The following is a 57494-nucleotide window of genomic DNA, read 5'->3' as shown; positions in this document are numbered from 1 at the left end:
CCCGGAGACGTGCACCGTCTCGTCGGGGCGCAGGGTGCCGGAGAAGACGCGGACCAGGGAGATCCGGCCGACGTACGGGTCGGAGGAGGTCTTGACGACCTCGGCGACCAGCGGCCCGGCCGGGTCGCACGGCTTCAGTTCGCGCGGCTTGCCGTCGGGCGTGGTGACCCGGGGCTGCTCGCGCTCCAGCGGGGTCGGGAAGCCGCCGGTGATCAGTTCGAGGAGTTCGACCGTGCCGATGCCCTGTCTGGCGCCCTCGGCCGCGGGGGCGGCGGCCAGGACGGGGAAGAAGGCCCCGCGGGCGACGGCCCGCTCGAGGTCGTCGATCAGGGTCTTGACGTCGACCTGCTCGCCGCCGAGGTAGCGGTCCATGAGGGTCTCGTCCTCGCTCTCGGAGATGATCCCCTCGATGAGCCGGTTGCGGGCCTCCTCGATCCGCGGCAGCTGGTCCTCGCCCGGCTCGGACTCCTTGCGCTCCCCGGTGGAGTAGTCGAACAGCTTCTGCGACAGCAGCCCGGTCAGACCGGTCACGGGCGCGTGCCCGTCGGGGGCCTGGGGGCCGTGCAGGGGCAGGTACAGCGGGAGTACGGCGTCTGGGTCGTCGGCGCCGAAGGCCTCCGCGCAGACCCGGGTCATCTCCTCGAAGTCCGCGCGGGCCGCCTCCAGATGGGTGATGACGATGGCGCGTGGCATGCCGACGGCCGCGCACTCCTCCCACACCATCCGGGTCGAGCCGTCCACTCCGTCCGAGGCCGAGACGACGAAGAGGGCCGCGTCCGCCGCGCGCAGACCGGCCCTGAGCTCCCCGACGAAGTCGGCGTATCCGGGGGTGTCGAGGAGGTTGATCTTGAACCCGTCCCATTCGACGGGCACGAGGGAGAGCTGTACCGAGCGTTGCTGCCGGTGCTCGATCTCGTCGTAGTCGGAGACGGTGCCGCCGTCCTCCACGCGGCCCGCCCGGTTCACCGCTCCCGCGGTCAGCGCGAGAGCCTCCACCAAAGTCGTCTTGCCCGATCCGGAGTGGCCGACCAGCACCACATTCCGTACGGACGCGGGGTGGTCGGCCGCCGTAGCCCTGCCGGCGGCCCCAGGGTGTGTGTGCGCCTTGTCGCCCATGATCCTGCCTCCCGTGCACGGTGAGGTCACTGTGGGCGCGGACACGCGGCACCGCACTGCACTGGCGGCTCCGGCGACGCCCGCGGTCCTTCGAGCTTTCCACTCCCGTCACGTTGCGTCCATACGAGGGACGCCGATCGCATCACCGGGGAGCGGCCGCGGGCCATCCACCCGATCCGGTCACCGGGTGCGGGTGCCCGGCGGTCGTCGGCACGCACGCGTGGCTACGATGGGCCAGCCGGTGGCCAGCAGGGGCCGCGCGGCGACACCGACCGTCGGGAAGGCCATGCTGAACAAGTACGCGCGTGCATTCTTCACGCGTGTCCTCACACCGTTCGCCGCGTTTCTCATCCGGCGGGGCGTCAGCCCCGACACGGTCACGCTCCTCGGCACCGCCGGAGTGGTCGCGGGCGCGCTGGTCTTCTACCCCCGGGGCGAGTTCTTCTGGGGCACCGTCGTGATCACGCTGTTCGTCTTCTCCGACCTGGTCGACGGCAACATGGCCCGCCAGCTGGGCCGCTCCAGCCGCTGGGGCGCCTTCCTGGACTCCACGCTGGACCGGGTCGCCGACGGCGCGATCTTCGGCGGTTTCGCCCTGTGGTACGCGGGCCACGGCAACGACAACGTGCTGTGCGCCGTCTCGATCTTCTGCCTGGCCAGCGGCCAGGTGGTGTCGTACACCAAGGCCCGCGGCGAGTCGATCGGGCTGCCGGTCGCCGTCAACGGGCTCGTCGAGCGCGCCGAGCGGCTGGTGGTCTCGCTGGTCGCGGCAGGGTTCGCGGGGCTGCACAAGTTCGGCGTGCCGGGCATCCAGTACCTGCTGCCGGTCGCCCTGTGGATCGTCGCCGTCGGCAGCCTCGTCACGCTGATCCAGCGGGTCGTCACGGTCCGCCGGGAGTCCGCGGAGGCGGAAGCGGCGGCGGACGGGCCGGACAGCGAGAACGCCTCGCAGGGGAGCGAGGCGGCGCAGTGAGCGCCGGTGAGCGGCTGACCGACGCGCTGTACGGGCTGGGCTGGAGCACCGTCAAGAAGCTCCCCGAGCCGGTCGCCGTGCGGCTCGGCCGGACCATCGCCGACCTCGCCTGGAAGCAGCGCGGCAAGGGCGTGCAGCGGCTGGAGAGCAACTACGCGCGCGTGGTGCCCGACGCGAGCCCGGAGCGCCTGGCCGAGCTGTCGCGGGCGGGCATGCGCTCGTACCTGCGCTACTGGATGGAGTCCTTCCGGCTCCCCGCCTGGAGCGCCGAGCGGGTCAAGGCGGGCTTCGTCGCCAAGGACCTGCACTACCTGACCGACGGCCTCGCCGCCGGCAAGGGGGTCGTCCTCGCGCTGCCCCACCTGGCCAACTGGGACCTGGCCGGGGCCTGGGTCACCACCAAGCTGGAAACACCGTTCACGACGGTCGCCGAGCGCCTGAAACCGGAGACGCTGTACGACCGGTTCGTCGCCTACCGCGAGGGCCTCGGCATGGAGGTGCTGCCGCACAGCGACGGCTCCGCGTTCGGCACGCTGGCCCGGCGGCTGCGGGACGGCGGCCTGGTCTGCCTGGTCGCCGACCGGGACCTGTCCGCCTCCGGCGTTCAGGTGCGGTTCTTCGGCGAGGCGGCGCGGATGCCCGCCGGTCCGGCCCTGCTCGCCCAGCAGACCGGGGCACTCCTGCTGCCCGTCACGCTCTGGTACGACGACTCGCCGATCATGCGGGGCCGTGTCCATCCCCCGATCGAGGTACCCGAGGCAGGTACGCGGGCCGAGAAGACGTCTGTCATGACACAGGCGCTGGCCGACGCCTTCGCCTCGGGGATCGCCGACCATCCGGAGGACTGGCACATGCTGCAGCGGCTGTGGCTCGCTGATCTGGACCCCGCCAAGGGGTCGCCGTGAGAATCGGCATCGTCTGCCCGTACTCCTGGGACGTGCCGGGCGGCGTCCAGTTCCACATCCGCGACCTGGCCGAGTACTTCATCCGGCTCGGCCACGAGGTGTCCGTCCTCGCCCCCGCCGACGACGACACCCCGCTGCCGCCGTACGTCGTCTCGGCCGGCCGCGCCGTCCCCGTGCCGTACAACGGCTCGGTGGCCCGGCTGAACTTCGGGTTCCTCTCGGCGGCCCGGGTGCGGCGCTGGCTGCACGACGGCGCGTTCGACGTGATCCACATCCACGAGCCCACGTCGCCGTCGCTGGGCCTGCTCACCTGCTGGGCGGCGTCGGGTCCGATCGTGGCCACCTTCCACACCTCCAACCCGCGCTCGCGCGCGATGATCGCCGCGTACGCGATCCTGCAGGCCGCGCTGGAGAAGATCAGCGCGCGGATCGCCGTGAGCGAGTACGCGCGCCGCACGCTCGTCGAGCACCTCGGCGGGGACGCGGTGGTGATCCCCAACGGCGTCGACGTGGACTTCTTCGCCAGGGCCGAGCCCAACCCGACGTGGCAGGGCGACACGATCGGCTTCATCGGGCGCATCGACGAGCCCCGCAAGGGCCTGCCGGTGCTGATGAAGGCCCTGCCGAAGATCCTCGCCGCGCGCCCGCGGACCAGGCTGCTGGTGGCCGGCCGGGGCGATGAGGAGGAGGCGGTGGAGACACTTCCCGCCGAACTGCGCTCACGCGTGGAGTTCCTCGGCATGGTCAGCGACGAGGACAAGGCCCGCTTCCTGCGCAGCATCGACCTGTACGTCGCGCCCAACACCGGCGGCGAGAGCTTCGGCATCATCCTCGTCGAGGCCATGTCGGCGGGCGCACCCGTCCTCGCCTCCGACCTTGACGCCTTCGCCCAGGTCCTCGACCAGGGGGCCGCGGGCGAGCTGTTCGCCAACGAGGACGCCGACGCCCTCGCCGAGGCGGCGGTACGGCTGCTCGCCGACCCGGCACGCCGGGCGGAGCTGCGGGAGCGGGGCAGCGTGCACGTGCGGCGCTTCGACTGGTCGACCGTGGGCGCCGACATCCTGTCCGTGTACGAGACGGTGACGGACGGGGCGGCGGCGGTGGCGGCCGACGAGCGGGCGACAGGGCTGCGGGCACGGTTGGGGCTGGCGGCGCGGGGCTGAGCCCGGGGCGCGGGATTGAGGCCGGGGACGTTCTCGGCCCTGCCCGGCGTCATCCGGCCCGTCCGGCGTTCGCGGACGAGGCCGTTCAGGCCGAAGCGGGGGTCCGGGGGCGGCAGCTCCCAGGCACGGCCGCGCCAACGCGGCGCACGACACCCGGCTGACCCGGCGGAGCGCCCCGGTAGCCTTGCCGCCCGTGACCGCAACCCTCATCTGGATCCTCGTCGCGCTCGCCGCGACCGGCCTGTACCTGAGCTGGACGGCGGGGCGGCTGGACCGGCTGCACGCGCGCATCGACGCCGCGCGGGCCGCGCTCGACGCGCAGTTGCTGCGGCGGGCCTCCGTGACCCAGGAACTGGCCACCTCCGGAGTGCTCGATCCGGCCGCCTCGATCGTGCTGTACGAGGCCGCGCACGCCGCCCGGCAGGCCGAGGAGGAGCAGCGGGAGGTCGCCGAGAGCGAGCTGAGCCAGGCGCTGCGGGCCGTGTTCGCCGAGGCCCAGCAGGTGGACGCGGTCCGGGAGGCGCCCGGCGGCGAGGAGGCGGCGCGTGAACTGGCCGAGGCGGTGCGCAGGGTGCCCATGGCACGCCGCTTCCACAACGACGCGGTGGGCGCGGCCCGCAGGCTGCGGGAACACCGCAAGGTCCGGTGGTTCCGGCTGGCCGGACACGCGCCGTTCCCGATGGCCTTCGAGATGGACGACGAGCCGCCGGCGGCTCTGGTGAACCGGGCCGCCTGACGCTCCCCCGGACGGTGCTCACCTCGCAGGTGATTGCGGTCCGCGGGCATGCGGGGCTAGGTTCGGGCCGTCGTACCGGAACGGAGTAAGGAGCCGGACGGGCCGCCTGTGGCTTCGCGCACCTGCGTGACCGTCGCCACCACCCCGACATCCTGGAGTACCTGGAACGCATCCGGGCCACCCTCGACCCCTTCCGCGGCCGCTTCGTCGTCCACGGCCCGTCGGCCGAGGCGGTCGAGGGCACCTGGCAGGGCAGCATGGTGCTGATCGAGTTTCCCGGGCCGGCCGAGGCCCGCGCCTGGTACGCCTCGCCCGCCCGTCAGGGGACCTTGCGGCTGCGGACCGACCACATCGACGGGGACGTCGTGCTGGTCGAGGGCGTCGGCCCGGGATACGACCCGCGCGGGCGCGCGGCGAAACTCCGGGCGGAGGTGTACGCGGGGGAGCGGTCTTGGGCCGGCGTGGCCCGGCGACGCGTTCGAAAAGAATCCACCGGCTTGTCATTGGCCCTTGCTGTGGCCTGGTCCGTTCGCGTTTCCTCGATGGTGAAGAACTCCTCTTTCACTCAGCGAGGTCACTCCGTGTCCACCACGATCCCCACCCCCGCCCAGACCCCCGAGACCGGCACCGCGCGCGTGAAGCGCGGCATGGCCGAGCAGCTCAAGGGCGGTGTGATCATGGACGTCGTCACGCCGGAGCAGGCGAAGATCGCCGAGGACGCGGGCGCCGTCGCCGTCATGGCCCTGGAGCGGGTCCCGGCCGACATCCGCAAGGACGGCGGCGTGGCCCGCATGTCCGACCCGGACATGATCGAGGGCATCATCGACGCCGTCTCGATCCCGGTCATGGCCAAGTCCCGCATCGGCCACTTCGTCGAGGCCCAGGTCCTGCAGTCCCTCGGCGTCGACTACATCGACGAGTCCGAGGTCCTCACCCCGGCCGACGAGGTCAACCACTCCGACAAGTGGGCGTTCACCACCCCCTTCGTCTGCGGTGCCACCAACCTGGGCGAGGCCCTGCGCCGCATCGCCGAGGGCGCCGCGATGATCCGGTCCAAGGGCGAGGCCGGCACCGGCAACGTCGTCGAGGCCGTCCGTCACCTGCGCCAGATCAAGAACGAGATCGCCAGGCTGCGCGGCTACGACAACCACGAGCTGTACGCCGCCGCCAAGGAGCTGCGCGCCCCCTACGAGCTGGTCAAGGAGGTCGCCGAGCTCGGCAAGCTCCCGGTCGTGCTGTTCTCCGCCGGTGGCGTGGCCACCCCGGCCGACGCGGCGCTGATGCGCCAGCTCGGCGCCGAGGGCGTCTTCGTCGGCTCGGGCATCTTCAAGTCCGGCGACCCGGCCAAGCGCGCCGCCGCCATCGTCAAGGCCACCACCTTCTACGACGACCCGAAGATCATCGCGGACGCGTCCCGCAACCTCGGCGAGGCCATGGTCGGCATCAACTGCGACACCCTCCCCGAGGCCGAGCGCTACGCCAACCGCGGCTGGTAAGTCACCTCCCTAGGACTGCACATACATGACTGACGCACCCGTCATAGGCGTCCTGGCCCTCCAGGGCGACGTACGGGAGCACCTCATCGCCCTGGCCGCGGCCGACGCCGTGGCCAGGCCGGTGCGGCGCCCCGAAGAGCTCGCCGAGGTCGACGGCCTCGTCCTCCCCGGCGGCGAATCCACGACCATCTCCAAGCTGGCCGTCCTCTTCGGCGTGATGGAACCCCTCCGCGCGCGCGTGCGGGACGGCATGCCCGTCTACGGCACCTGCGCGGGCATGATCATGCTCGCCGACAAGATCCTCGACCCACGCTCGGGCCAGGAGACCATCGGCGGCATCGACATGATCGTGCGCCGCAACGCCTTCGGACGGCAGAACGAGTCCTTCGAGGCGGCGGTCGACGTCAAGGACGTCGACGGCGACCCCGTGGAGGGCGTCTTCATCCGCGCCCCCTGGGTCGAGTCCGTCGGTGCCCGGGCCGAGGTGCTCGCCGAGCACGACGGCCACATCGTCGCCGTCCGCCAGGGCAACGCGCTGGCCACGTCGTTCCACCCGGAACTGACGGGCGACCACCGCGTGCACGGGCTCTTCGTCGACATGGTGCGCGCGTACCGGGCACCGGAGTCCTTGTAGGATCTCTGGGGTTCGTACGTAGACGGGTTACGCGAAGGAGACAGGCAGATGTCCGGCCACTCTAAATGGGCCACGACGAAGCACAAGAAGGCCGTGATCGACGCCAAGCGCGGCAAGCTCTTCGCGAAGCTCATCAAGAACATCGAGGTCGCGGCGCGCACCGGCGGCGCCGACCCCGACGGCAACCCGACGCTGTACGACGCCATCCAGAAGGCCAAGAAGTCGTCGGTCCCGAACAAGAACATCGACTCCGCCGTCAAGCGCGGCGCGGGCCTGGAGGCCGGCGGCGCCGACTACGAGACGATCATGTACGAGGGCTACGGCCCGAACGGTGTCGCCGTGCTCATCGAGTGCCTCACCGACAACCGCAACCGCGCCGCCTCCGAGGTCCGCGTCGCCATGACCCGCAACGGCGGCTCCATGGCCGACCCGGGTTCGGTGTCGTACCTGTTCAACCGCAAGGGCGTCGTCATCGTCCCCAAGGGCGAGCTGGCCGAGGACGACGTGCTCGGTGCCGTCCTGGACGCGGGCGCCGAGGAGGTCAACGACCTCGGCGAGTCCTTCGAGGTGATCAGCGAGGCCACCGACCTGGTCGCGGTCCGCACCGCCCTCCAGGACGCCGGCATCGACTACGACTCCGCCGACGCCAACTTCGTCCCGACCATGCAGGTCGAGCTGGACGAGGAGGGCGCCAAGAAGATCTTCAAGCTGATCGACGCGCTGGAGGACAGCGACGACGTCCAGAACGTCTTCGCCAACTTCGACGTCAGCGACGAGGTCATGGAGAAGGTCGACGCGTAAGGCTGCCGCGCTCAGCGGTTTCGGCGGGCCGGTGGGACTCACGTCCCCCGGCCCGCCGCCGTTGTCGGTGGCAGCGGATAGCCTGGCGTGAAGTCAAAGATCACCGTCCACGGACCGCAACGCACCACTGAGGAAACCCCGACGGTGCTCAGCCAGGTCCGCGAGAGCGGCGGCGGCTCAGCCGCGAAGAGGGGAGGGCGTGTGCGCGTACTCGGGGTGGACCCCGGACTGACCCGGTGCGGTGTCGGTGTCGTCGAGGGGGTCGCGGGCCGCCCGCTCACCATGGTCGGTGTCGGTGTCGTCCGCACGCCGGTGGACGCCGAGTTGGGGCACCGCCTCGTCGCCATCGAGCAGGGCATCGAGCAGTGGCTGGACGAGCACCGGCCCGAATCCGTCGCCGTGGAGCGGGTGTTCAGCCAGCACAACGTCCGTACGGTGATGGGCACCGCCCAGGCCAGCGCCGTCGCCATGCTGTGCGCGGCCCGCCGGGGCATCCCCGTCGCCCTGCACACCCCCAGCGAGGTCAAGGCCGCCGTCACCGGCACCGGCCGCGCCGACAAGGCGCAGGTCGGCGCGATGGTGACCCGCCTGCTGCGGCTGAGCGCCCCGCCGAAGCCCGCCGACGCCGCCGACGCCCTCGCGCTCGCCATCTGCCACATCTGGCGCGCCCCCGCGCAGAACCGGCTCCAGCAGGCCGTCGCCCTGCACACAGCCAAAGCACCGATGACATCGAAAGGCCGTACGGCATGATCGCCTTCGTCAGCGGCACGGTCGCCGCACTCGCTCCCGACGCCGCGGTGATCGAGGTGGGCGGAGTCGGCATGGCCGTCCAGTGCACGCCCAACACCCTCTCCGGACTGCGGACGGGCCAGCCGGCCAAGCTCGCCACCTCCCTGGTCGTACGGGAGGACTCGCTGACGCTGTACGGCTTCGCCGACGACGACGAGCGCCAGGTCTTCGAACTGCTCCAGACCGCGAGCGGGGTCGGTCCGAGACTTGCCCAGGCCATGCTGGCGGTGCACACGCCCGACGCGCTGCGTCGGGCCGTCGCCACCGGTGACGAGAAGGCCCTGACCGCTGTCCCGGGCATCGGCAAGAAGGGCGCCCAGAAGCTCCTGCTGGAGCTGAAGGACCGCCTCGGCGAGCCGGTCGGCGCCCCCGCGGTGGGCACGCCCGTCACCCAGGGCTGGCGCGACCAGCTGCACGCCGCGCTCATCGGCCTCGGGTACGCCACCCGGGAGGCCGACGAGGCGGTGGCCGCCGTGGCCCCCCAGGCCGAGGCCGCGAGCGGTACGCCCCAGGTGGGCCGGCTGCTGAAGGCGGCCCTGCAGACCCTCAACCGCGCCCGCTGACCGACCACACCACCCTGAGGCACACCACATGAACTGGGACGACACGACCGACCCCGCCGCCCCCGAGCGGCTCGTCGGCCCTGCCGCGGAGCGGCTGGTGGGCTCTGTCGCCGACCGTGACGACCAGGCCGTCGAGGCCGCCCTGCGCCCCAAGGACCTGGGCGAGTTCATCGGCCAGGAGAAGGTCCGCGAACAGCTCGACCTCGTCCTGCGCGCCGCACGCGCGCGGGGCGCGACCGCCGACCACGTGCTGCTCTCCGGCGCCCCCGGCCTCGGCAAGACCACCCTGTCGATGATCATCGCGGCAGAGATGGGCGCCCCTATCCGCATCACCAGCGGCCCCGCCATCCAGCACGCCGGCGATCTCGCCGCCATCCTCTCCTCCCTCCAGGAGGGCGAGGTTCTCTTCCTCGACGAGATCCACCGCATGTCCCGGCCCGCCGAGGAGATGCTCTACATGGCGATGGAGGACTTCCGCGTCGACGTCATCGTCGGCAAGGGCCCCGGCGCCACCGCGATCCCCCTCGAACTGCCCCCGTTCACCCTGGTCGGCGCCACCACGCGCGCGGGCCTGCTGCCGCCCCCGCTGCGCGACCGCTTCGGCTTCACCGCGCACATGGAGTACTACGAACCGGCCGAGCTGGAGCGGGTCGTGCACCGTTCCGCGAGTCTCCTCGACGTCGAGATCGACCCCGACGGCGCCGCCGAGATCGCCGGCCGCTCCCGTGGCACGCCCCGCATCGCCAACCGCCTGCTGCGCCGGGTCCGGGACTACGCGCAGGTCAAGGCCGACGGGTTCATCACGCGTGACATCGCCGCGGCGGCCCTCGCCGTGTACGAGGTCGACGCGCGCGGCCTCGACCGGCTCGACCGCGCGGTCCTCCAGGCCCTGCTCAAGCTGTTCGGCGGCGGCCCGGTCGGCCTGTCCACGCTGGCCGTCGCGGTGGGGGAGGAGCGGGAGACCGTGGAAGAGGTCGCCGAGCCCTTCCTCGTACGGGAGGGGCTGCTCGCCCGCACGCCGCGCGGACGGGTCGCCACGCCCGCCGCGTGGGTGCATCTCGGCCTCACCCCGCCCCGCTCCGCGAGCGGTGGAAACGGACAACAGGACCTGTTCGGGGCGTGACGGCGCGGTCATCGGCGGGGACATTGGCAGGGGCAGGAACCCAGGTGCCATGCTGAGCGTTGTTCCATGCGCGCGGACTCGCTTAGACTCCGCCGATGCCGCCTTCGCGGGCGGCGCCGACCACACCCCCAAACACCAGGCCGCTCTCCATCGCGGTCGCGCGAAGGAAACCCCGTCCCGTGAATACCTTGACCCTTCTCCCGTTCATTGTGCTCATCGCGGCCATGTTCCTGATGACGCGCTCGGCCAAGAAGAAGCAGGCGCAGGCCGCCGACATGCGGAATCAGATGCAGCCCGGCTCCGGCGTGCGCACGATCGGGGGCATGTACGCGACGGTCAAGGAGGTCAACGAGGACACGGTCCTCCTCGACGCCGGCCCGGGTGTCGAGCTCCTCTTCGCCAAGAACGCGATCGGCGCCGTCCTCACCGACGACGAGTACAACCGCATCGTCCACGGCATCGAGCACGACCTGAAGTCGGACGCCGACGTCGTCCCGGACGACGCCTCCTCCCTCACCGAGACCGACGCGACTGCCGCCGACGCTGCCGCCGCCTCCGACGACAAGGCCGTCGACCTCGGCAAGAAGGACGCCGCCGAGGAGCAGGCCGAAGCGGCCGAGGCCGCCCAGTCCGACGTGGCCGAGGCCGCCGACGCGAAGGCGGACGAAGAGCCGAAGAAGACCGACGGCGACTCCGACGCGAAGTAGTCACGACCCGGGGCGCGCTCCGCGATACCTTCGCGGCCGGCGCACCCCGGGCGCGTCTGTTTCCCGCACGGGATCCCGACACCATGTCATGGCCGACGGCGCCCCGACCGGGCGCGGGGCGGCCCGAGAGGGAGTACGAGAAGGTGGCAGCACCTAAGAGGGGCCGGAGCGCGAGCGCCCAGAGCAAGCCGGGGCGCTCGCTGGCCCTCATCCTGATCGCCATCGTGGCGCTGACCGGGGGCATGTTCGCCTCCGGGCATCCCAAGCCGCGTCTCGGCATCGACCTGGCGGGTGGTACGAGCATCACCCTTGAGGCGAAGGCCGACCAGGGGTCCGCGATCAACAAGGCCAACATGGACACCGCGGTCGAGATCATGAACCGCCGTGTCAACGGCCTGGGCGTGTCCGAGGCGGAGGTGCAGACCCAGGGCGACCGCAACATCATCGTCAACATCCCCAAGGGCACCAACTCCAAGGAGGCCCGCGACCAGGTCGGCACCACCGCCAAGCTGTACTTCCGTCCGGTCCTGGCCAGCGAGGCCAGCACCTCTGCCGCGGCGAGCCCCTCGCCGAGTGCGTCCAGCTCCGGCTCCAGCGGCTCGCCGAGCCCGTCCAGCAGCGCGTCGCCGAAGGAGAAGGCGTCCTCGTCCTCCTCCGCCTCCCCGACGGCCACCGCCACCTCGCAGGGCCGCGCGGTCACCGACGGGCTGAAGGCCGACGCCACGCCGTCGTCCACGGCCTCCCCGAAGACCTCGTCCTCCGCGAGCCCCTCCGCCTCGTCGAGCAGCGGCGCCGCCGCCACGGCCGCCAAGCTCCAGGCCGAGTACGCCGCCCTGGACTGCGCCAAGCCGGCGCAGCGCGCCACCGCCGGCAAGAACGCCAAGCCCGGTGAGTCGACCGTGGCCTGCGGCAAGGTCGACAAGGTCTGGTACAAGTACGTGCTCGGCCCGGCCGCCGTCGACGGCACCGAGGTGAAGAAGGCCCAGGCCGTCTTCGACACGCAGAACGCCGCCGGCTGGCAGGTCCAGATGACCTTCACCTCCGGCGGAGCCAAGAAGTTCGCCGACATCACCGCCGAGCTGGCCAAGAACCAGCAGCCGCAGAACGAGTTCGGCATCGTCCTCGACGGCCAGGTCGTCTCCAGCCCGTACGTGAGCACCTCCATCACCGGCGGCCAGGCGGAGATCTCCGGCAGCTTCACGCAGGACGAGGCCCAGAGCCTCGCCAACATGCTGTCGTACGGCGCGCTCCCGCTGTCCTTCAAGGAGCAGAGCGTCACCACCGTCACCGCCGCGCTCGGCGGCGAGCAGCTGCACGCGGGTCTGCTGGCCGGCGCGATCGGTCTCGCGCTGGTCGTGATCTACCTGGTGGTCTACTACCGGGGCCTGTCGCTCGTCGCGATCGCCTCGCTGCTGGTCTCCGCGATCCTCACCTACGTGATCATGTCGCTGCTCGGCCCGACCATCGGCTTCGCGCTGAACCTGCCGGCGGTCTGCGGTGCGATCGTCGCCATCGGTATCACCGCGGACTCGTTCATCGTGTTCTTCGAGCGCATAAGGGACGAGATCCGCGAGGGCCGCTCGCTGCGCCCCGCCGTCGAGCGGGGCTGGCCGCGGGCCCGGCGCACCATCCTGGTCTCCGACTTCGTGTCGTTCCTCGCCGCCGCGGTGCTGTTCATCGTCACCGTCGGCAAGGTGCAGGGCTTCGCGTTCACGCTGGGTCTGACCACCGTGCTCGACGTGGTCGTGGTCTTCTTCTTCACCAAGCCGCTGATGACCATCCTCGCCCGCCGGAAGTTCTTCGCCGACGGCCACAAGTGGTCCGGCCTCGACCCGAAGAGCCTGGGTGCCAAGGCGCCGCTGCGCCGCACCCGCCGTCCCGCCGGACCTGCCGCCGGCCCTGTCGACCCGAAGGAGGCGTGAGAGATGTCGAAGCTCCGCGGTCTCGGCGCCCGGCTGCACCGTGGCGAGATCAGCTACGACTTCGTCGGCCACCGCAAGATCTGGTACGGCGTCTCCATCCTGATCACCGTCGCGGCCGTCCTCGGCCTGGCGGTGCGCGGCCTGAACATGGGCATCGACTTCCAGGGCGGTGCCGTCTTCACCACCCCGAAGACCAGCGTGTCCGTGACGCAGGCGGAGACCTACGCCAAGGACGCCGCGCACCACGACGCGGTCGTGCAGAAGCTCGGCACGGGCGGTCTGCGTATCCAGATCGCGGGCATGGACACCAAGAAGTCCGACGAGATCAAGAACGCCCTCGCCAAGGACTTCAAGCTCGACCCCGAGAAGATCAACGCCGATCTGGTCGGCCCCAGCTGGGGTGACCAGATCGCCAACAAGGCCTGGGAGGGCCTTGGGATCTTCATGGTCCTCGTGGTGATCTACCTGGCGATCGCCTTCGAGTGGCGCATGGCGATCGCGGCGCTGGTCGCACTGATCCACGACATCACCATCACGACCGGCATCTACGCTCTGGTCGGCTTCGAGGTCACGCCCGGCACGGTCATCGGTCTGCTGACCATCCTCGGCTACTCGCTCTACGACACGGTCGTCGTCTTCGACAGCCTCAAGGAGCAGACGAAGGACATCACCAAGCAGACCCGCTCCACCTACAGCGACATCGCCAACCAGTCGATCAACGGCACCCTGGTCCGCTCCATCAACACCACGGTGGTCGCGCTGCTGCCGGTGGCCGGCCTGCTGTTCATCGGCGGCGGCTTCCTCGGCGCCGGCACGCTCAACGACATCTCGCTGTCGCTGTTCGTCGGTCTCGCGGCCGGCGCGTACTCCTCGATCTTCATCGCCACGCCGCTCGTCGCCGACCTCAAGGAGCGCGAGCCCCAGATGAAGGCCCTCCGCAAGCGCGTCCTGGCCAAGCGGGGCCAGGCGGCCGCGGGGGAGGGGCTGGCCGAGACCAGGTCCGTCGCCTCGGACGAGCCCGATGATGCCGCCGCCGCCGTGGTGGGCCCGCGGAGCCAGCCCGCGTCCCGCAACCGGGGACGCGGCCGACCCTCGGGGAAGCGCCGATGACCGGCATCGAGGAACTGCTGCTCAGCCGCATCCGTGACGTGGCCGACCACCCGGAGCCGGGCGTGATGTTCAAGGACATCACCCCGCTCCTGGCGGACCCGGCGGCGTTCACCGCGCTGACCGACGCGCTGGCGGAGATCGCCGAGCGCACCGGCGCCACCAAGGTCATCGGTCTGGAGGCCCGCGGCTTCATCCTCGGCGCCCCGGTCGCCGTCCGCGCGGGCCTCGGCTTCGTCCCCGTGCGCAAGGCGGGCAAGCTGCCCGGAGCCACCCTGAGCCAGGCGTACGACCTGGAGTACGGCTCGGCCGAGATCGAGGTGCACGCGGAGGACCTGGCGTCCGGCGACCGGATCCTGATCGTGGACGACGTTCTCGCCACGGGGGGTACGGCCGAGGCCGCGATCCAGCTCATCCACCGTGCGGGGGCCGAGGTCGCGGGCGTCGCGGTGTTGATGGAGCTGGGCTTCCTGAGCGGCCGTGCGCGTCTGGAACCGGCTCTGAACGGGGCGCCGCTCGTGGCACTTCTCCAGGTCTGAGCAGTCCACATCCCGAGGCCGTCCCGGAATCCCGGGGCGGCCTCGGCCGCGCCCGGTCACCTGCCGGAGCCTCCTGAGCGCTCGGCCGGCCCCGCCGCAACCCCCAGGACACTCCGGCAACGGTCCTCGGAGCCCTGGAGGAATCAGGCGGCAGCCCCTCGTTGTTTCCCCCGGTAGACGGTCCTCACATCGGTCTGCAGGCGATGCCGGAGCGCAGGATCGCTACCATGGGGTCTCCGGAGCCTGATCGGGGGACCCGGATCGCGCACGAGGAGTCCTCTTGCCAGACGAGGCCCAGCCACTGACCGCCGCAAAGCCCGAGTCCGCCTCGGCATCCGCGGCCAAGCCTGCGCCGAACGCGCCCCACGCGAAGAACGACACCCGCGGGCCGGTCGAGCACGCCCAGTCCGCGCCCGTCGAGAAGTCGGCCGAGGCCGCGCGCCCCAAACCGTCCCCCACACTCGACTCCGCTCGAGCGGGGGGACCCGGCTCGCCCGAGCGCCCCGCGCAGCCCCCGGCAGTCCGCCAGCCCGCCGGGCAGCCCGCGCGCTCCGGCTCCTCCAACCGCGTCCGCGCCCGCCTGGCCCGCCTGGGCGTCCAGCGAGCCAACCCCTACAACCCGGTCCTGGAGCCGCTGCTGCGCATAGTCCGCAGCAACGACCCCAAGATCGAGACCGCCACCCTGCGCCAGATCGAGCGCGCCTACCAGGTCGCCGAGCGCTGGCATCGCGGCCAGAAGCGCAAGAGCGGCGACCCGTACATCACGCACCCGCTCGCCGTCACCACCATCCTGGCTGAGCTGGGCATGGATCCGGCCACCCTGATGGCGGGCCTGCTGCACGACACCGTCGAGGACACCGAGTACGGCCTCGACCAGCTGCGCCGCGACTTCGGCGACACCGTTGCGCTGCTCGTCGACGGCGTCACCAAACTGGACAAGGTCAAGTTCGGTGAGGCCGCGCAGGCCGAGACCGTGCGCAAGATGGTCGTCGCCATGGCCAAGGACCCGCGCGTCCTGGTCATCAAGCTCGCCGACCGCCTGCACAACATGCGCACCATGCGCTACCTCAAGCGCGAGAAGCAGGAGAAGAAGGCGCGCGAGACGCTCGAGATCTACGCGCCGCTCGCCCACCGGCTGGGCATGAACACCATCAAGTGGGAGCTGGAGGACCTCGCCTTCGCGATCCTCTATCCCAAGATGTACGACGAGATCGTACGGCTGGTGGCCGAGCGGGCGCCCAAGCGCGACGAGTACCTGGCCATAGTGACCGACGAGGTCCAGGCCGACCTGCGCGCCGCCCGCATCAAGGCGACCGTCACCGGCCGCCCCAAGCACTACTACAGCGTCTACCAGAAGATGATCGTCCGCGGCCGTGACTTCGCGGAGATCTACGACCTGGTGGGTATTCGTGTCCTTGTCGACACGGTCAGGGACTGTTACGCGGCCCTCGGCACGGTGCACGCGCGCTGGAACCCGGTCCCCGGCCGGTTCAAGGACTACATCGCGATGCCGAAGTTCAACATGTACCAGTCGCTGCACACGACGGTCATCGGGCCCAACGGCAAGCCGGTCGAACTCCAGATCCGTACGTTCGACATGCACCGCCGCGCCGAGTACGGCATCGCCGCGCACTGGAAGTACAAGCAGGAGGCCGTCGCCGGCGCCTCCAAGGTCCGTACCGACGCGCCGAAGTCCTCCGCGAAGGACAAGGACGCCATCAACGACATGGCGTGGCTCCGGCAGCTCCTGGACTGGCAGAAGGAGACCGAGGACCCCAGCGAGTTCCTGGAGTCCCTGCGCTTCGACCTCTCCCGCAACGAGGTCTTCGTCTTCACCCCCAAGGGTGACGTCATCGCGCTCCCGGCCGGCGCCACCCCGGTGGACTTCGCGTACGCGGTCCACACCGAGGTCGGCCACCGCACCATAGGGGCGCGGGTCAACGGCCGCCTCGTGCCGCTCGAGTCCACCCTGGACAACGGCGACCTGGTGGAGGTCTTCACCTCCAAGGCGGCCGGCGCGGGCCCCTCCCGCGACTGGCTCGGCTTCGTGAAGTCGCCGCGTGCCCGCAACAAGATCCGGGCGTGGTTCTCCAAGGAGCGCCGCGACGAGGCGATCGAGCAGGGCAAGGACGCCATCGTCCGCGCGATGCGCAAGCAGAACCTGCCGATCCAGCGCATCCTCACCGGCGACTCCCTCGTCACGCTCGCGCACGAGATGCGCTACTCGGACATCTCCGCCCTGTACGCGGCGATCGGCGAGGGCCATGTCTCCGCGCAGAACATCGTGCAGAAGCTGGTCCAGGCGCTCGGCGGCGAGGAGGCGGCCACCGAGGAGATCGACGAGAGCGTTCCGCCGTCGCGCGGGCGGAGCCGCAAGCGCCGCTCCAGCGCCGACCCGGGCGTGGTGGTCAAGGGCGTCGAGGACGTGTGGGTCAAGCTGGCCCGCTGTTGCACGCCCGTCCCCGGCGACCCGATCATCGGCTTCGTCACCCGGGGTAGCGGCGTATCGGTTCACCGCAGCGACTGTGTCAACGTCGATTCACTGTCCCGCGAGCCCGAGCGCATGCTCGACGTCGAGTGGGCGCCCACCCAGTCCTCGGTATTCCTCGTCGCCATCCAGGTCGAGGCCCTGGACCGCTCCCGCCTCCTGTCGGACGTCACCCGCGTGCTGTCCGACCAGCACGTCAACATCCTCTCCGCGGCCGTCCAGACCTCCCGCGACCGCGTCGCCACCTCCCGCTTCACCTTCGAGATGGGCGACCCGAAACACCTCGGGCACGTCCTGAAGGCGGTACGGGGCGTGGAGGGCGTGTACGACGTGTACCGCGTGACGTCGGCGCGCAGCCGGGCGTAAGCAAGCCGGCCGGGCAGCGCATGCGAGAGGGCCCCGTACATCGTCGTACGGGGCCCTCTCGTATGCGTGGGGCGGGTGTCAGCCGCCGAACTCCTGCAGACCCTTCAGCGCCTGGTCCAGCAGGGCCTGGCGGCCCTCCAGCTCCTTCTCGAGCTTGTCGGCCCTGGCGTTGTTGCCCTGGGCGCGCGCCTGCTCGATCTGGCTCCGCAGCTTGTCCACGGCGGCCTGCAGCTGGCCGGTCAGGCCCTCGGCACGCGCGCGTGCCTCCGGGTTCGTCCGGCGCCACTCGGCCTCCTCGGCCTCCTGGATCGCCCGGTCGACGGCGTGCATCCGGCCCTCGACCTTCGGACGCGCGTCCCGCGGCACGTGGCCGATGGCCTCCCAGCGCTCATTGATCGAGCGGAAGGCGGCGCGGGCGGCCTTCAGGTCCGTGATCGGCAGGAGCTTCTCGGCTTCCTCGGCCAGCTCCTCCTTCAGCTTCAGGTTCTCCGCCTGCTCCGCGTCCCGCTCGGCGAAGACCGAGCTGCGGGCGGCGAAGAACACGTCCTGGGCGCCGCGGAAGCGGTTCCACAGGTCGTCCTCGTGCTCGCGCTGGGCGCGGCCCGCGGCCTTCCACTCCGCCATCAGCTCGCGGTAGCGGGCCGCCGTCGGACCCCAGTCCGTCGAACCGGTCAGCGCCTCGGCCTCCGCGACCAGCTTCTCCTTGGTCTTGCGGGCCTCCTCGCGCTGCGCGTCCAGCTGTGCGAAGTGCGCCTTGCGCCGCTTGGAGAACGCCGAGCGGGCGTGCGAGAAGCGGTGCCACAGCTCGTCGTCCGACTTGCGGTCCAGGCGCGGCAGGCCCTTCCAGGTGTCCACCAGGGCGCGCAGCCGCTCACCGGCCGCCCGCCACTGGTCGGACTGCGCCAGTTCCTCCGCCTCGGCGACCAGCGCCTCCTTGGCCTTGCGGGCCTCGTCGGACTGCTTGGCCCGCTGCTGCTTGCGCTCCTCGCGGCGTGCCGCGACGGTCTGGACGAGCTTGTCCAGGCGGGTCCGCAACGCGTCCAGGTCGCCGACCGCGTGGTGCGCGTCGACCTGCTCCCGGAGGTGGTCGATGGCGGCCTGTGCGTCCTTCGCCGAAAGGTCGGTGGTCTGTACTCGCTTCTCGAGGAGGCCGATCTCGACAACCAGGCCCTCGTACTTGCGCTCGAAGTAGGCAAGCGCCTCCTCAGGGGAGCCGGCCGCCCAGGAACCGACGACCTGCTCGCCGTCGGCCGTACGCACGTACACGGTCCCCGTCTCGTCGACGCGGCCCCACGGGTCGCTGCTCACAGCGCCTCCTCCACATGATGCCTGCGGGGGCCTTGGCTCCCCCGGGCATCGTCCACAGTTTCGTCACGGCCAACATAGGCGACCAGCGGGTTGCCTGTCCGCATCCAGCGCGACCGAAATTGCGCTGGCCGCCGCCTCGGCCGTCAGGACTTCGTGACCGTCGCCTTGTCGATCACGACGGTCGCGTTCGGAGCGCCGTCGCCCTGGCCCGTGCTCTCGCCCGCGGCGGCGATCTTCTTCAGCACCTTCAGGCCCGCCGCGTCGACGGTACCGAACGGTGTGTAGCTGGGCGGCAGCTGACTGTCCTGGTAGACCAGGAAGAACTGGCTGCCGCCGGTGTGCTGCTGTCCGGTGTTCGCCATCGCGACCGTGCCGGCCGGGTAGACGTTGCCCTTCAGGCTTTTGTCCTTGAGGTTCTCGTCGGGAATCGTGTACCCGGGACCGCCGCTGCCGGTGCCCGTCGGGTCGCCGCACTGCAGCACGTAGATGCCGTTGGTGGTGAGCCGGTGGCACTTGGTGTGGTCGAAGTAGCCCTGGGCCGCGAGGAAGTTGAACGAGTTCACGGTGTGCGGGGCCGCCGACGTCTTCAGCCCGACGCCGATGTCGCCGCACGTCGTCGCGAGCTTCATCGTGTACTTCGCCGACTTGTCGATGGTGATCGCCGGCTCCTTCTTCCAGCTGAGCTTCTTCACGGAGCCCTTGGCGGCCTTCTCGCAGGGGTCCGGAGCCTTGCTGGGGGCCGAGGCGCTGGGTGTGACGTCCGAACCGGCGCTCGCCTTCTTGTCGTCGTCGTTCTTCAGCACCCCGGTCGTGTACAGCGCGACGCTGCCTATGACGACCACGCCGAGCACCGACGCGATCACGGAGTTGCGCATGCGTGCCTTGCGCCGCGCGCTGGTGCGCCGCTGCTGCTGCCGCAAGAACTTCTCCCGGGCGAGCTGACGCCGCCGCTGCTCCTGGCTGACCACCGGGTTCTCTCCTCATGCCTGTCGTGTTGCCGACCGGTACGCGTGCGTCCTGAGCCGACGGCCGCGTGTAGCCCCGTACCGTATATGGGTTCGCTGAGGAAACGGCAGCGCCGGTAGGCTCTGACAGCAGCTTTAGCCGCCCGTAATCGACACAACGAAGGACGATCGTGCTCATTGCCGGGTTCCCCGCCGGGGCGTGGGGGACGAACTGTTATCTCGTCGCCCCCGCCGCCGGTGAGGAGTGCGTGATCATCGACCCGGGCCATCAGGCGGCCCCTGGAGTCGAGGAAGCGCTGAAGAAGCATCGGCTCAAGCCCGTCGCCGTCGTCCTCACCCACGGCCACCTCGACCACGTGGCCTCGGTCGTCCCGGTGTGCGGTGCGCACGACGTGCCCGCGTGGATCCACCCCGAGGACCGGTACATGATGAGCGACCCCGAGAAGGCGCTCGGCCGTTCCATCGGCATGCCGCTCATGGGCGAGCTGACGGTCGGGGAACCGGACGACGTCAAGGAGCTGACCGACGGCGCGAAACTGGAGCTGGCGGGACTGCAACTCTCCGTGGCGCACGCGCCGGGCCATACCAGGGGGTCGGTGACCTTCCGGATGCCCGAGACGACCGACATCCCGTCGGTGTTCTTCTCCGGGGATCTGCTGTTCGCCGGCTCCATCGGACGCACCGACCTGCCCGGCGGTGACATGGCCGAGATGCTCGACTCGCTGGCCCGCGTGTGCCTGCCGCTCGACGACTCGACCGTGGTGCTGTCCGGCCACGGCCCCCAGACGACCATCGGCCAGGAGCGCGCCACCAACCCGTACCTGCGGCAGGTGGCCGCCGGCCTGGGAGCGGACGGACCTTCCGCTCCCCGACGAGGAATGTGACGAGAGACTTCCCGTGAGCACCTTCAAGGCCCCCAAGGGCACGTTCGACCTGATCCCGCCGGACTCCGCGAAGTACCTGGCGGTCCGCGAGGCCATCGCCGCCCCGCTGCGCAACTCCGGCTACGGCTACATCGAGACGCCCGGCTTCGAGAACGTCGAGCTCTTCGCGCGCGGTGTCGGCGAGTCGACCGACATCGTGACCAAGGAGATGTACGCCTTCGAGACCAAGGGCGGCGACCGGCTGGCCCTGCGCCCCGAAGGCACGGCGTCCGTGCTGCGGGCCGCTCTGGAGGCCAGCCTGCACAAGGCGGGCAACCTGCCGGTCAAACTGTGGTACTCCGGCTCGTACTACCGCTACGAGCGCCCGCAGAAGGGCCGTTACAGGCACTTCTCCCAGGTCGGCGCGGAGGCCATCGGGGCCGAGGACCCGGCGCTGGACGCCGAGCTGATCATCCTGGCCGACCAGGCGTACCGCTCGCTGGGGCTCAGGAACTTCCGCATCCTGCTGAACTCGCTGGGCGACAAGGAGTGCCGCCCGGTGTACCGGGCCGCGCTGCAGGACTTCCTGCGGGAGCTGGACCTGGACGAGGACACGCTGCGGCGTGCCGAGATCAACCCGTTGCGGGTGCTGGACGACAAGCGTGAGTCGGTGCAGAAGCAGCTGGGGGGTGCGCCGCTCCTGCGTGACTATCTGTGCGATGCGTGCAAGGCGTACCACGAGGAGGTACGCGAGCTGATCGACGCGGCCGGCGTGGCCTTCGAGGACGACCCGAAGCTGGTGCGCGGGCTGGACTACTACACGCGGACGACCTTCGAGTTCGTGCACGACGGTCTGGGTTCCCAGTCCGCGGTGGGCGGCGGCGGCCGGTACGACGGGCTGTCCGAGATGATCGGTGGTCCCGCGCTGCCGTCGGTGGGCTGGGCCCTGGGCGTCGACCGTACGGTGCTGGCCCTGGAGGCGGAGGGCGTCGAGCTCGACGTGCCCTCCTCGACCAGCGTCTTCGCGGTGCCCCTGGGGGAGGAGGCCCGCCGGGTGCTGTTCGCCAAGGTGACCGAGCTGCGCAAGGTGGGGATCGCGGCGGACTTCTCGTACGGCAACAAGGGGCTCAAGGGCGCCATGAAGAACGCCAACCGCAGCGGAGCCCGCTACACGATCGTCGCCGGTGAGCGGGATCTCGCCGACGGTGTCGTCCAGCTCAAGGACATGGAGTCCGGGGAGCAGACGGCGGTCGGGGTGAACGAGATCGTGGCGGAGCTGGAGTCGCGGCTGGGCTGAGGTGTATGGGGGCGGCGCGTGGCTTTTTCGCCTCCGCCGCCCCTGCCCCGTCCGTCCTCCAGGGGCTCCGCCCCTTCGACCCCGCCGGGGCCGGAGCCCCCAGCGGGGCTCAGTCGAGCAAGCCGAACCGCATCGCACACGTCACCGCCGCCGTCCGGTCGTCCACCCCCAACTTGCCGAAGGCCCGCAGCAGATGGGTCTTCACGGTGGACTCCCCGATGAACAGCCGCCGCCCGATCTCGGCGTTCGTGCAGCCCTCGGCCACCAGCCGCAGCACCGCCGTCTCCCGCTCCGACAACCGGGGCCGCTCCGGCCTGGCGCGCAGCTGGTCCACCAGGCGGGCCGCCACCGACGGGGCCAGGACGGTCTCGCCCCGCGCCGCGGCCCGTACCGCGTCGGCCAGTCGGCCACGGGGCAGGTCCTTGAGGAGATAGCCCGCGGCACCGGCCTCGACGGCGCGCAGGATGTCGCGGTCGGTCTCGTACGTCGTCAGGACGATCACCCGGCAGGGCAGCCCGGCCTCACTCATCCGCTCGATCGAGTCGACTCCGTCACCGCCGGGCATGCGCAGGTCCATCAGCACGATGTCGGGCCGCAGCTCGGCCGCGAGCGCTTCCGCCTGTGGCCCGCTGTTCGCGTCGGCGACGACCTCCAGGTCGGGTTCGGCGCTGAGCATCGCGCGCAGGCCCTCCCGGACGACGGGGTGGTCGTCGGCCAGGACGATCCGGATCACGGGGTCTCACTCCTCACGGTGGCGGGGACGGGCAGACGCACGGTCACCGTCGTACCGTCGCCCGGCGCGCTGCGGACCGAGGCGGTCCCGCCCACCTCGGCGGTCCTGGTCCGAAGTCCGGTCAGACCGTACCCGCCGGAGACGGCGGCCGGGTCGAAGCCGTGCCCGTCGTCCTCGACGGAGACGGTGAGCGCCGCGGCCGCGTACGCGAGCCGGATGGTGACCGCCGCCGAGGCCCCCGCGTGACGGCGGGCGTTCGTCAGCGCCTCCTGGCAGGAGCGCAGGGCGACCACCTCGGGGCCGGCGGGCAACTGCCGTACCGGACCGGTCACTTCCAGGGCCGCCTCGTGCCGGGCCGCCAGCCGGCGCAACGCGTCGGGCAGGGAGGCGCCGTGGAGGTCGGCCGGCGCGCCCCCGGCCACCAGGGCGCGGGCCTCGGCGAGGTTCTGCCGGGCCGTGGCGTCCATGAGCGCCAGATGGCGGCGGGCCTGCGGGAGGTCGTCCTGCAGTTCGGCCTCCACGGCCTGGATGAGCATGAGCAGGCTGGTGAAGCCCTGTGCGAGGGTGTCGTGGATCTCGCGGGCCATCCGCTCGCGCTCGGCCAGCGCGCCGTGCGCCGCCGACAGCCGGGCGACCTCGTGGCGGCTGGCGTCCAGCTCCGCGATCAGCTCCGCCCGCTCCCAGCTCTGTTCGATGATGCGGATGATCCAGCTGCCGACCGCCACCGAGAACATGAGGGTGACCACGGCGAACACCGTGCTGGTGAACAGGTTCCGGCCGCCCGGATGCCACAGCAGTGCCCAGCCCGCCACCGGCGCCAGATTGATCACGGTCACCGCCACCAGCGCCCGCCGCATCCGCAGTGTCATGAAGCACTGGGGGACGAGCGCGAACGCCATCAGCCGGGTCTCGCCGACCAGTACCGCCGACGGCAGGAACAGCGCGACGAGCACGGCGAGGTAGCGCACCGCCGGCCGCTCATCCGGCGGGTCCTCCCGGATCAGCCGGCGCCCCACCGCGGCGTACCAGGGCACCAGCGGGACGAGCAGCCCGGCCGCGACCACGCGGACGGGCCACCCGGGATGCGCCGCGCCGAGCACGAAGACGACGGTGGCCAGCCAGGCGATCGCGAAGTACAGGTCCCAGAGCCGGATCGTACGGTCCCAGACGTGCACGTCACGGGCCGTGCCCGGGTCGGTCATCCGGTGCGCCGGTCCCGCCAGCGGAAGGTCAGCAGACACAGCGCCAATCCTGCAGCGCACCAGGCGGCGAGCACCAGTGCGATCCGCCCGAACTCCCAGCTGCCGGCCTGTTCCAGGACCCGCGCGGAGTCGGGCAGGAACACGCCCCGCAGTCCCTGGCACAGCCACTTCAGCGGGAAGAGGGCACCGACGTCCAGCATCCAGCCGGGAATCGTGGCGACGGAGATGTACACCCCGGAGACGAACTGGAGCACCAGGAACGGCAGGACCACGACGGAGCCGGCGCTCTGCGCGGACCGGGGCACCGAGCTGATCGCGATGCCGAGCAGCGCGCACGCGGTCAGCCCCAGCACGAAGATCCACCCGAAGTCGAACCAGCGGCCCGCGTCCGAGGGAAGGTCGACGTCGTACAGCGTGGTGCCGACGAGCAGCAGGATCGCCGTCTCCACCACGCCGGTGAACAGAACCAGCCAGATCTTCCCCAGGAAGTAGGCGGCCGGCGGCATGGGCGTGCCACGCAGCCTGCGCAGCACCTTCTGGTCCCGCTCCACGGCGATCGAGATGCCCAGCGACTGGAAGCTCGTCGACATGATCCCGGAGGCCGTCATCGCGGGGACGTACAACTGGGAGGCGGTGACGCCGCTGCCGCGGACGTCGTCGTGGAAGATCGACGCGAACAGGAACAGGAAGACGACCGGGAAGGCGAAGGTGAACACCACCTGCTCGCGCTGCCGGAAGAACTGCCTGATTTCCAGCGCGCCCCTGCTCAGGCCCAGGGACCAGGTCATCGGGGGTCCTCCTGTCCGGTCAGCCGGAGGTAGACGTCCTCCAGCGTGGGGCGGCTCACTGCCAGGCCCGGGATCTCGCCGTCGAAGCGCCGCATGAGCGCCGCGACCGTCTTCGTCGGCGTGTCCGTGTGCTCCGCGCGCGGGGAGCCGTCGGGGTCCGTCCAGGCGACGGTGGCGCCGGTGCCGTACCGCTCGCGCAGTTCCCCGGGCTCGCCTGCGGCGACGACCCGACCGCGGGCGACCACCGCGAGCCGGTCGGCGAGTGCCTCCGCCTCCTCCAGGTAGTGCGTGGTGAGCACGATCGTCGTGCCCTCGTCGGCCAGCAGCCGGATCAGGTCCCAGAACTGGCGCCGGGCCGCCGGGTCGAAGCCGGTCGTCGGCTCGTCCAGGAGCACCAGCTCGGGGCCGCCGATCACGCCGAGCGCGACGTCGAGGCGGCGCCGCTGCCCGCCCGACAGGGACTTGATCCGGCTGTTCGCCTTCGCCTGGAGGCCGACCAGGCCGATGACCTCCTCAGGGTCGCGCGGGCGGGGGTAGTAGCGGGCGAAGTGGCGTACGGTCTCGCGGACCGTCAACTCGGCGGGCGCCGATTCGTCCTGCCAGACGATTCCTACACGGGATCGCCACGCGCGCGTGCCGGTCGCCGGATCCGCCCCCAGGACCGAGACCTCGCCCCCGTCCCGGAAGCGGTTGCCCTGGAGGATCTCCACCGTCGTGCTCTTGCCCGCGCCGTTCGGCCCGAGCAGGCCGAACACCTCGCCGCGCCGGATGCCCAGATCGATGCCGTCCACCGCGGTCACGTCCCCGTACTGCTTGCGCAGCCCCCGTACGTGCACCGCAAGATCGTTCGCGTGTGCTGTCATGCCCACGAGCCTCGGCCAGAACCGAACGCTCCGGGACGACCGTGCGTACTTCCTTGTGTCCACCGAACGGTGGACGCACGCGTGCGTGCGGCACAATGACGCGTGCCCGAAGATGGTCCTACCTCAAGTGACGGAATCGGCGTGATGAGCAAGACGACAGTGAAAGACGTCTCCACGGAGCCCGGGCCCGAGCAGGCCGCCGCCACGCCGCGGACGATGGGCGGCAGCCGCGCCTTCGCGGTGCTGCTGGTGATCACCGGTGCGGCCGGACTGCTCGCCGCGTGGGTCATCACGATCGACAAGTTCAAGATCCTCGAGGCCAAGGTCGCGGGCAAGACCTTCACTCCCGGGTGCAGCCTCAACCCGATCGTCTCCTGCGGCAGCGTCATGGAGAGCAAGCAGGCCGCCGCCTTCGGCTTCCCCAACCCGATGCTCGGCCTGGTCTGCTACGGCATCGTCATCTGCGTCGGCATGAGCCTGCTGGCCCGTGCCCGCTTCCCGCGCTGGTACTGGCTGACCTTCAACTTCGGCACGCTCTTCGGCGTGGCCTTCTGCACCTGGCTGCAGTTCCAGTCGCTGTACCGGATCAACGCGCTGTGCCTGTGGTGCTCCCTGGCCTGGGCCGCCACGATCACCATGTTCTGGTACGTGACCTCCTTCAACGTGCGCAACGACCTCCTGCCCGCCCCGCGCCCGGTCAAGAACTTCCTCGCCGAGTTCACCTGGGTGCTGCCGGTCACGCACTGCGGCATCATCGCCATGCTGATCCTGACCCGCTGGGGCAGCAAGCTCTGGGTCTGAGCCCGATCCGACGGCATTGTCAGTGCGGTGATTTAGGGTTTTGGACGTGGAGCCCGACCTGTTCACCGCCGCAGCAGAAGAACGCCAGGAGAAGGACCCCGCCGCGAGCCCCCTGGCGGTGCGGATGCGCCCGCGCACCCTCGACGAGGTGGTGGGCCAGCAGCACCTGCTGAAGCCCGGCTCGCCCCTGCGCCGGCTGGTCGGCGAGGGCGCGGGCGGTCCCGCCGGACCGTCCTCGGTGATCCTCTGGGGCCCGCCCGGCACGGGCAAGACGACGCTGGCGTACGTCGTCTCCAAGGCCACCAACAAGCGCTTCGTGGAGCTGTCGGCCATCACCGCGGGCGTCAAGGAGGTCCGCGCGGTCATCGACGGCGCCCGCCGCGCCACCGGCGGCTTCGGCAAGGAGACCGTCCTCTTCCTGGACGAGATCCACCGTTTCAGCAAGGCCCAGCAGGACTCCCTGCTCCCGGCGGTCGAGAACCGCTGGGTGACCCTGATCGCGGCCACCACCGAGAACCCGTACTTCTCGGTGATCTCCCCGCTGCTGTCCCGCTCCCTCCTGCTCACCCTCGAGCCCCTCACCGACGACGACCTGCGCGGGCTCATCGAGCGGGCCCTGACCGACGAGCGCGGTCTGGGCGGCGCCGTCACCCTCCCCGAGGACACCGAGGGCCACCTCCTGCGCATCGCCGGCGGCGACGCCCGCCGCGCGCTGACAGCCCTGGAGGCCGCCGCCGGGGCCGCGCTCGACAAGGGTGAGACGGAGATCGCCCTCTCGACGCTGGAGGAGACGGTCGACCGGGCGGCGGTGAAGTACGACCGCGACGGCGACCAGCACTACGACGTGGCCAGCGCCCTGATCAAGTCCATCCGCGGCTCCGACGTCGACGCCGCCCTGCACTACCTGGCCCGGATGATCGAGGCCGGCGAGGACCCCCGCTTCATCGCCCGCCGCCTGATGATCTCCGCAAGCGAGGACATCGGCCTGGCGGACCCGACCGCCCTGCCGATCGCCGTCGCCGCCGCTCAGGCCGTCGCCATGATCGGCTTCCCCGAGGCCGCCCTCACCCTCAGCCACACCACCATCGCCCTGGCCCTCGCCCCCAAGTCCAACTCCGCGACCACCGCGATAGGCGCCGCCCTGGACGACGTGCGCAAGGGCCTGGCCGGCCCGGTGCCCCCGCACCTGCGCGACGGCCACTACAAGGGCGCGGCCACACTCGGCCACGCGCAGGGGTACGTGTACCCGCACGACCTGCCCGAGGGGATCGCCACCCAGCAGTACGCCCCGGACGCCATCAAGGAGCGCGAGTACTACACCCCGACCCGGCACGGCGCCGAGGCCCGGTACGCGGACGCGGTCGAATGGACCCGGAAGCACCTCGGTCGCAAGCGGTCCTGAGCACGCGGTAGACTTCTCCGAAGTGCTGAGTCCCGTGTCCGGCGCCTCAATAGGGGGAGCCGGCACCCCAGAGCGGGACATCCAGCCGGAGACCCGGCCCCCGGGCGGGGATCTCCAGGAGCGTCGCGCACCGGCGAACGGTGTCGCGGGCAGCCCACCACCACCCGAAGTTGCGGGACAGGTTGGTGGGCCACTCGCGTGCTGCACGTATGTGCCCAGAACAGGGGAACGGCTACCCACCAGGCCCGTAGCCGGGCTCGGCGGGATTTCCCCGGCTGCGGATGCGACCTCCTCTAACCCTGGGGAGCCGGAAATTCTAGGAAAGAGACAATGGCGAATCAGTCCCGCCCCAAGGTCAAGAAGTCGCGTGCCCTCGGCATCGCGCTGACCCCGAAGGCCGTCAAGTACTTCGAGGCCCGCCCGTACCCGCCGGGTGAGCACGGCCGTGGCCGCAAGCAGAACTCGGACTACAAGGTCCGTCTGCTCGAGAAGCAGCGTCTGCGCGCTCAGTACGACATCTCCGAGCGCCAGCTGGTCCGCGCCTACGAGCGCGCCTCCAAGGTCCAGGGCAAGACCGGTGAGGCCCTGATCGTCGAGCTCGAGCGCCGTCTCGACGCCCTGGTCCTGCGTTCGGGCATCGCCCGCACCATCTACCAGGCCCGCCAGATGGTCGTCCACGGCCACATCCAGGTCAACGGCCAGAAGGTGGACAAGCCGTCCTTCCGCGTGCGCCCGGACGACGTCGTCCAGGTCCGCGACCGCTCCAAGGACAAGACGCTCTTCCAGATCGCCCGTGAGGGTGGCTTCGCCCCCGACGGCGAGACCCCGCGCTACCTGCAGGTGAACCTCAGGGCCCTGGCGTTCCGCCTGGACCGCGAGCCGAACCGCAAGGAAGTTCCGGTCATCTGCGACGAGCAGCTCGTCGTCGAGTACTACGCCCGCTGACGCTCAGCAGGCCGTAGCTCTTCAGCCCGCCGTCTCCCCGCCCTTCCGGGTGGGCGAGGCGGCGGGTTTCCGCATGTCCGATGCCCTCCGGCCGTGCCGCACCGGCCCGCGCGGCGCGGGCAGCGCCTCCAGCGGCCGTACGCCGGACCGCTCAGCGCCCGGGCCACGGCCGCCTCCCGCTCCAGGCGCGCTCCGGCCCGTACGCACTCCTCGCACCGCTCGTCGCCCAGCGCCTCCCGCGCGGTCGCCTCGCACCGTTCGTGCGGGGCGTTGCAGCAGGCCGAGCCGAACAGCGGCAGCCCCACCGACGGCCACGTCCGGGCCGCCGCGCCCCGCAGCACCGCCGCCTCGGCAGGGGCGCCGTCGGTGGCCGTGACCAGGGCGAGCAGCTCGACCGACAGCACCGATCCCAGCAGGTCACGGAAGGACTGCGCGCTGCCCGGGCACCTCCGTCAGGAGCGCCCGGGCCCGCGCGGAATCGTCGTTGTGCCACGCCGCGTACGCCGGTACGAACAGCGCACAGGACCGGGCCCACCGCTCACCGTCGTCCTCGCAGACCCGGCGCACGTCCTCGCACAGCCGCACCGCGTCCGGCAGGTCGCCAGGAACGCCCGGTCATCGCCGGCTCGACCTGGCCCATCGGGACGTGTACCGAACCGTATGCGGTCCGTACCGTCGCTTCCCGTGTGTCCGCCGCCCGCCGACGGTAATCCGGTGCGGAGCCCCAGCTCCGGCGCGATAGGCTCGGGACACGACTTTTTCGATGTTCAGGCACGTTTCAGGGAGCAGGTGCGCACCGTGTCGGGTGGAGAGGTGGCCGGGATCCTGGTGGCCGTCTTCTGGGCGATCCTGGTCTCCTTCCTCGCCGTCGCGCTGGCGAGGTTGGCCCAGACGCTCAAGGCGACCACCAAGCTCGTGGCGGACGTGACCGACCAGGCCGTCCCGCTGCTCGCCGACGCCTCCGCGGCCGTGCGCTCCGCGCAGACCCAGATCGACCGGGTCGACGCGATCGCCTCCGACGTCCAGGAGGTCACGTCGAACGCCTCCGCGCTGTCGACCACCGTCGCCTCCACCTTCGGCGGTCCCCTGGTCAAGGTCGCGGCCTTCGGCTACGGCGTGCGCCGGGCCCTGGGCGGCCGCAAGGAGGACGTGCCCGCCAAGGCGCCGAGGCGTACCGTGATCATCGGGCGTACCGTCCCGGCCGCACGCAGGGAGAAGCGGAACGCCCGCGGAAAGAAGGACTGACCGAGCGATGTTCCGCCGTACGTTCTGGTTCACCACGGGTGTCGCCGCCGGTGTGTGGGCCACCACCAAGGTCAACCGCAAGCTGAAGCAGCTGACCCCCGAGAGCCTCGCGGCGACCGCCGCGAACAAGGCGCTCGAGACGGGCCGGCACCTCAAGGACCGCGCGGTGGGCTTCGCGCTCGACGTCCGGGACAACATGGCCCAGCGGGAGGCCGAGTTGGGGGAGGCGCTGGGGATCAACGCCGACCCCGAACTCCCAGCGCCACGGCGGTACGCCGCCATCGAGAACCGCAGCGACCCGAAGTACATCGAGTCCGCCACGTACTCGTACGAGACCGACAAGACGAACCCGTACAACCGGAATGAGGACCACTGATGGAGTCGGCCGAGATTCGCCGCCGCTGGCTGAGCTTCTTCGAGGAGCGCGGTCACACCGTCGTCCCTTCGGCGTCGCTCATCGCGGACGACCCGACTCTGCTCCTGGTCCCGGCCGGCATGGTGCCCTTCAAGCCCTACTTCCTGGGTGAGGTCAAGCCGCCGTTCAGCCGCGCCACCAGCGTGCAGAAGTGCGTGCGCACGCCCGACATCGAAGAGGTCGGCAAGACCACGCGGCACGGCACGTTCTTCCAGATGTGCGGCAACTTCTCCTTCGGCGACTACTTCAAGGAAGGCGCCATCACGTACGCCTGGGAGCTGCTCACCACGCCCCAGGACAAGGGTGGTTACGGCCTCGACCCCGAGCGCCTGTGGATCACCGTGTACAAGGACGACGACGAGGCCGAGCGCATCTGGCACGAGGTCGTCGGCGTGCCCAAGGAGCGCATCCAGCGCCTGGGCATGAAGGACAACTACTGGTCCATGGGCGTTCCCGGCCCCTGCGGCCCCTGTTCCGAGATCAACTACGACCGCGGCCCCGAGTTCGGCGTCGAGGGCGGCCCGGCCGTCAACGACGAGCGGTACGTGGAGATCTGGAACCTCGTCTTCATGCAGTACGAGCGCGGCGAGGGCACGGGCAAGGACAACTTCGAGATCCTCGGAGAGCTGCCGAGCAAGAACATCGACACCGGCCTGGGCCTGGAGCGGCTCGCCATGATTCTGCAGGGCGTGCAGAACATGTACGAGATCGACACCTCCATGGCCGTCATCGACAAGGCCACCGAGCTCACCGGAGTGCGCTACGGCGAGGCCCAGGACTCGGACGTCTCCCTGCGCGTGGTCACCGACCACATGCGCACGGCCACCATGCTCATCGGCGACGGTGTCACCCCCGGCAACGAGGGGCGCGGCTACGTCCTGCGCCGCATCATGCGCCGCGCCATCCGCAACATGCGTCTGCTCGGTGCCACCGGTCCGGTCGTCAACGACCTGATCGACACGGTCATCCGGATGATGGGTCAGCAGTACCCCGAACTGGTCGCCGACCGCGAGCGCATCGAGAAGGTCGCCCTCGCCGAGGAGAACGCCTTCCTCAAGACGCTGAAGGCCGGCACCAACATCCTCGACACCGCCGTCACCGAGACCAAGCAGACCGGCGGCACCGTCCTGCCCGGCGACAAGGCCTTCCTGCTCCACGACACCTGGGGCTTCCCGATCGACCTCACCCTCGAGATGGCCGCCGAGCAGGGGCTGTCCGTGGACGAGGAGGGCTTCCGCCGCCTGATGAAGGAGCAGCGGGAGCGCGCCAAGGCCGACGCCCAGTCCAAGAAGACCGGCCACGCCGACCTCGGTGCCTACCGCGAGATCGCCGACCGGGCCGGCCAGACCGACTTCATCGGCTACTCGGACACCGAGGGCGAGTCCACGATCGTCGGCCTCCTCGTCGACGGGATCTCCTCCCCGGCCGCCACCGAGGGCGACGAGGTGGAGGTCGTCCTCGACCGCACCCCGTTCTACGCCGAGGGCGGCGGCCAGATCGGCGACACCGGCCGCATCAAGGTCGACTCCGGCGCCGTCATCGAGATCCGCGACTGCCAGAAGCCGGTCCCGGGCGTGTACGTCCACAAGGGCGTCGTCCAGGTCGGCGAGGTCACCGTCGGTGCCAAGGCCCACGCCTCGATCGACGCCCGCCGCCGCAAGGCCATCGCCCGCGCCCACTCGGCCACGCACCTGACCCACCAGGCTCTGCGCGACGCCCTCGGCCCGACGGCCGCCCAGGCCGGTTCCGAGAACCAGCCCGGCCGCTTCCGCTTCGACTTCGGCTCGCCGTCCGCCGTTCCGACCGCCGTGATGACCGACGTCGAGCAGAAGATCAACGAGGTGCTCGCCCGCGACCTCGACGTGCGCGCCGATGTCATGGGCATCGACGAGGCCAAGAAGCAGGGTGCCATCGCCGAGTTCGGCGAGAAGTACGGCGAGCGGGTTCGCGTCGTGACCATCGGCGACTTCTCCAAGGAGCTGTGCGGCGGCACGCACGTGCACAACACCGCCCAGCTGGGTCTGGTGAAGCTGCTCGGCGAGTCCTCCATCGGCTCGGGCGTGCGCCGTATCGAGGCCCTCGTCGGCGTCGACGCCTACAACTTCCTCGCCCGCGAGCACACGGTCGTCAACCAGCTGACCGAGCTGCTCAAGGGCCGCCCGGAGGAGCTGCCGGAGAAGGTCTCCTCGATGCTCGGCAAGCTGAAGGACGCCGAGAAGGAGATCGAGAAGTTCCGCGCCGAGAAGGTGCTGCAGGCCGCCGCCGGTCTCGCCGAGTCCGCCAAGGACATCAGGGGCGTCGCGCTTGTCACCGGCCGGGTCCCGGACGGTACGACCCCCGACGACCTGCGCAAGCTGGTCCTCGACGTGCGCGGCCGCATCCAGGGCGGACGCGCCGCGGTCGTGGCCCTCTTCACGGTCAGCAACGGCAAGCCGCTGACGGTCATCGCCACCAACGAGGCCGCCCGCGAGCGCGGTCTCAAGGCCGGTGACCTGGTCCGCACGGCCGCCAAGACCCTCGGCGGCGGCGGTGGCGGCAAGCCGGACGTCGCCCAGGGCGGCGGCCAGAACCCGGCCGCCATCGGCGAGGCCGTCGACGCCGTCGAGCGGCTCGTGGCGGAAACGGCCAAGTGATGCGCCGCGGACGCCGACTCGCGATCGACGTCGGGGACGCCCGTATCGGGGTCGCCTCGTGCGACCCCGACGGGATCCTCGCCACGCCGGTGGAGACGGTCCCCGGGCGGGACATACCGGCAGCTCACCGTCGGCTGAAGCAGTTGGTCGAGGAGTACGAGCCGATCGAGGTCGTCGTCGGTCTCCCTCGCTCCCTGAAGGGGGGCGAGGGCCCGGCCGCGGCCAAGGTCCGCCGCTTCGCCCAGGAACTCGCCCGCATGATCCCGCCGGTCGGGGTGAGACTTGTGGACGAGCGGATGACGACCGTGACGGCCACTCAGGGGCTGCGCGCCTCCGGCGTGACGTCCAAGAAGGGTCGTTCCGTCATCGATCAGGCGGCCGCTGTGATCATCCTGCAGCAGGCACTGGAATCCGAACGGGTGTCAGGCAATGCACCCGGCGAGGGCGTCGAAGTGGTCATCTGATCGCGATACGGTAACGTTCCGCGCGATGCGGCGGTGTTCGAACAGCCGCCGCACAGCAAGAGGAGGAACGGAAACCGGCCCACCCAGCCGCGTGACCGGTCGCCTCGCGGCTCTAGGGGATCGATGACTGAGTATGGCCGGGGCCAAGGCTCTGAACCGTGGCATCCGGAGGACCCGTTGTACGGGGACGGCGGATGGGAAGGGCAGCAGGCCCACGTGGGCCGGCAGTCTGCCTACGGCGGCCAGCCGCAGCACCATCCGCAGGAGCCGCAGTACGGCGACTGGGGCCAGGACCAGCACAGCGGGTACGACCAGCAGCAGTACCAGTACCACGACGGACAGGGCCGGCAGGAGTACGGCGAGCAGGGGCACCAGCAGTACGACCAGCGGTACGCCGGTCACGTCCAGGAGCAGTACCACCACGGCGGCGGCTGGGACGCCACCGGCACCCACGGGCACGTGCCCTATGCCGCCGATCCGGGCGACCCCTACGGTCAGCAGCCGGTGGCCTACGGCGGTGAGCAGCCCGACGTCTACGGCACCCCCGAGGCCTACCCGCCGCCGGAGCCGCCCGGCCGCAGGCGCCCCGGGCCGGGGCCCGGGACGGAGTCGGAGACCGTCTGGGACCCCGGCCCCGACCAGGGTGAGCACGCCTTCTTCTCGGGCGACGACGAGGACGACGGCCTCGGTGACGACCCGAAGGGCCGCCGGGGCCGTGGTGACAAGCGGAGCAGGAACGGCAAAGGGGCCAAGGGCGGCAAAGGGGCCAAGAAGCGGCGTAACGGATGCGCCTGCCTGGTGGTCGTCCTGGTCTTCGGCGGTGGCCTGGGCGGTGTCGGATATTTCGGCTACAAGTTCTACCAAAATCGTTTCGGCGCGGCTCCGGACTACGCGGGCAACGGCACCAACGAGACGGTGACCGTCCAGATCCCCAAGGGGGCGGGCGGCTGGGAGATCGGCCAGAAGCTGAAGGAGGCCGGGGTCGTCAAGAGCGTCGGCGCGTTCGTCTCGGCGCAGACCCAGAATCCCGACGGCAAGTCGATCCAGGCCGGTGCCTACGTGCTGAAGAAGGAGATGTCCGCGGCCAGCGCCGTGGCCCTGATGCTCGACCCGAAGAGCCAGAGCAACGTGGTCGTCAAGCCGGGCGAGCGCAACGCGGGCGTCTACCAGGCCATCGACAGGCAGCTCGGCCTCTCCTCCGGCACCACCAAGGGCATCGCCAAGAAGGAGTACAAGAGCCTCGGCCTGCCCAGCTGGGCGAACAAAAACAGCGCGCTCATGGACCCGCTGGAGGGCTTCCTCTACCCGGGCACCTATCCCGCCGCCAAGGGCATGAAGCCCGCGTCGGTCCTGAAGCAGATGGTCACCCAGGCCAAGCAGAAGTACGCCGCCTACGGCCTCGCGGCGAAGGCCAAGGAGCTCGACCTGGACAACCCCTGGCAGCTCGTCACGGTCGCGAGCCTCGTCCAGGCCGAGGGCAAGACGCACGACGACTTCCGCAAGATGGCGGAAGTGATCTACAACCGCCTCAAGCCCACGAACACCGAGACCAACCGGCTGCTGCAGTTCGACTCGACCTTCAACTACCTGAAGGGCACGAGCAACATCCGCATCAGCGAGTCCGAGATCAACAGCAACAAGGACCCGTACAACACCTACACCCACAAGGGTCTGCCGCCCGGCCCCATCGGAAACCCCGGCGACGACGCGATCAAGGCGGCACTGAATCCGACCGACGACGGCTGGATCTACTTCGTGGCGACCGACGGTCAGAACGAGACCGAGTTCGCGAAGACCTACGCCGAATTCCAGGAACTCAAGGACAAGTTCAATGCCTCCTCGGGCCGCTGACGCCCGCCGGGCCGCCGTGCTCGGCAAGCCCATCGCCCACTCGCTCTCCCCGGTGCTGCACCGGGCGGCGTACGACGAACTGGGCCTGGCCGACTGGTCGTACGAGCGGTTCGAGATCGACGAGACCGGCCTGCCCGGTTTCTTGGAGAAGCTCGGACCCGAGTGGGCGGGGCTGTCGCTGACCATGCCGCTGAAGCGGGCGGTCATCCCGCTGGTCGACGAGATCAGCGAGACGGCGGCCTCCGTGGAAGCGGTCAACACGGTCGTCTTCACCGAGGACGGCCGCCGCCTCGGCGACAACACCGACATCCCGGGCATGGTCGCCGCCCTGCGCGAGCACGGCATCGAACAGGTCGGCTCCGCGGCCGTCCTCGGCGCCGGGGCCACCGCCTCCTCCGCCCTGGCCGCCCTGGCCCGGATCTGCACCGGCGAGGTCGTCGCCTACGTTCGCAGCCAGGCCCGCGCCGCCGAGATGCGGCAGTGGGGCGAGCGGCTCGATGTGGAGGTCCGTACGGCCGACTGGGCGGACGCGGCCGAGGCGCTGCGCGCCCCCCTGGTGATCGCCACCACGCCCGCCGGCGCCACCGACGGGCTCGCCGCCGCCGTACCGGAGCGGCCCACCACCCTCTTCGACGTGCTCTACGACCCCTGGCCGACCGAGCTCGCGGCCCGCTGGTCCATGTTCGGCGGCGCCGTCCTCAGCGGACTCGACCTGCTCGTGCACCAGGCCGTGCTGCAGGTGGAGCAGATGACCGGCCGCGCCCCGGCCCCGTTGGAGGCCATGCGCCGGGCGGGGGAGAAGGCACTCGCCGGGCACTGACGTCCGCCGCCGCGTCCGCCTTCTGGACCGGGAGCCGGGTCCGGTCCCGGACGTGGGAGGATCGGAGGTGGCGGGCCGGGGCCGCGCACCCGGTCGCGCCGTTGCCGTACGCGAGGACGCGCGTACGCGGGGCAGTACCGGGCGCGAGCACTGAGGAGCACCGTTGAGCAGGTTGCGCTGGCTGACCGCGGGGGAGTCCCACGGTCCCGCACTCGTCGCCACGCTGGAGGGCCTTCCCGCCGGCGTGCCGGTCACCACGGAGATGGTGGCGGACCACCTCGCGCGGCGGCGCCTCGGCTATGGACGCGGTGCGCGGATGAAGTTCGAGCGGGACGAGGTCACCTTCCTGGGCGGTGTCCGGCACGGCCTGACCCTCGGCTCCCCGGTGGCGATCATGGTGGGCAACACCGAGTGGCCCAAGTGGGAGCAGGTCATGGCCGCCGACCCGGTCGACCCCGAGATCCTGGACGGCCTCGCCCGCAACGCGCCGCTGACCCGTCCGCGGCCCGGTCACGCCGACCTGGCCGGCATGCAGAAGTACGGCTTCGACGAGGCCCGCCCGATCCTGGAGCGCGCCTCGGCCCGTGAGACGGCGGCCCGCGTGGCGCTGGGCGCGGTGGCCCGGTCGTACCTGAAGGAGACGGCCGGCATCGAGATCGTCTCCCACGTCGTGGAACTCGCCTCCGCCAAGGCGCCCTACGGCGTCTACCCGACCCCTGCCGACGTGGAGAGGCTGGACGCGGACCCGGTGCGCTGCCTGGACGCGGACGCCTCCAAGGCGATGGTCGCGGAGATCGACCAGGCTCACAAGGACGGCGACACGCTCGGCGGCGTGGTCGAGGTGCTGGCGTACGGCGTGCCGGTGGGCCTCGGCTCCCACGTGCACTGGGACCGCAAGCTGGACGCCCGGCTGGCGGGCGCCCTGATGGGCATCCAGGCGATCAAGGGCGTCGAGGTCGGCGACGGCTTCGGCCTGGCGCGGGTGCCCGGCTCCCAGGCGCACGACGAGATCATCACCACCGCCGAGGGCATCAAGCGGGCCACCGGCCGCTCCGGCGGCACGGAGGGCGGCCTGACGACGGGCGAGCTGCTGCGCGTCCGCGCCGCGATGAAGCCGATCGCGACCGTGCCCCGGGCGCTGCAGACCGTGGACGTCTCCACCGGTGAGCCCGCCCAGGCCCACCACCAGCGTTCGGACGTGTGCGCGGTCCCGGCGGCCGGCATCGTCGCCGAGGCCATGGTCGCGCTGGTGCTCGCGGACGCGGTCGCGGAGAAGTTCGGCGGCGACAGCGTGCCCGAGACCCGCCGCAACGTGCGGTCGTACCTCGACAACCTCGCGATCCGATGACCGGACCGCGGATCGTGCTGGTCGGCCCGATGGGCGCCGGCAAGTCCACGGTCGGGCGGCTGCTGGCCGAGCGGCTGGGCGTCGCCTACCGGGACACCGACGACGACATCGTGGCCGACGAGGGACGGACCATCGCCGAGATCTTCGTGGACGAGGGCGAGCCGGTCTTCCGCGCCATCGAGAAGCGGGCCGTGCACCGGGCGCTCGCCGAGCACGACGGCGTGCTGGCGCTGGGCGGCGGCGCGATCCTCGACGAGGACACCCGCGGCCTGCTCTCGGGACACCGCGTGGTCTACCTCTCGATGGACGTCGAGGAGGCGGTCAGGCGCACCGGCCTCAACGTGGCCCGCCCGCTGCTCGCCGTCAACCCGCGCAGGCAGTGGCGCGAGCTGATGGAGGCGCGGCGGCACCTGTACGAGGAGGTCGCCACGGCTGTCGTGCCGACGGACGGCCGTACGCCCGAGGAGGTCACCCGAGCAGCCCTGGACGCACTGGAGTTGACTGCATCTCCCGGGGGGCACCCCCCGGACCCCCGGCCGGAGGACGTAATGGCGAACCAGGTGACAAGGATCCAGGTCGGCGGCACGGCGGGCACCGACCCGTACGAGGTGCTGGTCGGCCGGCAACTCCTGGGCGAGCTGGCCGGGTTGATCGGCCGCAAGGCCAAGCGTGTCGCGGTGATCCACCCGGAGGCGCTGGCCGAGACCGGCGACGCGCTCCGTGCCGACCTCGCCGAGCAGGGCTACGAGGCCGTCGCCATCCAGGTGCCGAACGCCGAGGAGGCCAAGACCGCCGAGGTCGCCGCCTACTGCTGGAAGGCGCTCGGCCAATCCGGGTTCACCCGCAGCGACGTGATCGTCGGCGTCGGCGGCGGCTCCACCACCGACCTGGCCGGGTTCGTGGCCGCGACCTGGCTGCGCGGGGTGCGCTGGATCGCCATCCCGACGACCGTGCTGGCCATGGTGGACGCGGCGGTCGGCGGCAAGACCGGCATCAACACGGCCGAGGGCAAGAACCTGGTGGGTGCCTTCCACCCGCCGGGGGGCGTGCTGTGCGACCTGGCCGCGCTGGACTCCTTGCCCGTCAACGACTACGTCTCGGGCCTGGCGGAGGTCATCAAGGCCGGTTTCATCGCCGACCCGGTCATCCTGGAGCTCATCGAGTCCGACCCGGAGGTGGCGCGCACCCCGGCCGGGCCGCACACCGCCGAGCTGATCGAGCGGTCGATCCGGGTGAAGGCCGAGGTCGTCTCCTCCGACCTGAAGGAGTCGGGCCTCAGGGAGATCCTCAACTACGGCCACACGCTCGGCCACGCCATCGAGAAGAACGAGCGGTACAAGTGGCGGCACGGCGCCGCGGTCTCGGTCGGCATGCACTTCGCCGCCGAACTCGGCCGGCTGGCGGGCCGGTTGGACGACGCGACCGCCGACCGCCACCGGACCATCCTGGAGTCGGTCGGGCTGCCGCTGCACTACCGCTACGACCAGTGGCCCAAGCTGCTGGAGACGATGAAGGTCGACAAGAAGTCCCGCGGCGACCTGCTGCGCTTCATCGTCCTCGACGGCCTCGCCAAGCCGACCGTCCTGGAGGGGCCGGACCCGGCCGTGCTGCTCGCCGCATACGGCGAAGTGGGGCAGTAGGGCGCGGAGTAGTACGTCCGCCCCTGCTCCCTTGCGCCCGATTCACCTCGTGAGGCGGGCACTTCGCACCGCCCCCGGCCGTTTCACCAAAGGGCGGCCGGGGACGGTACCGTTCGGTAGGGAGCGGGGCTTCGGCCCCGCTGCCAGCGACGATCGCCGGCGAGCGAGCCAGAGAAGACGAGACGGAGTGGCACCGGATGCAGCACGCAGTGGGGTCTCCGCTGCCGCCGCCCCACCAGCCGGGGCAGGGACCGGCCGCCGGCTGGTCGCCGGCCGCACACCATCCGGGTCCGCACCACCCGGGAGCCCCTCAAAGTCCCGCATCCGTGCCCCCGCCGCCCGCGGCGCCGGGCTTCACCGGAAACCCCTCGGGACCGGTGCCGCCCGCGCCCCCGCAGCCGCCGGCCCCGCAGCCCCCGGCCCCGCAGCACGTGCCCGCGCCGCCGGCCCCCGACATCACCGGCCACGTGCCGCTGCCGCCCGGCGGACCCGTCGCCATGCCCAGCGCACCCCCGGCCACCGCCGTCCCCGACCCGGGTGCCACGACCCTGGCCGTGCTGCTGATCGGCCCCGCGGGGGCCGGGAAGACCAGCGTCGCCAAGTACTGGGCGGACCACCGCCGGGTCCCCACCGCCCACATCAGCCTCGACGACGTACGCGAATGGGTCCGCTCCGGCTTCGCCGACCCCCAGGCCGGCTGGAACGACAACTCCGAGGCCCAGTACCGCCTGGCCCGCCGCACCTGCGGCTTCGCCGCCCGCAACTTCCTGGCCAACGGCATCTCCTGCATCCTCGACGACGCCGTCTTCCCGGACCGCCCGGTCGTCGGCCTCGGCGGCTGGAAGCGGCACGTCGGCCCCGGCCTGCTGCCCGTCGTCCTCCTCCCGGGCCTGGACATCGTCCTGGAACGCAACGCCGAACGCACCGGCAACCGCCGCCTCACCGACGAGGAGGTCGCCCGCATCCACGGCCGCATGGCCGGCTGGTACGGCTCGGGTCTGCCGATCATCGACAACTCGCAGCTCGATGTCCCGCAGACGGCCCGGGTGCTGGACGAAGTCCTGGCGAGGGCGATTGCGAGCCCGCCGAGCTGGTGATCACGGGCGAGGGAGACTCCCCACCCCACTCGGCCCTCCCAACCGGCACAATCCGCCCACCCCTCCTAGGCTCATCTCATGTCAGAGGTGTACGCGGTCCGCCGAACCCGGCTCAGGGAACGCTGCAATGCGGGCGGCAGCGCGGCGGCGCTTGTCTCCCGCCCCGCCAATGTGCGGTATCTCGCGGGTGCCGCCCCCCAGGGCTCCGTCCTGCTGCTCGGCAAACGCGAGGACCTGCTGGTGTGCGCCGAACCTCCCGACGACCGCCCGTACGAAGGGCGGCCGGACGAGAACCTCGGGGTGCACACCCTCACCGTCGCCGGGGGCGACCCCGCCGTCGCCGCCGCCGACCTCGCCGGAGGCCAGGGCGCGGATTCCCTCGCCGTGGAGGAACACCACCTCACCGTCACCCGGTACAGAGCCGTCTCCTCCGTCGCGCCCCGCCTCCGCCTCGCCGACCTCGGCGGAGCCGTGGAGCAACTGAGGGTGGTGAAGGACGAGGAGGAGATCTCCTGCCTCCGGATCGGTGCCGAGATCGCCGACCAGGCCCTGGGCGAGCTGCTGGAGTCCATCTTGGTGGGCCGCACCGAACGGCACCTCGCGCTGGAGCTGGAGCGGCGCCTGGTCGACCACGGCGCCGACGGGCCGGCCTTCCCGACCTCCGTCGCCACCGGCCCGAACTCCGGCCGGCGCGGGCACCGGCCCACCGACCGGCGGGTCGAGGAGGGCGACTTCCTGTCCGTCTGCCTGGGGGCCACCTATCGCGGGTACCGCTGCGAGATCGGCCGCACGTTCGTCATCGGCACCTCGCCCGCCGACTGGCAGATCGAGCTGTACGACCTGGTCTTCGCCGCCCAGCGGGCCGGCCGGGAGGCCCTGGCGCCCGGCACGGCCTACCGCGACGTGGACCGCGCCGCACGCCAGGTGCTGGACTCCGCCGGGTACGCGGAGGGCCTGCCGCCGCTCACCGGACACGGTGTGGGACTCGAATTCGACGAGGACCCGCAGTTGGCTCCCGCGGCCATGGGTAAACTGGACGCTTGCGTGCCGGTCACCGTCGAACCGGGGGTCCACCTCCCGGGCCGGGGCGGTGTCCGGATCGATGACACGCTCGTCGTACGCCCCGAGGCGGACGGCGGACCCGAGCTACTCACCATCACGACCAAGGAGCTGCTCGCCCTCTAGGCAGGTGCGTGCGCCGGGGTCGTACGTCAGTCCAGGAGATTCCGCAACCGTGGCTTCCACGAACGACCTCAAGAACGGCATGGTGCTCAAGCTCGAAGGCGGCCAGCTCTGGTCCGTCGTCGAGTTCCAGCACGTCAAGCCCGGCAAGGGCCCGGCCTTCGTGCGCACCAAGCTCAAGAACGTGCTCTCCGGCAAGGTCGTCGACAAGACCTTCAACGCCGGCGTCAAGGTCGAGACGGCCACTGTCGACAAGCGCGACATGCAGTTCTCGTACATGGACGGCGACTACTTCGTCTTCATGGACATGGAGACCTACGACCAGCTCATGGTCGACCGCAAGGCCGTCGGCGACGCCGCCAACTTCCTCGTCGAGGGCTTCACGGCCACCGTCGCGCAGCACGAGGGCGAGGTGCTCTTCGTCGAGCTCCCGGCCGCCGTCGAGCTGACCATCGCCGAGACCGAGCCGGGCGTCCAGGGCGACCGCTCCACCGGCGGCACCAAGCCCGCCACGCTGGAGACCGGCCACCAGATCCAGGTCCCGCTCTTCATCACCACCGGTGAGAAGATCAAGGTCGACACCCGCACGAGCGACTACCTCGGCCGGGTGAACAGCTAACCGTGGCTGCCCGCAACACGGCCCGCAAGCGCGCCTTCCAGATCCTCTTCGAGGGCGACCAGCGCGGCGCCGGCGTCCTGACCGTCCTCGCGGACTGGATCCGGCTCTCCCGGACCGACCCACGGCAGCCGCCGGTGAGCGAGTACACGATGCAGCTGGTCGAGGGCTACGCCGAGCACGCGACGCGCATCGACGAACTGCTCGCCCAGTACTCGGTCGGCTGGACGCTCGACCGGATGCCGGTCGTCGACCGCAACATCCTGCGTCTGGGCGCCTACGAGCTGATCTGGGTGGACGAGACGCCGGACGCCGTCGTCCTGGACGAGATGGTGCAGATGGCGAAGGAGTTCTCCACCGACGAGTCGCCCGCGTTCGTCAACGGCCTGCTGGGCCGGCTCAAGGAGCTCAAGCCCTCGCTGCGCCGAGACGAGGCGTAGAAGACAGCAGGGACACCGCCGGAGGGCCCGCAGCGCGAGTGCTGCGGGCCCTCCGGCATTCCCGTGTCCTTCGTGCCCCGTGGGCCCGCAGAAAGCCGCCGGGGTGGCCGGAGCCATCAGGTTCCGGCCACCCTGGCGGCACGTTTCTGCTGAACCCGCGGAGCGCTCAGCTCTCCTCGTGGGTGGCGACCGCGCGGCGCGCGTCCGCGTCCAGCACGCCCCAGCTGATCAGCTGCTCGGTGAGGACCGAGGGCGACTGGTCGTAGATGACGGCGAGTGTGCGGAGGTCGTCCTGCCGGATCGACAGCACCTTGCCGTTGTAGTCACCGCGCTGCGACTGGATGGTCGCCGCGTACCGCTGCAGGGGGCCCGCCTTCTCGGCCGGCACCGTGGCCAGCCGCTCCAGGTCCAGGACCAGCTTCGGCGGCGGCTCGGCGGCACCGCCCGGCGTGGTGCCCGGCAGCAGCTCCTGCACAGGAACGCCATAGAAATCGGCCAGCTCGGCAAGGCGCTGCACGGTCACGGCGCGGTCGCCGCGCTCGTACGAACCGACCACCACGGCCTTCCAGCGACCCTGGGACTTCTCCTCGACACCGTGGAGGGAAAGGCCCTGCTGGGTGCGGATGGCCCGGAGCTTGGCCCCGAGCTGTTTGGCGTATTCGCTGGACATATAGCTCCCCGGACACTGTGTCGACGCGGCTGGGTGTGTTTCCGTCCGCGCGGCTGGTAACTCACTGTGAGGTTACGCAGCGTTACTCTTCCGCGTCAAGCCGAATGGTCCGCAGCGGCTCTTCCACGGGAGCGGTGACCGGTTGCGCCAAGGGGGTGATCGGGGGCGCCACCGGGACCTGGTACGGTGGATGGCGCAATTTAGACGTCCTTTAAGGTCCGTCCCGTGAGGCGGAGAAGGAGGTCCGTTTCGTATGGACAAGCAGGACACGCACGCCAGTCCGGAGGCGTCCGATGCGCGGCCCGTTCTCGAGGGTCCCGACATCGCGCGGGTGCTGACCCGCATCGCCCACGAGATCGTCGAACGCGCCAAGGGCGCCGACGACGTGGTGCTCCTCGGCATTCCGACCCGGGGCGTCTACCTCGCCCAGCGGCTCGCCGCCAAGCTCGAGCAGATCACCGACCGCAAGGTGCCCGTCGGCTCGCTCGACATCACCATGTACCGCGACGACCTGCGCATGCACCCGCCGCGTGCGCTGGCCCGCACCGAGATCCCCGGTGACGGCATCGACGGCCGCCTGGTCGTCCTCGTCGACGACGTGCTCTTCTCCGGCCGCACCATCCGCGCCGCCCTCGACGCCCTGAACGACATCGGGCGCCCGCGCGCGGTCCAGCTCGCGGTCCTCGTCGACCGCGGCCACCGCGAACTGCCCATCCGCGCCGACTACGTCGGCAAGAACCTCCCCACGTCGCTGCGGGAGACGGTCAAGGTCCAGCTCGCCGAGGAGGACGGTCGCGACACCGTGCTGCTCGGTGCGAAGCCGGCCGCCCCGGGCGAGCGGCAGCAGTAGCACTGCGGCGTACGGCGCTGCCGTACGCCCCCTCGGTGCGCCCCTGCCCGTGCCCTTTGCCCGGAATCTCCCGAATCCTGAACTGCCTTACGGAGCCTGACAGATGCAGCGTCATCTCATCTCGGCCGCCGACCTCACCCGCGACGACGCCGTCCTGATCCTCGACACCGCCGAGGAGATGGCCCGGGTCGCCGACCGGCCGATCAAAAAGCTGCCGACCCTGCGCGGCCGCACCGTCGTCAACCTCTTCTTCGAGGACTCGACCCGCACCCGGATCTCCTTCGAGGCCGCCGAGAAGCGGCTGTCCGCGGACGTCATCAACTTCTCCGCCAAGGGGTCGTCGGTGTCCAAGGGCGAGTCCCTGAAGGACACCGCCCAGACCCTGGAGGCCATGGGCGTCGACGCCGTCGTCATCCGGCACGGCGCCTCCGGAGCCCCGTACCGCCTGGCCAACTCCGGCTGGATCGACGCCGCCGTCATCAACGCCGGTGACGGCACCCACCAGCACCCCACGCAGGCCCTCCTGGACGCCTTCACCATGCGCCGCCGGCTGGTCGGCCGGGACGCGGGGATCGGGCAGGACCTGAGCGGCAAGCGGATCACCATCGTCGGTGACGTGCTGCACAGCCGGGTCGCCCGTTCCAACGTCGACCTGCTGCACACCCTCGGCGCCGAGGTCACACTGGTCGCCCCGCCCACCCTGGTGCCGGTCGGCGTCGAGCGCTGGCCCTGCGAGGTGTCGTACGACCTCGACAGCACGCTGCCCAAGTCCGACGCGGTGATGATGCTGCGCGTCCAGCGCGAGCGCATGAACGCCGCGTTCTTCCCGACCGAGCGCGAGTACTCGCGGCGCTACGGACTCGACGGCGACCGCATGGCGCGGATGCCGGAGCACGCCATCGTGATGCACCCCGGTCCGATGGTCCGCGGCATGGAGATCACCGCGGAGGTCGCCGACTCCGAACGCTGCACCGTCGTCGAGCAGGTCGCGAACGGCGTCTCCATCCGGATGGCCGTCCTGTACCTGCTGCTCGGTGGAAACGAGCCTGCCGTCAGCCACACCCGTATCGAGGAGAAGTAAGAAACATGAGCAAGATCCTGATCCGTGGTGCGAAGGTGCTCGGCGGCGAGCCGCAGGACGTCCTGATCGACGGCGAGGTCATCGAGGCGGTCGGCACCGGGCTCTCCGACGAGGGCGCCGAGGTCGTCGAGGCCGAGGGCAAGGTGCTCCTGCCGGGGCTCGTGGACCTGCACACGCACCTGCGTGAACCCGGGCGCGAGGACTCCGAGACGGTCCTCACCGGCACGCGCGCGGCGGCGAGCGGCGGCTACACGGCCGTCTTCGCCATGGCCAACACCTTCCCCGTCGCCGACACCGCCGGCGTCGTCGAGCAGGTCTGGCGGCTGGGCCGCGAGTACGGCTACTGCGACGTGCAGCCCATCGGCGCCGTCACTGTCGGGCTGGAGGGCCGCAAGCTCGCCGAACTGGGCGCGATGCACGAGTCGGCCGCCGGGGTCACCGTCTTCTCCGACGACGGCAAGTGCGTGGACGACGCCGTGATCATGCGCCGGGCGCTGGAGTACGTGAAGGCCTTCGGCGGGGTCGTCGCCCAGCACGCGCAGGAGCCGCGGCTGACCGAGGGCGCCCAGATGAACGAGGGCGTCGTCTCCGCCGAGCTGGGCCTGGGCGGCTGGCCGGCCGTCGCCGAGGAGTCGGTCATCGCCCGCGATGTGCTGCTCGCCGAGCACGTCGGCTCCCGCGTGCACATCTGCCACCTGTCGACCGCCGGATCCGTCGAGATCGTCCGCTGGGCCAAGTCCCGCGGCATCGACGTCACCGCCGAGGTCACCCCGCACCACCTGCTCCTCACCGACGAGCTGGTGCGCTCCTACAACCCCGTCTACAAGGTCAACCCGCCGTTGCGCACCGAGCGCGACGTCCTGGCCCTGCGCGAGGCGCTCGCCGACGGCACGATCGACATCGTCGCCACCGACCACGCACCGCACCCGCACGAGGACAAGGACTGCGAGTGGGCCGCGGCCGCCATGGGCATGGTCGGCCTGGAGACCGCGTTGTCGGTGGTCCAGGAGACCATGGTGGACACCGGTCTGCTGGACTGGGCCGGCGTCGCCGACCGGATGTCCGTCAAGCCCGCGCGGATCGGCCGGGCGACGGGCCACGGCCGCCCCGTCTCGGCAGGCGAGCCCGCCAACCTCACCCTCGTCGACACGACATACCGTGGCCTGGTGGACCCCGCGGGCTTCGCCTCGCGCAGCCGCAACACCCCGTACGAGGGACGCGAGCTGCCGGGCCGTGTCACCCACACGTGGCTGCGGGGCAAGGCCACGCTCGTCGACGGGAAGCTCACGTGACACCTCTGCATCTGACGTATCTGGCCGCCGAGAAGAAGTCGGCCGAGGTCACCGACTGGGCCGCGCGCGTCGGCTGGCTCGTCGGCCTCGCCCTCTTCGTCGCGCTCGTCTACTGGCTGATGCGCGAAGGCTGGAAGTGGCGCGGCACGCTCCAGGGCGACCTGCCCGAGCTGCCCACCGCGCCCGACGACGCCGGTCCGGCGAAACTGAGCATGACCGGCCGCTACCACGGCTCCACCACCGCGGGTCAGTGGCTGGACCGCATCGTGGCGCACGGCCTGGGCACCCGCAGCAGGGCCGAGCTCACCCTGACGGACGCGGGCCTGGACGTCGTACGCCCCGGGGCGGCCGACTTCTTCGTCCCGGCCGCCGCGCTGCGCGAGGCACGGCTGGACAAGGGCATCGCCGGCAAGGTTCTCACCGAGGGCGGACTGCTGATCGTCACCTGGCGGCACGGCGACCGACTGATCGACTCCGGGTTCCGCTCCGACCGGGCGGCCGAACACAGCGAGTGGGCCGACGTCATCAACTCCATGATCGAAACCAACAGCACGGAAGGCGCCGAACGATGACGACCTCCACCAGGGGAGCCAGCAGGACTCCCGCCGTACTCGTCCTGGAGGACGGCCGGATCTTCCGCGGCCGCGCCTACGGGGCCGTGGGGGCGACCTTCGGCGAGGCCGTTTTCTCCACCGGCATGACCGGCTACCAGGAGACCCTCACCGACCCCTCCTACCACCGCCAGGTCGTGGTGATGACCGCCCCGCACGTCGGCAACACCGGCGTCAACGACGAGGACCCCGAGTCCAAGCGCATCTGGGTGGCCGGTTACGTCGTGCGCGACCCCGCGCGCGTGCCCTCCAGCTGGCGCTCGCGCCGCTCCCTGGACGAGGAGCTCGCCGCGCAGGGCGTCGTCGGCATCTGCGGCATCGACACCCGCGCCCTCACCCGCCACCTGCGCGAGCGCGGCGCCATGCGCGTCGGCATCTTCTCCGGCAACGCGCTCCCCGACGAGGGCACCATGCTCGCCGAGGTCCGCCAGGCGCCCGAGATGAAGGGCGCGGACCTCTCCGCCGAGGTCGCCACCCGGGAGGCGTACGTCGTCCCCGCGATCGGCGAGAAGAAGTACACCGTCGCCGCCGTCGACCTCGGCATCAAGGGCATGACCCCGCACCGCATGGCCGAGCGCGGCATCGAGGTGCACGTGCTGCCCGCGACGGCGACCGTCGAGGACGTCTACGCCGTGAACCCCGACGGCGTGTTCTTCTCCAACGGCCCCGGCGACCCCGCCACCGCCGACCACCCGGTCTCCGTCATGCAGGGCGTCCTGGAGCGCGGCACCCCGCTGTTCGGCATCTGCTTCGGCAACCAGATCCTGGGCCGCGCCCTCGGCTTCGGCACCTACAAGCTGAAGTACGGCCACCGCGGCATCAACCAGCCGGTGCAGGACCGCACCACCGGCAAGGTCGAGGTCACCGCGCACAACCACGGCTTCGCCGTCGACGCCCCGCTCGACCAGGCGACCGAGACCCCCTACGGCCGCGTCGAGGTCTCCCACGTCTGCCTCAACGACAACGTGGTGGAGGGCCTCCAGCTCCTCGACCGCCCGGCCTTCAGCGTCCAGTACCACCCCGAAGCGGCAGCCGGCCCGCACGATGCCGCCTACCTGTTCGACCGCTTCGTATCCCTGATGGAGGGCCAGCGTGCCTAAGCGCACCGATATCCAGTCCGTCCTGGTCATCGGCTCCGGCCCGATCGTCATCGGCCAGGCCGCCGAGTTCGACTACTCCGGCACCCAGGCCTGCCGGGTCCTCAAGGCCGAGGGCCTGCGGGTGATCCTCGTCAACTCCAACCCGGCGACGATCATGACCGATCCGGAGATCGCCGACGCCACGTACGTCGAGCCGATCACCCCGGAGTTCGTCGAGAAGATCATCGCCAAGGAGCGGCCCGACGCGCTGCTGCCCACCCTGGGCGGTCAGACGGCCCTCAACACGGCCATCTCGCTGCACGAGAACGGCGTCCTGGACAAGTACGGCGTGGAGCTGATCGGCGCCAACGTCGAGGCGATCCACAAGGGCGAGGACCGCGACCAGTTCAAGGATGTCGTGGAGGAGGTCCGCAGGAAGATCGGGCACGGCGAGTCCGCCCGCTCGGTCATCTGCCACTCCATGGACGAGGTTCTGGCCGGCGTCGAGCAGCTCGGCGGCTACCCGGTCGTCGTCCGCCCCTCCTTCACCATGGGCGGCGCCGGCTCCGGCTTCGCGCACGACGAGGACGAGCTGCGCCGCATCGCCGGGCAGGGCCTCACCCTCTCGCCGACCACGGAGGTGCTCCTGGAGGAGTCCATCCTCGGCTGGAAGGAGTACGAGCTGGAGCTGATGCGCGACAAGCACGACAACGTCGTGGTCGTCTGCTCCATCGAGAACTTCGACCCCATGGGCGTGCACACCGGCGACTCGATCACGGTCGCACCCGCGATGACGCTGACCGACCGCGAGTACCAGATCCTGCGCGACATCGGCATCGCCGTGATCCGCGAGGTCGGCGTCGACACCGGCGGCTGCAACATCCAGTTCGCGGTGAACCCCGAGGACGGCCGGGTGATCGTCATCGAGATGAACCCGCGCGTGTCCCGCTCCTCCGCTCTCGCCTCCAAGGCGACCGGCTTCCCGATCGCCAAGATCGCCGCGAAGCTCGCCGTCGGCTACACCCTCGACGAGATCCCGAACGACATCACGCAGGAAACCCCGGCCTCCTTCGAGCCGACCCTCGACTACGTGGTCGTGAAGGCCCCGCGGTTCGCCTTCGAGAAGTTCCCGCAGGCCGACTCCACGCTGACCACCACCATGAAGTCGGTCGGCGAGGCCATGGCCATCGGCCGCAACTTCACCGAGGCCTTCCAGAAGGCGCTGCGCTCGCTGGAGAAGAAGGGCAGCCAGTTCACCTTCGTCGGCGAGACCGGTGACAAGGCCGCCCTCCTGGCGGAGGCCGTGCGCCCCACCGACGGCCGGATCAACACCGTCATGCAGGCCATCCGCGCGGGCGCCACGCCCGAGGAGGTCTTCGAGTTCACGAAGATCGACCCGTGGTTCGTCGACCAGCTCTTCCTGCTGAAGGAGATCGCGGACGAGCTGGCCGAGGCGCCCGAGCTCACCGCCGAACTGCTCGCCGAGGCCAAGCGGCACGGCTTCTCCGACCAGCAGATCAGCGAGATCCGCGGCCTGCGTGAGGACGTCGTCCGCGAGGTCCGGCACGCGCTCGGCATCCGCCCGGTCTACAAGACCGTCGACACCTGCGCCGCCGAGTTCGCCGCGAAGACGCCGTACTTCTACTCCTCCTACGACGAGGAGACCGAAGTCGCGCCCCGCGAGAAGCCCGCGGTCATCATCCTGGGCTCCGGTCCCAACCGCATCGGCCAGGGCATCGAGTTCGACTACTCCTGCGTCCACGCCTCCTTCGCGCTGAGCGACGCCGGGTACGAGACCGTGATGGTCAACTGCAACCCGGAGACCGTCTCCACGGACTACGACACCTCCGACCGGCTGTACTTCGAGCCGCTGACGCTGGAGGACGTGCTGGAGATCGTGCACGCCGAGCAGCAGGCCGGCCCGGTCGCGGGCGTCGTCGTGCAGCTGGGCGGCCAGACCCCGCTGGGCCTGTCGCAGGCGCTGAAGGACAACGGCGTGCCGATCGTGGGCACCTCCCCGGAGGCCATCCACGCGGCCGAGGACCGCGGTGCCTTCGGCCGCGTCCTCGCCGAGGCCGGCCTGCCCGCCCCCAAGCACGGCACGGCCACCACCTTCGAGGAGGCCAAGGCCATCGCCGACGAGATCGGCTACCCGGTCCTCGTGCGGCCCTCGTACGTCCTCGGCGGGCGCGGCATGGAGATCGTGTACGACGAGACCCGGCTCGCCACCTACATCGCCGAGTCGACCGAGATCAGCCCCTCCCGGCCGGTGCTGGTCGACCGCTTCCTCGACGACGCCATCGAGATCGACGTCGACGCCCTGTACGACGGCGAGGAGCTGTACCTCGGCGGTGTCATGGAGCACATCGAGGAGGCCGGCATCCACTCCGGCGACTCGGCGTGCGCCCTGCCCCCGATCACGCTGGGCGGCTTCGACATCAAGCGGCTGCGCGCCTCGACCGAGGCCATCGCGCGCGGGGTGGGCGTCCGCGGCCTGATCAATATCCAGTTCGCGATGGCGGGCGACATCCTGTACGTCCTGGAGGCCAACCCGCGCGCCTCCCGTACGGTCCCCTTCACCTCGAAGGCGACCGCGGTGCCGCTGGCCAAGGCCGCCGCCCGGATCTCCCTGGGCGCGACCATCGCCGAGCTGCGCGAGGAGGGCCTGCTGCCGAAGCACGGTGACGGTGGCGAGCTGCCGCTCGACGCGCCGATCTCCGTCAAGGAGGCGGTCATGCCGTGGTCGCGCTTCCGCGACATCCACGGCCGGGGCGTCGACACGGTGCTCGGCCCGGAGATGCGCTCCACCGGCGAGGTCATGGGCATCGACTCCGTCTTCGGCACGGCGTACGCCAAGTCGCAGGCCGGAGCCTACGGGCCGCTGCCCACCAAGGGCCGCGCCTTCATCTCGGTCGCCAACCGCGACAAGCGCTCGATGATCTTCCCGGCACGCGAGCTGGTCGCCCACGGCTTCGAGCTGCTCGCCACGTCCGGCACGGCCGAGGTCCTCAAGCGCAACGGCATCAACGCCACGGTCGTGCGCAAGCAGTCCGAGGGCACCGGCCCGAACGGCGAGCGGACCATCGTCCAGCTCATCCACGACGGCGAGGTCGACCTCATCGTCAACACCCCGTACGGCACCGGCGGCCGCCTCGACGGCTACGAGATCCGTACGGCGGCCGTGGCGCGGTCCGTGCCGTGTCTGACGACGGTCCAGGCGCTCGCCGCCGCCGTCCAGGGCATCGACGCGCTCAACCACGGTGACGTGGGCGTGCGTTCGCTCCAGGAACACGCCCAGCACCTGACCGCGGCCCGCGACTAGCGGCGGACGAGGGGGACACCGGAAACGGTGTCCCCCTCTTCACGAGGCTCTCCTTGAGGACACACTGATGTACAAGCTCTTCTTCCGTCTGGTTTTCACCCGGATGGACCCGGAGAAGGCCCACCACCTGGCCTTCCGCTGGATCCGCCTCGCCGCCCGCGTCCCCGTGCTGCGCACCTGCCTCGCCGCCGCCCTCGCGCCCCGCTACACGGAGCTGCGCACGGAGGCCTTCGGGCTGCGCATGCACGGCCCCTTCGGGCTCGCCGCCGGCTTCGACAAGAACGCGGTCGCCATCGACGGCATGTCGATGCTGGGCTTCGACCACGTCGAGATCGGCACGGTGACGGGGGAGCCGCAGCCCGGCAACCCCAAGAAGCGGCTGTTCCGGCTCGTCGCGGACCGCGCGCTGATCAACCGCATGGGCTTCAACAACGACGGCTCGCTGGCCGTCGCGGCCCGCCTCGCCACCCGTGAACCCGTCTTCAGGACCGTCGTCGGCGTCAACATCGGCAAGACCAAGGTGGTCCCGGAGGCCGAGGCGGTCGGCGACTACGTGAAATCGGCCGAGCGGCTGGCACCGTACGCCGACTACCTGGTGGTCAACGTCTCCTCCCCGAACACGCCCGGCCTGCGCAACCTGCAGGCCACCGAGGCGCTGCGCCCGCTGCTGAGCGCCGTCCGCGAGGCCGCCGACCGGGTCGTGCCCGGGCGCCGCGTGCCGCTGCTGGTGAAGATCGCGCCGGACCTCGCCGACGAGGACGTCGACGCGGTCGCCGACCTGGCCGTCGGACTCGGCCTGGACGGAATCATCGCCACGAACACGACCATCGCGCGCGAGGGGCTCGGTCTGACATCCGACCCCTCGCTGGTGAAGGAGGCCGGCGGGCTGTCGGGTGCGCCCCTGAAGGCGCGCTCCCTGGAGGTGCTGCGCCGCCTCTACGCGCGCGTGGGTGACCGCATCACCCTCGTGGGCGTCGGCGGCATCGAGAACGCCGAGGACGCCTGGCAGCGCATCCTGGCGGGCGCCACGCTGGTCCAGGGCTACAGCGCCCTCGTCTACCAGGGACCCTTCTGGAGCCGGGCGATCCACAAGGGACTGGCGGCCCGCCTGCGCACCAGCCCGTACGCCACCCTCGCCGACGCGGTCGGCGCCGACGTGAGGACCTCCGCATGACCTCTCCGGAGCCGTTCGGCGCCCGCCTGCGCCGCGCCATGGACGAGCGCGGCCCGCTGTGCGTCGGCATCGACCCGCATGCCTCCCTGCTCGCCGAGTGGGGTCTGAACGACGACGTCGCGGGCCTGGAGCGGTTCAGCCGCACGGTCGTCGAGGCGGTGGCCGACCGGGTCGCCGTCCTGAAGCCGCAGAGCGCCTTCTTCGAGCGGTTCGGCTCGCGCGGCATCGCCGTCCTGGAGACGTCCGTGCGCGAGGCCCGCGAGGCAGGCGCCCTGGTCGTGATGGACGCCAAGCGCGGCGACATCGGCTCGACCATGGCCGGGTACGCGGAGGCGTTCCTGCACAGGGACGCCCCGCTGTTCTCCGACGCCCTGACCGTCTCGCCGTACCTCGGCTACGGCTCCCTGAGCCCGGCCGTCGCGCTGGCCCGGGAGTGCGGCGCCGGCCTGTTCGTCCTCGCGCTGACCTCCAACCCCGAGGGCCGCGAGGTGCAGCACGCGGTCCGCGCCGACGGACGGAACGTCGGCGCGACGATGCTGGCCCACCTGGCGGCCGAGAACGCGGGGGAGGAGCCCCTGGGGTCCTTCGGCGCGGTCGTGGGCGCCACGCTCGGCGACCTGTCGTCGTACGACCTGAACATCAACGGCCCGCTCCTCGCCCCAGGCGTCGGGGCCCAGGGCGCGACGCCGGCCGATCTTCCCCGGGTGTTCGGGACGGCGGCGCGCAACGTCGTGCCGAACGTCAGCCGGGGTGTTCTGCGTCACGGTCCCGAGGTCGGCGCGCTGCGGGCGGCCGCGGAGCGGTTCGCGGAGGAGATCCGGGCCGCCGTGACGGGTGCCTGATCCCCCGCTGGGACGGCTTGAGTGTGAATACATCCTCAAATCGAGGGCAGTATGTCTGAAATGTCCGGCCTGGCGGAGGCTGACCAGGACTTTTCCGCTGTTCTCGCTGACTCTGGCGGACTTGCCCGCTAGTCTCCGAGCAGAGTGAACGGGCAAGCGTGTTGCTCGTGGCTCCCCAGGTGTGGGGCGACTAGGTTCCTCACCGGTCCGTATCCGACAGTTCGACATCCGAGGTGACGTAGGCGTGGCTCTTCCGCCCCTTACCCCTGAACAGCGCGCAGCCGCGCTCGAAAAGGCCGCCGCGGCTCGCCGGGAGCGGGCCGAGGTCAAGAATCGACTCAAGCACTCCGGCGCCTCTCTTCACGAGGTCATCAAGCAGGGCCAGGAGAACGACGTCATCGGCAAGATGAAGGTCTCCGCCCTGCTCGAGTCCCTGCCGGGCGTGGGCAAGGTCCGCGCCAAGCAGATCATGGAGCGACTCGGGATCTCCGAGAGCCGCCGCGTGCGTGGCCTCGGTTCCAACCAGATCGCGTCCCTGGAGCGCGAGTTCGGGAGCACCGGCTCCTGAAGTACTGGGCAGTCCGGGACCGGCGTTCCGGGCATCCCGGGATTGCTGGAATAATCACTGCATGAGTGAACGTCCGCGGCTGACCGTGCTCTCCGGCCCCTCCGGGGTCGGCAAGAGCACGGTCGTCGCCCATATGCGCAAGGAACACCCCGAGGTCTGGCTCTCGGTGTCGGCGACCACCCGCAAGCCGCGCCCCGGCGAGCGGCACGGAGTCCACTACTTCTTCGTCACCGACGAGGAGATGGACAAGCTGATCGCCAACGGCGAGCTGCTGGAGTGGGCCGAATTCGCCGGCAACCGCTACGGCACGCCCCGCCAGGCCGTGCTGGAGCACCTGGAGTCCGGGGTCCCGGTGCTCCTGGAGATCGACCTCCAGGGTGCCCGGCAGGTCCGGGAGTCCATGTCCGAGGCGCAGCTGGTGTTCCTGGCTCCTCCCTCCTGGGAGGAGCTCGTGCGCAGACTCACCGGCCGGGGCACCGAGCCGCCCGAGGTCGTCGAGCGCCGCCTGGACGCGGCCAAGGTCGAGCTGGCGGCCGAGCCGGAGTTCGACGAGACCCTGGTCAACACCTCCGTCGAGGACGTGGCGCGCGAGCTGCTAGCCTTGATGGACGTTGTGTGATCGTGACGGTCACCCTCACTGATTCTTTCCCATCCATCGGAAGGTAGAGCGTGTCCTCTTCCATCACCGCGCCCGAGGGCATCATCAACCCGCCGATCGACGAGCTCCTCGAGGCCACCGACTCGAAGTACAGCCTCGTGATCTACGCGGCCAAGCGTGCCCGCCAGATCAACGCGTACTACTCGCAGCTCGGCGAGGGCCTCCTCGAGTACGTCGGTCCGCTCGTCGACACCCACGTCCACGAGAAGCCGCTCTCCATCGCGCTGCGCGAGATCAACGCGGGCCTGCTGACCTCCGAGGCCATCGAGGGCCCCGCGCAGTAGTACTTTCAGCTTGCAGGTGGTTTTTCCACAGGCCCGGCAGCGCGACTGCCGGGCCTGTGGTGTGTGATGGTCTCGTACGTTGCCGAGCCGGGGAGAGACGGTGGACAAGCCGAAGGTCGTTCTGGGGGTCAGTGGTGGCATCGCCGCCTACAAGGCCTGTGAGCTGCTGCGGAGGCTGACGGAGTCGGGTCACGACGTCCGCGTCGTCCCCACCGCCTCCGCCCTGCACTTCGTCGGCGCGGCGACCTGGTCGGCCCTCTCCGGCAACCCCGTCTCGACCGAGGTCTGGGACGACGTCCACGAGGTGCCGCACGTCCGCATCGGCCAGCAGGCCGACCTGGTGGTCGTCGCCCCCGCCACCGCCGACACGCTCGCCAGGGCGGCCCACGGCCTCGCCGGCGACCTGCTGACGAACACGCTGCTCACCGCACGCTGCCCGGTCGTCTTCGCCCCCGCCATGCACACCGAGATGTGGGAGCACCCGGCCACCCAGGACAACGTGGCGACCCTGCGCCGCCGGGGCGCCGTCGTCATCGAACCGGCGGTCGGCCGCCTCACCGGTGCCGACACCGGCAAGGGGCGGCTGCCCGACCCCGCGGAGATATTCGAGGTGTGCCGACGGGTCCTCGCCAGGGGATTGACGGAGCCGGACCTCGCCGGCCGGCACGTCGTCGTCAGCGCCGGCGGCACCCGCGAGCCCCTCGACCCGGTCCGCTTCCTCGGCAACCGCTCCTCCGGCAAGCAGGGCTACGCCCTCGCCCGTACGGCAGCCGCGCGCGGAGCCCGGGTGACGCTCGTCGCCGCGAACACCGGCCTGCCGGACCCGGCCGGCGTGGACGTCGTCCCCGTCGGCACCGGCCTCCAGCTGCGCGAGGCGGTGCTGAAGGCGGCCGCCGACGCCGACGCCGTGGTCATGGCCGCCGCCGTCGCCGACTTCCGCCCCGCCGCCTACGCGGCCGGGAAGATCAAGAAGAAGGACGACCAGGATCCCGAGCCGGTCACCCTCGTACGGAATCCGGACGTCCTCGCGGAGATATCGGCCGATCGGCCCCGCCCCGGACAGGTGGTTGTCGGCTTCGCCGCCGAGACGGACGACGTCCTCGCCAACGGCCGGAAGAAGCTGGTGCGCAAGGGCTGCGACCTCCTCGTGGTGAACGAGGTGGGGGAGCGGAAGACCTTCGGCTCCGAGGAGAACGAGGCCGTGGTGCTCGGCGCCGACGGCAGCGAGACGCCCGTACCGCACGGTCCGAAAGAAGCCCTCGCCGAGATCGTCTGGGACCTCGTGGCCGGACGCCTGAGCTGATCGTTCCGGGCCTTGTTTCGCCGTTCGGCGGCTTCTTCAAAGATGGCCTTGTCGCGTGGCGACTCTGGCCAAGGCCGCCGCGCATTGGGCAGAATGCGCGTGCCGCAGGTCACAGGGCTCCCGAGAGGCGAGACAGGTGCTCCGGTGGCAGAGTGCGACCGATAAACTAATCCAGGCCGATGCCGGGCGCAGCTCCCCGCGTCGTCCGCCAATGATCAGCCAGCAGCCGCTGCAACCCCAGGGAGCGTTGTGTCCCGTCGCCTGTTCACCTCGGAGTCCGTGACCGAAGGTCACCCCGACAAGATCGCTGATCAGATCAGCGACACCATTCTGGACGCGCTTCTGCGCGAGGACCCCTCCTCCCGGGTCGCCGTGGAGACCCTGATCACCACCGGTCTGGTGCACGTGGCCGGCGAGGTCACCACCAAGACCTACGCGGACATCGCGACCCTGGTCCGCAACAAGGTCCTCGAGATCGGCTACGACTCCTCGAAGAAGGGCTTCGACGGCGCCTCCTGCGGCGTGTCCGTCTCGATCGGCGCGCAGTCCCCGGACATCGCGCAGGGCGTGGACACGGCGTACGAGTCCCGGGTCGAGGGCGACGACGACGAGCTCGACAAGCAGGGCGCGGGCGACCAGGGCCTGATGTTCGGTTACGCGACCGACGAGACGCCCACCCTGATGCCGCTGCCGATCTTCCTGGCGCACCGTCTGTCCAAGCGCCTGTCGGACGTCCGCAAGAACGGCACGATCCCCTACCTGCGCCCGGACGGCAAGACACAGGTCACCATCGAGTACGACGGCGACAAGGCCGTCCGCCTCGACACGGTCGTCGTCTCCTCGCAGCACGCGAGCGACATCGACCTGGAGTCGCTGCTCGCGCCCGACATCCGCGAGTTCGTCGTCGAGCCGGAGCTGAAGGCCCTCCTCGACGAGGGAATCAAGCTCGACACCGAGGGCTACCGGCTGCTGGTCAACCCCACCGGCCGCTTCGAGATCGGCGGCCCGATGGGCGACGCCGGCCTGACCGGCCGCAAGATCATCATCGACACCTACGGCGGCATGGCCCGCCACGGCGGCGGTGCCTTCTCCGGCAAGGACCCGTCCAAGGTGGACCGCTCGGCGGCGTACGCGATGCGCTGGGTCGCCAAGAACGTCGTGGCGGCCGGCCTGGCCTCCCGCTGCGAGGTCCAGGTCGCCTACGCGATCGGCAAGGCCGAGCCGGTCGGTCTGTTCGTGGAGACCTTCGGCACCCACAAGGTCGAGACGGAGAAGATCGAGAACGCCATCACCGAGGTCTTCGACCTCCGTCCGGCCGCCATCATCCGCGACCTCGACCTGCTCCGCCCGATCTACGCCCAGACCGCGGCGTACGGCCACTTCGGCCGCGAGCTGCCCGACTTCACCTGGGAGC

54 protein-coding genes and 2 pseudogenes (3 of these 56 running past the window's edge) are annotated in these 57494 nt (G+C 70.8%); 46 read left to right on the top strand and 10 right to left on the bottom strand.

What is annotated here, in order from left to right; genetic code table 11:
• Positions 1 to 1116 carry the 5' portion of an elongation factor G-like protein EF-G2 gene (locus ACIBBH_RS21090; RefSeq protein ID WP_399406712.1) on the bottom strand. Its footprint begins 1083 nt before the window's first position, so 1116 of the gene's 2199 nt are visible here — the first part of the coding sequence; the start codon lies at positions 1114 to 1116; its stop codon lies beyond the left edge, outside the window.
• A gap of 229 nt (positions 1117 to 1345) precedes the next feature.
• Here ACIBBH_RS21090 and pgsA point away from each other — a divergent pair, with 229 nt between their 5' ends.
• From pgsA to ACIBBH_RS21010, 16 genes and pseudogenes are all read left to right on the top strand, one after another.
• A complete protein-coding gene (gene pgsA, locus ACIBBH_RS21085; protein WP_399406856.1) occupies positions 1346 to 2089 on the top strand; it encodes a phosphatidylinositol phosphate synthase in 744 nt (247 codons plus the stop codon).
• Entirely contained in the window at positions 2086 to 2994 is a 909-nt protein-coding gene (locus ACIBBH_RS21080) for a phosphatidylinositol mannoside acyltransferase (protein WP_399406710.1), read from the top strand. Before pgsA ends, ACIBBH_RS21080 begins: the two co-directional genes overlap by 4 nt.
• Complete coding sequence (locus ACIBBH_RS21075; protein WP_399406708.1) at positions 2991 to 4157, top strand: glycosyltransferase family 4 protein; 1167 nt, start codon at positions 2991 to 2993, stop codon at positions 4155 to 4157. The genes ACIBBH_RS21080 and ACIBBH_RS21075 overlap by 4 nt, the downstream gene beginning before the upstream one ends.
• A 193-nt stretch (positions 4158 to 4350) precedes the next feature.
• Complete coding sequence (locus ACIBBH_RS21070; protein WP_399406706.1) at positions 4351 to 4893, top strand: hypothetical protein; 543 nt, start codon at positions 4351 to 4353, stop codon at positions 4891 to 4893.
• Positions 4894 to 5015: 122 nt separating this feature from the next.
• Positions 5016 to 5264 (top strand): annotated as a pseudogene (locus ACIBBH_RS21065) (DUF1330 domain-containing protein); the annotation flags it as partial.
• A gap of 210 nt (positions 5265 to 5474) precedes the next feature.
• Positions 5475 to 6389 carry a pyridoxal 5'-phosphate synthase lyase subunit PdxS gene (gene pdxS / locus ACIBBH_RS21060; RefSeq protein ID WP_399406854.1) on the top strand — a complete coding sequence of 305 codons (915 nt, stop codon included), beginning with the start codon at positions 5475 to 5477 and terminating at the stop codon, positions 6387 to 6389.
• A 25-nt stretch (positions 6390 to 6414) separates the two neighbouring features.
• Entirely contained in the window at positions 6415 to 7023 is a 609-nt protein-coding gene (pdxT, locus tag ACIBBH_RS21055; protein WP_399406704.1) for a pyridoxal 5'-phosphate synthase glutaminase subunit PdxT, read from the top strand.
• A gap of 48 nt (positions 7024 to 7071) precedes the next feature.
• Entirely contained in the window at positions 7072 to 7824 is a 753-nt protein-coding gene (locus ACIBBH_RS21050) for a YebC/PmpR family DNA-binding transcriptional regulator (protein WP_399406702.1), read from the top strand.
• 201 nt (positions 7825 to 8025) lie between these two features.
• Entirely contained in the window at positions 8026 to 8574 is a 549-nt protein-coding gene (ruvC, locus tag ACIBBH_RS21045; RefSeq protein ID WP_399406700.1) for a crossover junction endodeoxyribonuclease RuvC, read from the top strand.
• Entirely contained in the window at positions 8571 to 9176 is a 606-nt protein-coding gene (gene ruvA / locus ACIBBH_RS21040; protein WP_399406698.1) for a Holliday junction branch migration protein RuvA, read from the top strand. The genes ruvC and ruvA overlap by 4 nt, the downstream gene beginning before the upstream one ends.
• 28 nt (positions 9177 to 9204) lie before the next feature.
• Positions 9205 to 10299, top strand: a complete 1095-nt coding sequence (gene ruvB, locus ACIBBH_RS21035) for a Holliday junction branch migration DNA helicase RuvB (RefSeq protein WP_399406696.1) — start codon at positions 9205 to 9207, stop codon at positions 10297 to 10299.
• Positions 10300 to 10478: 179 nt separating this feature from the next.
• Positions 10479 to 11006, top strand: coding sequence for a preprotein translocase subunit YajC (gene yajC / locus ACIBBH_RS21030; protein WP_399406694.1), 528 nt, complete (start codon positions 10479 to 10481; stop codon positions 11004 to 11006).
• Positions 11007 to 11149: 143 nt separating this feature from the next.
• Positions 11150 to 12928, top strand: a complete 1779-nt coding sequence (gene secD / locus ACIBBH_RS21025; RefSeq protein ID WP_399406691.1) for a protein translocase subunit SecD — start codon at positions 11150 to 11152, stop codon at positions 12926 to 12928.
• Positions 12929 to 12931: 3 nt separating this feature from the next.
• On the top strand, positions 12932 to 14038 hold the full coding sequence (gene secF, locus ACIBBH_RS21020) for a protein translocase subunit SecF (RefSeq protein ID WP_399406689.1): 1107 nt from the start codon (positions 12932 to 12934) through the stop codon (positions 14036 to 14038).
• Complete coding sequence (locus tag ACIBBH_RS21015) at positions 14035 to 14574, top strand: adenine phosphoribosyltransferase (protein ID WP_399406688.1); 540 nt, start codon at positions 14035 to 14037, stop codon at positions 14572 to 14574. The genes secF and ACIBBH_RS21015 overlap by 4 nt, the downstream gene beginning before the upstream one ends.
• Before the next feature lie 280 nt (positions 14575 to 14854).
• On the top strand, positions 14855 to 17428 hold the full coding sequence (locus tag ACIBBH_RS21010; protein ID WP_399406686.1) for a RelA/SpoT family protein: 2574 nt from the start codon (positions 14855 to 14857) through the stop codon (positions 17426 to 17428).
• Positions 17429 to 17506: 78 nt separating this feature from the next.
• Here the strand turns inward: ACIBBH_RS21010 and ACIBBH_RS21005 are convergent, their stop codons facing one another.
• The gene (locus ACIBBH_RS21005; protein WP_399406684.1) at positions 17507 to 18736 is read right to left on the bottom strand and encodes a DUF349 domain-containing protein; all 1230 of its coding nucleotides are present in this window, start codon (positions 18734 to 18736) and stop codon (positions 17507 to 17509) included.
• A gap of 143 nt (positions 18737 to 18879) precedes the next feature.
• The gene (locus tag ACIBBH_RS21000; protein WP_399406682.1) at positions 18880 to 19704 is read right to left on the bottom strand and encodes a peptidylprolyl isomerase; all 825 of its coding nucleotides are present in this window, start codon (positions 19702 to 19704) and stop codon (positions 18880 to 18882) included.
• Between the two features lie 167 nt (positions 19705 to 19871).
• Here ACIBBH_RS21000 and ACIBBH_RS20995 point away from each other — a divergent pair, with 167 nt between their 5' ends.
• Entirely contained in the window at positions 19872 to 20585 is a 714-nt protein-coding gene (locus ACIBBH_RS20995; protein WP_399406680.1) for an MBL fold metallo-hydrolase, read from the top strand.
• A gap of 13 nt (positions 20586 to 20598) precedes the next feature.
• Complete coding sequence (gene hisS, locus ACIBBH_RS20990) at positions 20599 to 21861, top strand: histidine--tRNA ligase (RefSeq protein ID WP_399406678.1); 1263 nt, start codon at positions 20599 to 20601, stop codon at positions 21859 to 21861.
• Between the two features lie 109 nt (positions 21862 to 21970).
• On the opposite strand, the gene ACIBBH_RS20985 is transcribed toward hisS, so the two are convergent.
• Genes ACIBBH_RS20985 through ACIBBH_RS20970 form a run of 4 tightly spaced genes read right to left on the bottom strand, consistent with a single transcriptional unit; the run spans position 21971 to position 25447 of the window.
• Positions 21971 to 22594, bottom strand: coding sequence for a response regulator (locus tag ACIBBH_RS20985; protein ID WP_399406676.1), 624 nt, complete (start codon positions 22592 to 22594; stop codon positions 21971 to 21973).
• Positions 22591 to 23796 (bottom strand): sensor histidine kinase, encoded by a 1206-nt coding sequence (locus ACIBBH_RS20980; protein WP_399406852.1) that lies wholly within the window; start codon positions 23794 to 23796, stop codon positions 22591 to 22593. Before ACIBBH_RS20980 ends, ACIBBH_RS20985 begins: the two co-directional genes overlap by 4 nt.
• Complete coding sequence (locus ACIBBH_RS20975) at positions 23793 to 24584, bottom strand: ABC transporter permease (RefSeq protein WP_399406675.1); 792 nt, start codon at positions 24582 to 24584, stop codon at positions 23793 to 23795. The genes ACIBBH_RS20980 and ACIBBH_RS20975 overlap by 4 nt, the downstream gene beginning before the upstream one ends.
• Positions 24581 to 25447, bottom strand: a complete 867-nt coding sequence (locus tag ACIBBH_RS20970) for an ABC transporter ATP-binding protein (protein ID WP_399406673.1) — start codon at positions 25445 to 25447, stop codon at positions 24581 to 24583. The genes ACIBBH_RS20975 and ACIBBH_RS20970 overlap by 4 nt, the downstream gene beginning before the upstream one ends.
• A gap of 144 nt (positions 25448 to 25591) precedes the next feature.
• Between ACIBBH_RS20970 and ACIBBH_RS20965 the strand changes: the two genes are divergently transcribed.
• From ACIBBH_RS20965 to rpsD, 3 genes are all read left to right on the top strand, one after another.
• Complete coding sequence (locus tag ACIBBH_RS20965; protein WP_399406672.1) at positions 25592 to 26248, top strand: vitamin K epoxide reductase family protein; 657 nt, start codon at positions 25592 to 25594, stop codon at positions 26246 to 26248.
• A gap of 46 nt (positions 26249 to 26294) precedes the next feature.
• The gene (locus ACIBBH_RS20960; RefSeq protein ID WP_399406670.1) at positions 26295 to 27650 is read left to right on the top strand and encodes a replication-associated recombination protein A; all 1356 of its coding nucleotides are present in this window, start codon (positions 26295 to 26297) and stop codon (positions 27648 to 27650) included.
• A gap of 330 nt (positions 27651 to 27980) precedes the next feature.
• Complete coding sequence (gene rpsD / locus ACIBBH_RS20955) at positions 27981 to 28595, top strand: 30S ribosomal protein S4 (RefSeq protein WP_132853601.1); 615 nt, start codon at positions 27981 to 27983, stop codon at positions 28593 to 28595.
• Positions 28596 to 28616: 21 nt separating this feature from the next.
• Here the strand turns inward: rpsD and ACIBBH_RS20950 are convergent.
• Positions 28617 to 29244 (bottom strand): annotated as a pseudogene (locus tag ACIBBH_RS20950) (regulator); the annotation flags it as partial.
• 149 nt (positions 29245 to 29393) lie between these two features.
• On the opposite strand from ACIBBH_RS20950, the gene ACIBBH_RS20945 reads away from it, so the two are divergent.
• From ACIBBH_RS20945 to nusB, 12 genes are all read left to right on the top strand, one after another.
• On the top strand, positions 29394 to 29840 hold the full coding sequence (locus tag ACIBBH_RS20945; RefSeq protein WP_399406668.1) for a DUF948 domain-containing protein: 447 nt from the start codon (positions 29394 to 29396) through the stop codon (positions 29838 to 29840).
• 7 nt (positions 29841 to 29847) lie between these two features.
• A complete protein-coding gene (locus ACIBBH_RS20940) occupies positions 29848 to 30216 on the top strand; it encodes a hypothetical protein (RefSeq protein ID WP_399406666.1) in 369 nt (122 codons plus the stop codon).
• Positions 30216 to 32888, top strand: coding sequence for an alanine--tRNA ligase (gene alaS / locus ACIBBH_RS20935; RefSeq protein ID WP_399406664.1), 2673 nt, complete (start codon positions 30216 to 30218; stop codon positions 32886 to 32888). The genes ACIBBH_RS20940 and alaS overlap by 1 nt, the downstream gene beginning before the upstream one ends.
• Positions 32888 to 33352 (top strand): Holliday junction resolvase RuvX, encoded by a 465-nt coding sequence (gene ruvX, locus ACIBBH_RS20930; protein ID WP_399406662.1) that lies wholly within the window; start codon positions 32888 to 32890, stop codon positions 33350 to 33352. The genes alaS and ruvX overlap by 1 nt, the downstream gene beginning before the upstream one ends.
• Positions 33353 to 33475: 123 nt before the next feature.
• The gene (gene mltG, locus ACIBBH_RS20925) at positions 33476 to 35203 is read left to right on the top strand and encodes an endolytic transglycosylase MltG (protein ID WP_399406660.1); all 1728 of its coding nucleotides are present in this window, start codon (positions 33476 to 33478) and stop codon (positions 35201 to 35203) included.
• Entirely contained in the window at positions 35184 to 36023 is an 840-nt protein-coding gene (locus tag ACIBBH_RS20920; protein WP_399406658.1) for a shikimate dehydrogenase, read from the top strand. The genes mltG and ACIBBH_RS20920 overlap by 20 nt, the downstream gene beginning before the upstream one ends.
• 163 nt (positions 36024 to 36186) lie before the next feature.
• A complete protein-coding gene (aroC, locus tag ACIBBH_RS20915; protein WP_399406656.1) occupies positions 36187 to 37371 on the top strand; it encodes a chorismate synthase in 1185 nt (394 codons plus the stop codon).
• The gene (gene aroB / locus ACIBBH_RS20910) at positions 37368 to 39011 is read left to right on the top strand and encodes a 3-dehydroquinate synthase (RefSeq protein ID WP_399406654.1); all 1644 of its coding nucleotides are present in this window, start codon (positions 37368 to 37370) and stop codon (positions 39009 to 39011) included. Before aroC ends, aroB begins: the two co-directional genes overlap by 4 nt.
• Positions 39012 to 39208: 197 nt before the next feature.
• On the top strand, positions 39209 to 40108 hold the full coding sequence (locus ACIBBH_RS20905) for a Pro-rich N-terminal domain-containing protein (RefSeq protein ID WP_399406652.1): 900 nt from the start codon (positions 39209 to 39211) through the stop codon (positions 40106 to 40108).
• A 78-nt stretch (positions 40109 to 40186) separates the two neighbouring features.
• Positions 40187 to 41293 carry an aminopeptidase P family protein gene (locus ACIBBH_RS20900; protein ID WP_399406650.1) on the top strand — a complete coding sequence of 369 codons (1107 nt, stop codon included), beginning with the start codon at positions 40187 to 40189 and terminating at the stop codon, positions 41291 to 41293.
• A gap of 49 nt (positions 41294 to 41342) precedes the next feature.
• Positions 41343 to 41909 carry an elongation factor P gene (efp, locus tag ACIBBH_RS20895; protein ID WP_399406648.1) on the top strand — a complete coding sequence of 189 codons (567 nt, stop codon included), beginning with the start codon at positions 41343 to 41345 and terminating at the stop codon, positions 41907 to 41909.
• 2 nt (positions 41910 to 41911) lie between these two features.
• Positions 41912 to 42346 (top strand): transcription antitermination factor NusB, encoded by a 435-nt coding sequence (nusB, locus tag ACIBBH_RS20890; RefSeq protein ID WP_399406646.1) that lies wholly within the window; start codon positions 41912 to 41914, stop codon positions 42344 to 42346.
• 166 nt (positions 42347 to 42512) lie between these two features.
• Here the strand turns inward: nusB and bldD are convergent, their stop codons facing one another.
• Positions 42513 to 43016, bottom strand: a complete 504-nt coding sequence (gene bldD / locus ACIBBH_RS20885; RefSeq protein WP_086170636.1) for a transcriptional regulator BldD — start codon at positions 43014 to 43016, stop codon at positions 42513 to 42515.
• 253 nt (positions 43017 to 43269) lie between these two features.
• Here bldD and pyrR point away from each other — a divergent pair, with 253 nt between their 5' ends.
• From pyrR to metK, 13 genes are all read left to right on the top strand, one after another.
• Entirely contained in the window at positions 43270 to 43866 is a 597-nt protein-coding gene (gene pyrR, locus ACIBBH_RS20880) for a bifunctional pyr operon transcriptional regulator/uracil phosphoribosyltransferase PyrR (RefSeq protein WP_399406644.1), read from the top strand.
• A gap of 103 nt (positions 43867 to 43969) precedes the next feature.
• Positions 43970 to 44947: an aspartate carbamoyltransferase catalytic subunit gene (locus ACIBBH_RS20875; RefSeq protein ID WP_399406642.1), complete on the top strand. Its 978-nt coding sequence runs from the start codon at positions 43970 to 43972 to the stop codon at positions 44945 to 44947.
• 5 nt (positions 44948 to 44952) lie between these two features.
• A complete protein-coding gene (locus ACIBBH_RS20870; RefSeq protein WP_399406640.1) occupies positions 44953 to 46239 on the top strand; it encodes a dihydroorotase in 1287 nt (428 codons plus the stop codon).
• Positions 46236 to 46811, top strand: a complete 576-nt coding sequence (locus ACIBBH_RS20865) for a hypothetical protein (protein WP_399406638.1) — start codon at positions 46236 to 46238, stop codon at positions 46809 to 46811. The genes ACIBBH_RS20870 and ACIBBH_RS20865 overlap by 4 nt, the downstream gene beginning before the upstream one ends.
• Positions 46808 to 47950 (top strand): glutamine-hydrolyzing carbamoyl-phosphate synthase small subunit, encoded by a 1143-nt coding sequence (carA, locus tag ACIBBH_RS20860; RefSeq protein ID WP_399406636.1) that lies wholly within the window; start codon positions 46808 to 46810, stop codon positions 47948 to 47950. Before ACIBBH_RS20865 ends, carA begins: the two co-directional genes overlap by 4 nt.
• A complete protein-coding gene (gene carB / locus ACIBBH_RS20855) occupies positions 47943 to 51251 on the top strand; it encodes a carbamoyl-phosphate synthase large subunit (RefSeq protein ID WP_399406633.1) in 3309 nt (1102 codons plus the stop codon). The genes carA and carB overlap by 8 nt, the downstream gene beginning before the upstream one ends.
• 67 nt (positions 51252 to 51318) lie before the next feature.
• Positions 51319 to 52425, top strand: coding sequence for a quinone-dependent dihydroorotate dehydrogenase (locus ACIBBH_RS20850; protein WP_399406631.1), 1107 nt, complete (start codon positions 51319 to 51321; stop codon positions 52423 to 52425).
• Entirely contained in the window at positions 52422 to 53267 is an 846-nt protein-coding gene (gene pyrF, locus ACIBBH_RS20845; RefSeq protein WP_399406629.1) for an orotidine-5'-phosphate decarboxylase, read from the top strand. The genes ACIBBH_RS20850 and pyrF overlap by 4 nt, the downstream gene beginning before the upstream one ends.
• 244 nt (positions 53268 to 53511) lie before the next feature.
• Positions 53512 to 53835 carry an integration host factor gene (locus ACIBBH_RS20840; RefSeq protein ID WP_003977346.1) on the top strand — a complete coding sequence of 108 codons (324 nt, stop codon included), beginning with the start codon at positions 53512 to 53514 and terminating at the stop codon, positions 53833 to 53835.
• Between the two features lie 61 nt (positions 53836 to 53896).
• Positions 53897 to 54454: a guanylate kinase gene (gene gmk / locus ACIBBH_RS20835; protein ID WP_399406627.1), complete on the top strand. Its 558-nt coding sequence runs from the start codon at positions 53897 to 53899 to the stop codon at positions 54452 to 54454.
• Between the two features lie 50 nt (positions 54455 to 54504).
• The gene (gene rpoZ, locus ACIBBH_RS20830; RefSeq protein ID WP_005319902.1) at positions 54505 to 54777 is read left to right on the top strand and encodes a DNA-directed RNA polymerase subunit omega; all 273 of its coding nucleotides are present in this window, start codon (positions 54505 to 54507) and stop codon (positions 54775 to 54777) included.
• Between the two features lie 100 nt (positions 54778 to 54877).
• A complete protein-coding gene (gene coaBC, locus ACIBBH_RS20825; RefSeq protein WP_399406625.1) occupies positions 54878 to 56080 on the top strand; it encodes a bifunctional phosphopantothenoylcysteine decarboxylase/phosphopantothenate--cysteine ligase CoaBC in 1203 nt (400 codons plus the stop codon).
• Positions 56081 to 56329: 249 nt separating this feature from the next.
• Positions 56330 to 57494 carry the 5' portion of a methionine adenosyltransferase gene (metK, locus tag ACIBBH_RS20820; RefSeq protein WP_399406623.1) on the top strand. It continues 44 nt past the right edge of the window, so only the first 1165 of its 1209 coding nucleotides appear in the window; its start codon is at positions 56330 to 56332; its stop codon lies off the right edge, out of view.
• A protein-coding gene (locus ACIBBH_RS20815) for a hypothetical protein (RefSeq protein WP_399406850.1) crosses the window boundary here: on the bottom strand, positions 57483 to 57494 show its final stretch. 255 nt of this gene lie beyond the right edge of the window; the window shows 12 of its 267 coding nt (coding positions 256-267); its start codon lies off the right edge, out of view; its stop codon occupies positions 57483 to 57485. The two genes, metK and ACIBBH_RS20815, sit on opposite strands and share 56 nt — an antisense overlap.

Origin of the sequence: Streptomyces sp. NPDC051636, assembly GCF_044453765.1 — a bacterium.
Taxonomy (GTDB): domain Bacteria; phylum Actinomycetota; class Actinomycetes; order Streptomycetales; family Streptomycetaceae; genus Streptomyces.
The sequence above is the reverse complement of the archived record's forward strand: the minus strand, read 5'-3'. Positions and strand labels throughout refer to the sequence as shown.

Bases quoted from the DNA above. Each gene is read 5' to 3' on its own strand.
- pgsA (WP_399406856.1), top strand. From the start codon at position 1,346: ATGGGCCAGCCGGTGGCCAGCAGGGGCCGCGCGGCGACACCGACCGTC.
- pdxT (WP_399406704.1), top strand. From the start codon at position 6,415: ATGACTGACGCACCCGTCATAGGCGTCCTGGCCCTCCAGGGCGACGTA.
- ACIBBH_RS21050 (WP_399406702.1), top strand. From the start codon at position 7,072: ATGTCCGGCCACTCTAAATGGGCCACGACGAAGCACAAGAAGGCCGTG.
- ruvA (WP_399406698.1), top strand. From the start codon at position 8,571: ATGATCGCCTTCGTCAGCGGCACGGTCGCCGCACTCGCTCCCGACGCC.
- ruvB (WP_399406696.1), top strand. From the start codon at position 9,205: ATGAACTGGGACGACACGACCGACCCCGCCGCCCCCGAGCGGCTCGTC.
- secF (WP_399406689.1), top strand. From the start codon at position 12,932: ATGTCGAAGCTCCGCGGTCTCGGCGCCCGGCTGCACCGTGGCGAGATC.
- ACIBBH_RS21015 (WP_399406688.1), top strand. From the start codon at position 14,035: ATGACCGGCATCGAGGAACTGCTGCTCAGCCGCATCCGTGACGTGGCC.
- ACIBBH_RS20980 (WP_399406852.1), bottom strand. From the start codon at position 23,796: ATGACCGACCCGGGCACGGCCCGTGACGTGCACGTCTGGGACCGTACG.
- ACIBBH_RS20975 (WP_399406675.1), bottom strand. From the start codon at position 24,584: ATGACCTGGTCCCTGGGCCTGAGCAGGGGCGCGCTGGAAATCAGGCAG.
- ACIBBH_RS20970 (WP_399406673.1), bottom strand. From the start codon at position 25,447: ATGACAGCACACGCGAACGATCTTGCGGTGCACGTACGGGGGCTGCGC.
- ACIBBH_RS20965 (WP_399406672.1), top strand. From the start codon at position 25,592: ATGAGCAAGACGACAGTGAAAGACGTCTCCACGGAGCCCGGGCCCGAG.
- rpsD (WP_132853601.1), top strand. From the start codon at position 27,981: ATGGCGAATCAGTCCCGCCCCAAGGTCAAGAAGTCGCGTGCCCTCGGC.
- ACIBBH_RS20940 (WP_399406666.1), top strand. From the start codon at position 29,848: ATGTTCCGCCGTACGTTCTGGTTCACCACGGGTGTCGCCGCCGGTGTG.
- alaS (WP_399406664.1), top strand. From the start codon at position 30,216: ATGGAGTCGGCCGAGATTCGCCGCCGCTGGCTGAGCTTCTTCGAGGAG.
- ruvX (WP_399406662.1), top strand. From the start codon at position 32,888: ATGCGCCGCGGACGCCGACTCGCGATCGACGTCGGGGACGCCCGTATC.
- mltG (WP_399406660.1), top strand. From the start codon at position 33,476: ATGACTGAGTATGGCCGGGGCCAAGGCTCTGAACCGTGGCATCCGGAG.
- ACIBBH_RS20920 (WP_399406658.1), top strand. From the start codon at position 35,184: ATGCCTCCTCGGGCCGCTGACGCCCGCCGGGCCGCCGTGCTCGGCAAG.
- aroB (WP_399406654.1), top strand. From the start codon at position 37,368: ATGACCGGACCGCGGATCGTGCTGGTCGGCCCGATGGGCGCCGGCAAG.
- ACIBBH_RS20905 (WP_399406652.1), top strand. From the start codon at position 39,209: ATGCAGCACGCAGTGGGGTCTCCGCTGCCGCCGCCCCACCAGCCGGGG.
- ACIBBH_RS20900 (WP_399406650.1), top strand. From the start codon at position 40,187: ATGTCAGAGGTGTACGCGGTCCGCCGAACCCGGCTCAGGGAACGCTGC.
- bldD (WP_086170636.1), bottom strand. From the start codon at position 43,016: ATGTCCAGCGAATACGCCAAACAGCTCGGGGCCAAGCTCCGGGCCATC.
- pyrR (WP_399406644.1), top strand. From the start codon at position 43,270: ATGGACAAGCAGGACACGCACGCCAGTCCGGAGGCGTCCGATGCGCGG.
- ACIBBH_RS20875 (WP_399406642.1), top strand. From the start codon at position 43,970: ATGCAGCGTCATCTCATCTCGGCCGCCGACCTCACCCGCGACGACGCC.
- ACIBBH_RS20870 (WP_399406640.1), top strand. From the start codon at position 44,953: ATGAGCAAGATCCTGATCCGTGGTGCGAAGGTGCTCGGCGGCGAGCCG.
- carA (WP_399406636.1), top strand. From the start codon at position 46,808: ATGACGACCTCCACCAGGGGAGCCAGCAGGACTCCCGCCGTACTCGTC.
- ACIBBH_RS20850 (WP_399406631.1), top strand. From the start codon at position 51,319: ATGTACAAGCTCTTCTTCCGTCTGGTTTTCACCCGGATGGACCCGGAG.
- pyrF (WP_399406629.1), top strand. From the start codon at position 52,422: ATGACCTCTCCGGAGCCGTTCGGCGCCCGCCTGCGCCGCGCCATGGAC.
- gmk (WP_399406627.1), top strand. From the start codon at position 53,897: ATGAGTGAACGTCCGCGGCTGACCGTGCTCTCCGGCCCCTCCGGGGTC.